Origin of the sequence: Mesorhizobium sp. M9A.F.Ca.ET.002.03.1.2, from assembly GCF_003952365.1 — a bacterium.
Classification (GTDB): Bacteria; Pseudomonadota; Alphaproteobacteria; order Rhizobiales; family Rhizobiaceae; genus Mesorhizobium.
Genome location: NZ_CP034443.1, coordinates 2,360,306 through 2,417,976, shown reverse-complemented (window position 1 = coordinate 2,417,976; position 57,671 = coordinate 2,360,306). Strand labels below are relative to the sequence as shown.

Annotated in this window: 49 protein-coding genes, 1 tRNA gene and 7 pseudogenes (2 of these 57 running past the window's edge); 19 read left to right on the top strand and 38 right to left on the bottom strand. The window is 61.2% G+C overall.

Features of this window, described 5'->3' with window-relative positions:
- The 10 genes and pseudogenes from ssuD to EJ066_RS11800 form a co-directional block, all read right to left on the bottom strand.
- Nucleotides 1–625, bottom strand: a pseudogene (gene ssuD, locus EJ066_RS11845) (FMNH2-dependent alkanesulfonate monooxygenase); it reaches 549 nt to the left of the window's first position.
- A gap of 32 nt (nt 626–657) precedes the next feature.
- Nucleotides 658–1,905 (bottom strand): SfnB family sulfur acquisition oxidoreductase, encoded by a 1,248-nt coding sequence (locus tag EJ066_RS11840; protein ID WP_126038002.1) that lies wholly within the window; start codon nt 1,903–1,905, stop codon nt 658–660.
- A complete protein-coding gene (locus tag EJ066_RS11835; RefSeq protein ID WP_126037999.1) occupies nt 1,902–2,693 on the bottom strand; it encodes an ABC transporter ATP-binding protein in 792 nt (263 codons plus the stop codon). Before EJ066_RS11835 ends, EJ066_RS11840 begins: the two co-directional genes overlap by 4 nt.
- 66 nt (nt 2,694–2,759) lie before the next feature.
- A pseudogene (locus EJ066_RS11830) lies at nt 2,760–4,090 on the bottom strand (ABC transporter substrate-binding protein).
- Between the two features lie 53 nt (nt 4,091–4,143).
- A complete protein-coding gene (locus EJ066_RS11825; RefSeq protein WP_126037994.1) occupies nt 4,144–5,193 on the bottom strand; it encodes a branched-chain amino acid ABC transporter permease in 1,050 nt (349 codons plus the stop codon).
- A 3-nt stretch (nt 5,194–5,196) separates the two neighbouring features.
- A pseudogene (locus EJ066_RS11820) lies at nt 5,197–6,091 on the bottom strand (branched-chain amino acid ABC transporter permease).
- The gene (locus EJ066_RS11815; RefSeq protein WP_126037991.1) at nt 6,091–6,993 is read right to left on the bottom strand and encodes an ABC transporter ATP-binding protein; all 903 of its coding nucleotides are present in this window, start codon (nt 6,991–6,993) and stop codon (nt 6,091–6,093) included. Before EJ066_RS11815 ends, EJ066_RS11820 begins: the two are co-directional and overlap by 1 nt.
- A gap of 56 nt (nt 6,994–7,049) precedes the next feature.
- Nucleotides 7,050–8,150 (bottom strand): dimethylsulfone monooxygenase SfnG, encoded by a 1,101-nt coding sequence (gene sfnG, locus EJ066_RS11810; RefSeq protein WP_126037988.1) that lies wholly within the window; start codon nt 8,148–8,150, stop codon nt 7,050–7,052.
- A 25-nt stretch (nt 8,151–8,175) separates the two neighbouring features.
- A complete protein-coding gene (gene msuE / locus EJ066_RS11805) occupies nt 8,176–8,745 on the bottom strand; it encodes an FMN reductase (RefSeq protein ID WP_245455121.1) in 570 nt (189 codons plus the stop codon).
- A 525-nt stretch (nt 8,746–9,270) separates the two neighbouring features.
- A complete protein-coding gene (locus EJ066_RS11800; protein ID WP_245455196.1) occupies nt 9,271–9,741 on the bottom strand; it encodes an amidohydrolase family protein in 471 nt (156 codons plus the stop codon).
- Between the two features lie 647 nt (nt 9,742–10,388).
- Here EJ066_RS11800 and EJ066_RS11795 point away from each other — a divergent pair.
- A complete protein-coding gene (locus EJ066_RS11795) occupies nt 10,389–12,536 on the top strand; it encodes a S46 family peptidase (protein ID WP_091600481.1) in 2,148 nt (715 codons plus the stop codon).
- 1,032 nt (nt 12,537–13,568) lie between these two features.
- On the opposite strand, the gene EJ066_RS11790 is transcribed toward EJ066_RS11795, so the two are convergent.
- From EJ066_RS11790 to EJ066_RS11780, 3 genes are all read right to left on the bottom strand, one after another.
- Nucleotides 13,569–13,967: a hypothetical protein gene (locus tag EJ066_RS11790; RefSeq protein WP_091600482.1), complete on the bottom strand. Its 399-nt coding sequence runs from the start codon at nt 13,965–13,967 to the stop codon at nt 13,569–13,571.
- A 565-nt stretch (nt 13,968–14,532) separates the two neighbouring features.
- On the bottom strand, nt 14,533–15,024 hold the full coding sequence (locus tag EJ066_RS11785; RefSeq protein WP_091600483.1) for a hypothetical protein: 492 nt from the start codon (nt 15,022–15,024) through the stop codon (nt 14,533–14,535).
- Nucleotides 14,997–15,386 (bottom strand): hypothetical protein, encoded by a 390-nt coding sequence (locus tag EJ066_RS11780; RefSeq protein ID WP_091600484.1) that lies wholly within the window; start codon nt 15,384–15,386, stop codon nt 14,997–14,999. The genes EJ066_RS11785 and EJ066_RS11780 overlap by 28 nt, the downstream gene beginning before the upstream one ends.
- Nucleotides 15,387–15,511: 125 nt before the next feature.
- On the opposite strand from EJ066_RS11780, the gene EJ066_RS11775 reads away from it, so the two are divergent.
- Nucleotides 15,512–15,787, top strand: coding sequence for a hypothetical protein (locus EJ066_RS11775; RefSeq protein ID WP_126037982.1), 276 nt, complete (start codon nt 15,512–15,514; stop codon nt 15,785–15,787).
- 277 nt (nt 15,788–16,064) lie between these two features.
- On the opposite strand, the gene EJ066_RS11770 is transcribed toward EJ066_RS11775, so the two are convergent.
- The 4 genes from EJ066_RS11770 to EJ066_RS11755 all read right to left on the bottom strand — a co-directional run bounded on the left by EJ066_RS11770 (nt 16,065) and on the right by EJ066_RS11755 (nt 22,450).
- On the bottom strand, nt 16,065–17,252 hold the full coding sequence (locus EJ066_RS11770; RefSeq protein WP_091600486.1) for a DUF2235 domain-containing protein: 1,188 nt from the start codon (nt 17,250–17,252) through the stop codon (nt 16,065–16,067).
- Between the two features lie 749 nt (nt 17,253–18,001).
- Entirely contained in the window at nt 18,002–18,958 is a 957-nt protein-coding gene (locus tag EJ066_RS11765; RefSeq protein ID WP_245455120.1) for a patatin-like phospholipase family protein, read from the bottom strand.
- Between the two features lie 46 nt (nt 18,959–19,004).
- Nucleotides 19,005–20,516: a hypothetical protein gene (locus EJ066_RS11760; protein ID WP_126037980.1), complete on the bottom strand. Its 1,512-nt coding sequence runs from the start codon at nt 20,514–20,516 to the stop codon at nt 19,005–19,007.
- Nucleotides 20,517–20,548: 32 nt separating this feature from the next.
- Nucleotides 20,549–22,450, bottom strand: a complete 1,902-nt coding sequence (locus tag EJ066_RS11755) for a hypothetical protein (protein WP_126037978.1) — start codon at nt 22,448–22,450, stop codon at nt 20,549–20,551.
- A 624-nt stretch (nt 22,451–23,074) separates the two neighbouring features.
- Between EJ066_RS11755 and EJ066_RS11750 the strand changes: the two genes are divergently transcribed.
- The 5 genes from EJ066_RS11750 to EJ066_RS11730 all read left to right on the top strand — a co-directional run bounded on the left by EJ066_RS11750 (nt 23,075) and on the right by EJ066_RS11730 (nt 26,106).
- Complete coding sequence (locus EJ066_RS11750; RefSeq protein WP_091600491.1) at nt 23,075–23,407, top strand: hypothetical protein; 333 nt, start codon at nt 23,075–23,077, stop codon at nt 23,405–23,407.
- Nucleotides 23,408–24,256: a hypothetical protein gene (locus tag EJ066_RS11745; protein WP_091600492.1), complete on the top strand. Its 849-nt coding sequence runs from the start codon at nt 23,408–23,410 to the stop codon at nt 24,254–24,256. It abuts the gene before it with no gap.
- A 97-nt stretch (nt 24,257–24,353) separates the two neighbouring features.
- Entirely contained in the window at nt 24,354–25,121 is a 768-nt protein-coding gene (locus tag EJ066_RS11740) for a hypothetical protein (RefSeq protein ID WP_091600493.1), read from the top strand.
- Between the two features lie 119 nt (nt 25,122–25,240).
- Nucleotides 25,241–25,576, top strand: a complete 336-nt coding sequence (locus EJ066_RS11735) for a hypothetical protein (RefSeq protein WP_126037976.1) — start codon at nt 25,241–25,243, stop codon at nt 25,574–25,576.
- A 41-nt stretch (nt 25,577–25,617) separates the two neighbouring features.
- The gene (locus EJ066_RS11730) at nt 25,618–26,106 is read left to right on the top strand and encodes a hypothetical protein (RefSeq protein ID WP_126037971.1); all 489 of its coding nucleotides are present in this window, start codon (nt 25,618–25,620) and stop codon (nt 26,104–26,106) included.
- A 27-nt stretch (nt 26,107–26,133) separates the two neighbouring features.
- Here EJ066_RS11730 and EJ066_RS11725 read toward each other — a convergent pair whose 3' ends face one another.
- The 6 genes from EJ066_RS11725 to EJ066_RS11700 form a co-directional block, all read right to left on the bottom strand.
- Nucleotides 26,134–26,502, bottom strand: coding sequence for a phospholipase D-like domain-containing protein (locus EJ066_RS11725; RefSeq protein ID WP_164748213.1), 369 nt, complete (start codon nt 26,500–26,502; stop codon nt 26,134–26,136).
- Nucleotides 26,433–27,419, bottom strand: coding sequence for a phospholipase D-like domain-containing protein (locus EJ066_RS11720; RefSeq protein ID WP_091600496.1), 987 nt, complete (start codon nt 27,417–27,419; stop codon nt 26,433–26,435). The genes EJ066_RS11725 and EJ066_RS11720 overlap by 70 nt, the downstream gene beginning before the upstream one ends.
- 536 nt (nt 27,420–27,955) lie before the next feature.
- Entirely contained in the window at nt 27,956–29,821 is a 1,866-nt protein-coding gene (locus EJ066_RS11715; RefSeq protein WP_091600497.1) for a Mov34/MPN/PAD-1 family protein, read from the bottom strand.
- Nucleotides 29,814–30,050: a hypothetical protein gene (locus EJ066_RS11710; RefSeq protein WP_126037967.1), complete on the bottom strand. Its 237-nt coding sequence runs from the start codon at nt 30,048–30,050 to the stop codon at nt 29,814–29,816. The genes EJ066_RS11715 and EJ066_RS11710 overlap by 8 nt, the downstream gene beginning before the upstream one ends.
- A complete protein-coding gene (locus EJ066_RS11705; RefSeq protein WP_126037964.1) occupies nt 30,019–30,771 on the bottom strand; it encodes a hypothetical protein in 753 nt (250 codons plus the stop codon). Before EJ066_RS11705 ends, EJ066_RS11710 begins: the two co-directional genes overlap by 32 nt.
- Before the next feature lie 3 nt (nt 30,772–30,774).
- Nucleotides 30,775–31,719 (bottom strand): hypothetical protein, encoded by a 945-nt coding sequence (locus EJ066_RS11700; protein ID WP_189347894.1) that lies wholly within the window; start codon nt 31,717–31,719, stop codon nt 30,775–30,777.
- 206 nt (nt 31,720–31,925) lie between these two features.
- On the opposite strand from EJ066_RS11700, the gene EJ066_RS32370 reads away from it, so the two are divergent.
- The 7 genes from EJ066_RS32370 (at nt 31,926) to EJ066_RS11670 (ending at nt 37,261) form a co-directional block, all read left to right on the top strand.
- Nucleotides 31,926–32,048 (top strand): hypothetical protein, encoded by a 123-nt coding sequence (locus EJ066_RS32370; protein ID WP_268931439.1) that lies wholly within the window; start codon nt 31,926–31,928, stop codon nt 32,046–32,048.
- A gap of 93 nt (nt 32,049–32,141) precedes the next feature.
- The gene (locus EJ066_RS11695) at nt 32,142–32,969 is read left to right on the top strand and encodes a DUF3800 domain-containing protein (RefSeq protein WP_091600501.1); all 828 of its coding nucleotides are present in this window, start codon (nt 32,142–32,144) and stop codon (nt 32,967–32,969) included.
- Between the two features lie 348 nt (nt 32,970–33,317).
- Complete coding sequence (locus EJ066_RS11690) at nt 33,318–33,800, top strand: helix-turn-helix domain-containing protein (protein ID WP_126037961.1); 483 nt, start codon at nt 33,318–33,320, stop codon at nt 33,798–33,800.
- A 6-nt stretch (nt 33,801–33,806) separates the two neighbouring features.
- Nucleotides 33,807–33,914, top strand: a tRNA-OTHER gene (locus EJ066_RS11685).
- Between the two features lie 109 nt (nt 33,915–34,023).
- Complete coding sequence (locus EJ066_RS11680) at nt 34,024–34,467, top strand: hypothetical protein (protein WP_091600259.1); 444 nt, start codon at nt 34,024–34,026, stop codon at nt 34,465–34,467.
- A gap of 237 nt (nt 34,468–34,704) precedes the next feature.
- Nucleotides 34,705–36,339 carry a hypothetical protein gene (locus EJ066_RS11675; protein ID WP_091600258.1) on the top strand — a complete coding sequence of 545 codons (1,635 nt, stop codon included), beginning with the start codon at nt 34,705–34,707 and terminating at the stop codon, nt 36,337–36,339.
- 211 nt (nt 36,340–36,550) lie between these two features.
- Nucleotides 36,551–37,261, top strand: a complete 711-nt coding sequence (locus tag EJ066_RS11670) for a YfbU family protein (protein ID WP_091600257.1) — start codon at nt 36,551–36,553, stop codon at nt 37,259–37,261.
- 51 nt (nt 37,262–37,312) lie between these two features.
- On the opposite strand, the gene qatD is transcribed toward EJ066_RS11670, so the two are convergent.
- The 9 genes and pseudogenes from qatD to EJ066_RS11630 form a co-directional block, all read right to left on the bottom strand.
- Nucleotides 37,313–38,071, bottom strand: a complete 759-nt coding sequence (gene qatD / locus EJ066_RS11665) for a Qat anti-phage system TatD family nuclease QatD (protein WP_091600256.1) — start codon at nt 38,069–38,071, stop codon at nt 37,313–37,315.
- Between the two features lie 2 nt (nt 38,072–38,073).
- Nucleotides 38,074–39,444 (bottom strand): Qat anti-phage system QueC-like protein QatC, encoded by a 1,371-nt coding sequence (qatC, locus tag EJ066_RS11660; protein ID WP_091600255.1) that lies wholly within the window; start codon nt 39,442–39,444, stop codon nt 38,074–38,076.
- A complete protein-coding gene (gene qatB / locus EJ066_RS11655) occupies nt 39,441–40,013 on the bottom strand; it encodes a Qat anti-phage system associated protein QatB (RefSeq protein ID WP_126089958.1) in 573 nt (190 codons plus the stop codon). Before qatB ends, qatC begins: the two co-directional genes overlap by 4 nt.
- 331 nt (nt 40,014–40,344) lie before the next feature.
- Nucleotides 40,345–42,234: a Qat anti-phage system ATPase QatA gene (gene qatA, locus EJ066_RS11650; RefSeq protein ID WP_091600253.1), complete on the bottom strand. Its 1,890-nt coding sequence runs from the start codon at nt 42,232–42,234 to the stop codon at nt 40,345–40,347.
- A 698-nt stretch (nt 42,235–42,932) separates the two neighbouring features.
- On the bottom strand, nt 42,933–43,625 hold the full coding sequence (locus EJ066_RS11645) for an SMC-Scp complex subunit ScpB (RefSeq protein WP_091600266.1): 693 nt from the start codon (nt 43,623–43,625) through the stop codon (nt 42,933–42,935).
- A gap of 5 nt (nt 43,626–43,630) precedes the next feature.
- Entirely contained in the window at nt 43,631–43,732 is a 102-nt protein-coding gene (locus EJ066_RS32540) for a DUF1403 family protein (protein ID WP_329608780.1), read from the bottom strand.
- A gap of 34 nt (nt 43,733–43,766) precedes the next feature.
- Complete coding sequence (locus EJ066_RS11640) at nt 43,767–44,561, bottom strand: DUF1403 family protein (protein ID WP_329608779.1); 795 nt, start codon at nt 44,559–44,561, stop codon at nt 43,767–43,769.
- A gap of 344 nt (nt 44,562–44,905) precedes the next feature.
- Nucleotides 44,906–45,253: pseudogene (locus tag EJ066_RS11635) on the bottom strand (IS21 family transposase); the annotation flags it as partial.
- A gap of 133 nt (nt 45,254–45,386) precedes the next feature.
- Complete coding sequence (locus EJ066_RS11630; protein WP_206516950.1) at nt 45,387–45,692, bottom strand: tyrosine-type recombinase/integrase; 306 nt, start codon at nt 45,690–45,692, stop codon at nt 45,387–45,389.
- A gap of 63 nt (nt 45,693–45,755) precedes the next feature.
- Here EJ066_RS11630 and istA point away from each other — a divergent pair.
- Both istA and EJ066_RS11620 read left to right on the top strand, forming a co-directional pair.
- A pseudogene (istA, locus tag EJ066_RS11625) lies at nt 45,756–47,157 on the top strand (IS21 family transposase); the annotation flags it as partial.
- Between the two features lie 16 nt (nt 47,158–47,173).
- Nucleotides 47,174–47,776 (top strand): annotated as a pseudogene (locus EJ066_RS11620) (ATP-binding protein); the annotation flags it as partial.
- Between the two features lie 174 nt (nt 47,777–47,950).
- On the opposite strand, the gene EJ066_RS11615 reads toward EJ066_RS11620, so the two are convergent.
- Together EJ066_RS11615 and EJ066_RS11610 are read right to left on the bottom strand one after the other, a co-directional pair.
- Nucleotides 47,951–48,187, bottom strand: a complete 237-nt coding sequence (locus tag EJ066_RS11615; RefSeq protein ID WP_091600251.1) for a hypothetical protein — start codon at nt 48,185–48,187, stop codon at nt 47,951–47,953.
- 298 nt (nt 48,188–48,485) lie between these two features.
- Entirely contained in the window at nt 48,486–50,405 is a 1,920-nt protein-coding gene (locus EJ066_RS11610; protein WP_091600265.1) for a potassium transporter Kup, read from the bottom strand.
- A 679-nt stretch (nt 50,406–51,084) separates the two neighbouring features.
- Between EJ066_RS11610 and EJ066_RS11605 the strand changes: the two genes are divergently transcribed.
- Nucleotides 51,085–51,801, top strand: coding sequence for a GNAT family protein (locus EJ066_RS11605; protein ID WP_189644479.1), 717 nt, complete (start codon nt 51,085–51,087; stop codon nt 51,799–51,801).
- A gap of 188 nt (nt 51,802–51,989) precedes the next feature.
- Here the strand turns inward: EJ066_RS11605 and EJ066_RS31810 are convergent.
- The 3 genes and pseudogenes from EJ066_RS31810 to EJ066_RS11590 all read right to left on the bottom strand — a co-directional run.
- Nucleotides 51,990–52,186 (bottom strand): annotated as a pseudogene (locus EJ066_RS31810) (alpha/beta hydrolase); the annotation flags it as partial.
- A gap of 28 nt (nt 52,187–52,214) precedes the next feature.
- Nucleotides 52,215–54,260, bottom strand: coding sequence for a Fe(3+)-hydroxamate ABC transporter permease FhuB (gene fhuB, locus EJ066_RS11595; RefSeq protein ID WP_126037950.1), 2,046 nt, complete (start codon nt 54,258–54,260; stop codon nt 52,215–52,217).
- Nucleotides 54,253–55,128, bottom strand: coding sequence for an ABC transporter substrate-binding protein (locus tag EJ066_RS11590; RefSeq protein WP_126043829.1), 876 nt, complete (start codon nt 55,126–55,128; stop codon nt 54,253–54,255). Before EJ066_RS11590 ends, fhuB begins: the two co-directional genes overlap by 8 nt.
- 252 nt (nt 55,129–55,380) lie before the next feature.
- Here EJ066_RS11590 and EJ066_RS31290 point away from each other — a divergent pair, with 252 nt between their 5' ends.
- Nucleotides 55,381–55,530, top strand: coding sequence for a hypothetical protein (locus EJ066_RS31290; protein ID WP_189644478.1), 150 nt, complete (start codon nt 55,381–55,383; stop codon nt 55,528–55,530).
- Nucleotides 55,531–55,814: 284 nt separating this feature from the next.
- Nucleotides 55,815–56,156, top strand: a complete 342-nt coding sequence (locus EJ066_RS11585) for a hypothetical protein (protein ID WP_126037947.1) — start codon at nt 55,815–55,817, stop codon at nt 56,154–56,156.
- A gap of 67 nt (nt 56,157–56,223) precedes the next feature.
- On the opposite strand, the gene ggt is transcribed toward EJ066_RS11585, so the two are convergent.
- Nucleotides 56,224–57,671 carry the 3' portion of a gamma-glutamyltransferase gene (gene ggt, locus EJ066_RS11580; protein ID WP_126037944.1) on the bottom strand. Its footprint extends 292 nt past the window's final position, so the window shows 1,448 of its 1,740 coding nt (coding positions 293–1,740); the start codon falls outside the window, past its right edge; it ends in the stop codon at nt 56,224–56,226.

The window sequence follows — 57,671 nt, the reverse complement described above, 5'->3', positions numbered from 1 at the left end:
CCGCCGGCGGTTCGCCCCAGGTCAAATATTTGTCGATCTGTTCGGCGGCGACCGCGTTAGCGGCATCGGACGAGCCGCCGAAATAGAGCGGCGGATGTGGCGTCTGCACGGGCGGAAACAGTAGGCGACCGTCCTCGATACGGAAGTGCTTGCCTGCGAACGCTACGGTCTCGCCGCGAAGCACCGCCTTGTAGATGTCGAGGAATTCCCGCGTCACCTCATAGCGCTCGTCATGGCTGAGGAAGATGCCGTCGCCCTTGTTCTCGACCGGATCCCCGCCGGTGACGACGTTGATGAGCAGCCGTCCGCTGGAAATGCGGTCGAGCGTCGAGGTCATGCGCGCGGCTAGCGTCGGCGATTGCAGGCCCGGCCGGACGGCGACAAGGAAGCGAAGCCGCTGCGTCAGCGGTGCCAGCGCCGACGCCACGACCCAGCTATCTTCGCAACTGCGTCCTGTCGGCAGCAGCGCGCCATAGTAGCCGATGGCATCGGCGGCTTTCGCGACTTGGGTGAGATAGGGCAAGTCGACCGCCCTGCCCCCCTCTGAGGTGCCGAGATAGCGGCTGTCGCCATGAGTCGGCAGAAACCACAGGACCTTGATCCTGTCGGGAGTGGCAATGCTCATGAATGGTCCTCTGTGATTTGGAGGCGCTTCGCTCAGCTCCAGGCATGGAGCGGCGGATTTACGTCGTTGAGGTAGTAGTTGCCGAGGATCGCGTATTTCCAGCGCACCGGATCGTGCAGCGTGTGGGTGCGGGCGTTGCGCCAGTGCCGGTGGAGATTGTGCTCGGCCAGCGTCGAGCGTGTGCCGGCGAGCTCGAACAGCTTGTTCGTGGCAATGATGGCGATCTCTGTCGTGAGGATCTTGGATTCGGCAACCGCGATCTGCGCTTCCGCGACGGTCTTCTCGTTCGGGTCGGCCACGGCGCGATCGACCGCAAGCCCGGCCCTTTCCAGAACCGCCTCTGCCGCTTTGGCCCGCAGGCGAAGGTCGCCAATCGCCTGGATCGTATAAGGATCCTGCCAGGCATGATCGACGCCGCTGTCGATCCAGGCGCGCGACTTGGTGCGCACGAAGCCGACAGTCTCGTCGATCGCCGCCTTGGCGATGCCGAGATCGACCGCGGCCTGGATGATCTGGAAGATGGCGCCGTCGGCCGTCGGCCTGTCATAGCCCTTGTAGCCGGGGACAAGATGCGTTTTGGGCACCTTGACATTGTCGAGCAGGACCGTGCCGGACAAAGTCGTCTTCTGTCCGAAGCTCGACCAGTCGTCGATCACCGTCAGTCCGGGCGCGCCGCGATCGGCGATGGCATACCAGGCGCGCCCCTCGTCATCGAGCGCCACGATCGGAACCAGAGGGGCAAGCAGAGCACCGCTCGAATAGAATTTCTGGCCGTTGACCACGACATGGTGGCCGGCGTCGACGAACTTTGTCTCGAAGTCGGCCGCGCGCTTGGAGCCGAACTCGGAGAACGCGTTGCCGAAGCGCGTGCCGGACAGCACCTCAGCGAAAAGCAGCTTCTTCTGCGCCTCGTCGGAGACGGTGCGGATAGCGGCGACGACGCCAAGATGGTTCTGCGGAATCTGGCCGAGCGACGGATCGGCCGCCGAGATGATGCTGATCACTTTCGACAGGGTCACATAGGAGAGCTCCGGCCCGCCATAGGCTTTCGGCACGTTGATCGACCACAGGCCGCTCTGCGAAAACGCATCGAGCTCTTCCTTCGGCCAGATGCGTTCACGATCCCGCTTGGAGGCATCCCTGGCGAATTCGGCGGCGAGTTTTTCGGCGACAGCGATTGCCTCGGCATCGGCCTTGATCACATGCGCCTTGGCAGAGGGTCGTTCGACCGGCGGGACGGCACTGCGGCTATCCGACGCCTGCCTGGATTGGATGGTCATGCTGCTGTCTCCTTGGGAAAATGTTGCGGTGGAAGCGGCGCGCCGCCGAGGTAGTAGGTTTTGATATCGGTGCGCTGGCGCAAGTCGGCAGCCGATCCTTCCAGCACGCTGACGCCGTTCTCGAGCACGGTGGCGCGGTCGGCGTATTTCAGCGCGACCGCCGAATTCTGTTCGGCAACGAGGATCGAAAGGCCTTCGTCGCGGTTGAGCCGTTTCAGGGCGCTGAAGATCTCGTCGACGATCAGCGGTGCCAGCCCCATCGACGGCTCGTCCAGAACAAAGAGTTTCGGCCGCGACATCAGACCCCGGCCGATAGCCGTCATCTGCTGCTCGCCCCCGGAAGTGAGGCCGGACCGGGTTCGCCGCTTCTCGGCGAGCCTTGGGAAAAGTGAATAGACACGATCGAGGTCGGCCTTGACGCCCGTGCGAGAGGACGAGCGTCCGAGCGCGCCGGTGAAGAGGTTCTCTTCGACCGTCAGCGAGCGGAAGCAATGCCGGCCCTCGAGGAATTGGACAAGGCCGCTGCGGACTAGGTGCGAGGGGCTTGCCCTTGAAACATCCTCGCCACCGAAGGTGATCCGACCGGCGGTAATGGCGCCGCGCTCAGCCGGAAGGAGATTGGATACGGCGCGCAGCAGTGTCGTCTTGCCGGCACCGTTGGAGCCGAGCAGCGCGACGATCTCGCCCCTGCCAACCAACAAGTCGACGCCGTGTAGGGCGGCGATGGCGCCGTTGTAGACAGCTTCCACGCTGCTAACTGACAGTATCGGGTATTCCGGGATGGACATCGATGACTCCGCTCGGGAAGGTGGATGGCGCGGCCGGCCAGATTTGTCGGCCGCACCATACCAAATTCAGTTGCTGACCACCGCGTCGGCGTCCTCGGCCGTGCGGATCTTGATGCCCTTTTCCTTGGCAACGCCTCGGACGACTTCTCGATGATCGGACGCAGCAGCTTCCAGTCGGGAGCGATCCAGTCGGAGACGACATTCCACTTCTTGCCGTCCCATTGCTGGAAGGTCACGTAGCCGTCACCCTCGTGATTGTCCCAGGAGACGTTGATCGAGTGGAACAGGTCCTTGGCGCCGAGTGCCTCGACGCGCGCCGGATCGAGCTTGAGATGCTCGAAGCCCCAACGCACTTCGTCGCCGGTCAGCGTGCGGTTGCCGAACTTGGCCTGTGCGATGCGGACCGCCTCGACATTGAGGATGCCATTGACGATGCCGAGATTGTGGTAGACCGAGCCGATGCGGCTTTTGTCCTCGAGATTGCCTTTGCCGTCGCCGTAGACCGTTTTGACGATCTCCTGGACCACCGGATATCGCTCACCCGAGGCCTGGGTGGTGATGGCCGTATAGCCCTTGGCGGCATCGCCGGCGGGGATGACATCCTCTTCGGAATTCGACCAGACATTGCCTATGATGTGATCGGCCGGGAAGCCTGTCTTCTGCGCGGTCTTCAAGGCGACGGGGTTCATCACGCCCCAGCCGCGCAGCACGACATAGTCAGGATGCTCGCGCCGGATGGTCAGCCACTGCGCCTGCTGCTCGTTGCCGGGATGCGGCACCTCGATCTGCGACAGCTCGAAGCCGTATTTCTGCGACAGCAGCTCATAGATCGGGATCGTCTCCTTCCCATAGGGCGAGCCGTGATAGAGCACGACGATGTTCTTGCCCTTGAGCTTGTCGAGGCCTCCTTCCTTGGACGCGATGTAGTTCACGATGCCGGAGGTCTCGCTGTAAGGATTGAGCAGCAGCGGGAAGACGTAAGGGAACACCCGCCCGTCGGTCGTGTCTGTGCGGCCGTGGTTGATGGTGATCAGCGGCACCTTGTCGTCGGTGATGCGATCGATCATGGCATAGGCGATGCCGACCGAGAGTGGATTCCAGGCAGCGATCCCGGGATTGCTCTTCAACCGTTCATACACCTCGACGCCCTTCTCGACCTCATATTGCGTCTCGCCTTCGCTCCAGGCCAGCTTGACGCCATTGACGCCGCCGTCGCGGATGTTGATCAGGTTGAGATAGTCGATGAAGCCACCGAAAAAGCCGGTTCCGCCGGCCGCATACGGACCGACACGGTAGCTCTGCAGGGGAAAGTATTGTTCTTCGGCGTGAACCGCCGTCGCGCCGAGCACGAAGGCCGTGGCGATCGCCGCTTTTCTTAGGTGACTGAAGAAGGTCATTGCTTACGTCTCCTGATGGGTTGGTCCGAGCGGAGGAGGAAGTTGAGCGGCAATCAGCTGGACCTTGAGCCGATCCGTCGTTTGAGGCGGTCGAAGAGGGCCGACAGCCCGCTCGGTTCCGCGATGAGGAAGATGATGATAAGGGCGCCGAGCACGATGCGCTGGCTCATGTCGAGAACGCCCGAATCGAACAGGCCGCCGAACAGGAAGGCGCCGAGCCGGGACAGAAAGAGCGGGAGGACAACGATGAACGCCGCACCCAAAAACGCGCCACGGATCGAGGCCAGCCCGCCGATGATGATGATGAACAGGATCTGGAATGAGCGGTCGAGATTGAAGCCTGCCGGCTCGACGGTGCGCAGATAGGTGAAGGCCCACAGCACGCCGGCGATACCGATGATGAACGACGAGATGGCGAACGCCAGAAGCTTGGTTCGCAGCACCGGCACACCGATGACGCGTGCGGCGGTTTCGTTGTCCCGCACGGCGATGAAGTTGCGACCGGTCGCGCTGTTGACCAAGCGCCAGACGAGGGCCGTCAGCACCATGACCGTGGTGACCGAAAGCAAATAGCGGCCGGTCGCGCTGTCGAGCGAAAGACCGGCGACGGCCAGGTGCGGCGCCGAGATCACCCCGGACGGGTTGTCGTTGGAGAACCAGCCGAACTTGGTCAGCGCCCATTGCACGAAGAACTGGGCGGCGAGCGTCGAGACGGCGAGGTAGAAGCCGCGCAGCCTGAGACTGGGCAGGCCGAACACGACGCCGAAGCCGGCGGCGGAAATTCCGGCCAGGATCATGGTCCCCGCCAGCGGCAGGCCTTCGACCCTGAGGTTGAAATTGTAGGCGGCGAACGCGCCCACCGTCATGAAGGCGGAAGAGCCAAGCGAGAGCTGGCCGCAATAGCCGGTCAGCAGATTGAGGCCGACCGCCGCCAGGCTGAGCGCCAGGAATGGCAGCAGGATCGCCTCGACCAGATAGCCCGAAGCATAGGCAGGGACCACGCCGTAGGCGACGACGAACAGGGCGGTCGGCAATGCCAGCTTCTGAACGAGTTTCACCCAGTCGACTGGAAGCCTTGCGGCGTCGAGCGCTTGCACGGCCATGGTTCAGACCCTTTCGACGGTTTTCTGGCCAAACAGGCCGGAGGGGCGCACCAAAAGCACCACCAGCGCCAGCGCATAGGCGAACCAGCCCTCGATGCCGCCGCCGACGAACGGGCCGAGATAGACCTCGGCCAGCTTCTCGCTGGCGCCGATGATGAGGCCGCCAACGATGGCGCCGAGGATGGAATCGAAGCCGCCAAGCACCAGCACCGGCAGCGCCTTCAGCACGATCAGCGACAGCGAGAACTGGACGCCGAGACGCGCGCCCCACAACAGCCCGGCGACCAGCGCGACGAAGCCGGCCGCCGTCCACACGGTGCCCCAGATGCGAGGCAGCCGCAGGCCGACGGCGAGGGCCGCGAACTGATCGTCGGCGACGGCGCGAAACGCAAGGCCGATCCGCGTCCAATAGAAGAAGGCGCTGAGGCCTGCGACCATGGCAGCGGCGATCGCCGCCGCCAGCAGGTCGAAGGACGAGATCAGTACGCCGCCGACCTCGAATGGGGTGTCGTCGATGCCGAGGTCGAGCCCGTGCACCTGCGTGCCCCAGATAAGCTGGGCGGCACCTTCGATGATGTAGGAGAGCCCCAGCGTCGCCATGAACAGCGTCATCGGCGAGCGGTTGACCAGCGGCCTGAGCACGGTCCGCTCGATGGTGAAGCCGAGCGCGACCATGACCGCGAAGGTGATGAGCAGCGAAAGCGCGAAAGGGACGCGGCGTTCGACCAGGCTGACGAAAGTGAGTGCTGCAAACAGCACCATCGAGCCTTGCGCGAAGTTCAGCACGCCCGAGGTCTTGTATCAGCACGAATCCGATGGCGACGAGCGAGTACATGACGCCCGAGAGCAGGCCTCCGACCAGCACCTCGATGACGAAGAGGAAATCATAGTAGCTCATCAGATGTCCTCGCCATTCTCGCCCTCGGCGGTGCCGAGATAGGCCCGGATCACCGCAGGATCGGCGCGCACCTCGGCCGGCGTGCCGTCGGCGATCTTGCGGCCGTAGTCGAGCACGGCGACGCGGTCGGAGAGGCCCATGACGACGCCGATGTCGTGCTCGATCAGGATGATGGTGACGCCGTGCCGGTCGCGCGCGGCTCGCACGAAGCCGGCCATCTCGGCCTTCTCGGTCGCCGTCATGCCGGCCATCGGCTCGTCGAGCAGCAGCAGCTTCGGCTCGGCGACCAGCGCGCGCGCCAGCTCGACCCGCTTCTGCAGGCCGTAAGGCAAGGTGGCGACGAGGCGGTCGGCGACGCTTTCGAGATGCAGGAAGGCGACTATCTGATCGGTCTTTTCGGCGATTCCCGCATCTTCGCTCCGGGCGCGTGGCAGACCTGCAATATGTTCGACGAAACTGGCGCGCCTGGTGTGGACGCGGCCGCACGCGATGTTGTTGCGCACGGACAGACCGCCGAATAGCGCCAGGTTCTGGAAGGTTCGCGCAACGCCGAGCCGTGCTAGACGGCTCGCCGGCACCCGGGAGAAGGACTGTCCGCCGATCGCAATCCTGCCGCGGTCGGCGTGATAGAGGCCGCTGATGATGTTGATCAGTGAGGACTTGCCGGCGCCGTTGGGGCCGATCACCGCGCGGATCTCGCCGACTTCGACTTCGAGATCAACATCGCTCAGCGCCTTGACCCCGCCAAAGGAAATGCCGATCCCGCTCAAGGTCAGGATCGCATCAGCCTTTGCCGACAGGCGCACCGCGCGCGTCTCGTCAACGCGACCAGCACCAGCAAGAAGGGCGGAAATTTCGGGCGCGCGCTCGTATGCGGCGGCTCCCAGCGAAGCACCAATCATGAAACGTCCCTGCTTTTGAAGGCGTGTGGGCTGCGGCCCCGTGGGCCGCGCCCGTCCTATTCCGCGGCGACAAGCTCCCTGTCGCGAGCTGCTTCCAGTTCGCGCACCAGAGTAATGACGCGCTTGCCGAAGAACTCGACCTCTTCCTGGAAATGCAGGAAGCCGAGCAGGATCAGGTCGGCACCGGCGTCCTTCAGTTTCAGGATGCGTTCGGCGATCTGTTCCGGCGTGCCGATGAGATTGCTGCAGAAGCCGTCATTGTACTGAACGAGATCCTCAAGGGACGACTTCGCCCAATTGCCTTCGCCTTCCGGCGAGGCCTTGCCGGCATTCTTGACCTGATCGGCAAAGCCCTGCACCGCCTCCGGATTCGCCTTGGCGATGATCTCGTCGAGCACGGCGCGCGCTTCCTGCTCGCTCTCGCGGGCGATGGCGAAAGCGTTGACGCCGATCCTAACCTTGTGGCCGTTGGCTTTCGCCTTGGTGCGGATGTCGTCGACCTGCTTCCGGATCTCCTCCGGGGTATTGCCGTTGGTGAAATACCAATCGGAGACACGAGACGCCATGTCGCGAGCGGCTCGCGACGAGCCGCCCTGGAATATCTCGGGCAAGGGCTCGATCGGCTTCGGCTTCATGGAATAGTTGGTGAAGCGGTAGAAATCGCCCTTCAGCGTGAAGCTGTCTTCCGTCCAGATGCCGCGCAACGCTCGGATAAATTCCTCCGACCGGCGATAGCGCTCGTCATGATCGAGCCAGAGTTCGCCAATCGCGGCGAACTCGCCTCGGAACCAGCCGCTGACGACATTGACGGAGACGCGGCCATTGGTCAGGTGGTTGATGGTAGCGATCTGCTTGGCCGCCAGCGCAGGGTTCCACGGACCGGGCAGGATCGCTGCGATGACCTTCAGCGTTGTGGTCGCGGCAAGCAAGGCATGGCTGAACGAGACTGATTCGTGCTGGTTGTCGGCCCCATAGCCGGCTGTGAAACGGATCTGGCTCAGCGCATAGTCGAACCCGTTGGCCTCGGCAATCTGGGCGAGCTTGCGGTTGTAGTCGATATCCCAACCCGTCCGCTGCTCGATGTTGGAGATGACCAGGCCGCCGGAGACGTTCGGGACCCAGTAGGCGAATTTGATGGCGTCGGAATGCGAACTCATGTCGTCGTTTCCCCTGTTGATTGGCTCAGCCGACGCGGGTGGCGACGGCGGCATTTGCGTGACTTGAGTTGAGCAAGGAGACCGCGTCGGTAGCGGCCCTTGCAATACGCTCGATGATGGCTGCGCCGACGATTTCGCCATCGACGAAATCGTCGGGCGTGCCGTAGACACCCGTAGGGACGGTGACAGCGCCAAAAAAGCCGAACAATGGCCGGAGCTGATGTTCGAGCACCAGGCCATGGTATGGGCTCCCGCCGGTCGCCGCGAGAAGCACGGTCTTGCCCGTCAACGCGCGATAGTCGACCAGGTCGAACAGGTGCTTGAGAGCGCCAGTGTAGGAAGCCCTATAGACAGGCGTTCCGACCACGAGCAAATCGGCCTTCTCGACACGCTGGATAATCGCTTCTCCAGATGCGCCAAGTGCGCCGCGGGATAGTCCGGCGAAAAGCGACGGTGCTGCCTCCGTGATCTCAATCAGACCGGTGTCGGCAGGCAGGCGCAACGCGACCGCCTTGACCAGCGCATTGACGACCGCCGTGGTGCGGGACGGGTTGCTTACACCGCCGGATATTCCAAGAACCGATAATCGTGCCAAGTGATCTATCTCCCACACATGCGCCATAGGCCACCACCGAAACCAAACGATGTTCTATGAGTACTTTGTTCTGATGTTTTCACGTCAATGGGAAAAACGGCGCTGCTAGGAGCGGCACGCCCACCGCATTCGATCTCAAATGGGATTAACTTGGCAGGGGCCGTAGGCGTCACCCGCGAGTTCGACTTTGGCGAAAACAGGCTCCGCCGGCGCGATATGAGGAATGTCGTCCAGCCGTTTGTGACAGCGCTCTCCACCGATGCCACGCAATCAAATGAGCGCGTGTATCATGACGGCTAGGCGTGCGAGAAACGTCCTCAGGCATTGCCCTACGAAGGAGCCGACATTAGCGCCGAGATTTCAAGGCTGGTCAGGGACGATTGAGAGTTTTGAGCACCGGCAGCACGAAGGCGGCAATCGCAGCGTCATGCCTTCGCAACCATCGGTAGCTGCTCAATACGTTCTGTTGTGCTCCTGCCTGTGTTGCGTAATTCCCCTGAATGGCAACGGATTACCTGCGTCTGGTTATTCATTCTTCACCACTCGCCCGCCCTTGATGATCTTTCGAAGCCGGGCGGGATCGGACAAAATCGCGAGGTCCTTCAACGGATTGCCGTAGACGGCGATGAGATCTGCGTGAGCGCCAGGCGCGATGGTGCCAATGAGGCCTTCCATGTTGAGCACGCGGGCAGCATCCACCGTCGCGGATCGGATCACGTCCCGAGGCTTGAGAACGCGGCCGCGCAGAAGAAATTCCTCTGATTGGTGCCTATGCATCTGGCCAAGCAGATCGGAGCCGTAGCCCATGGTCACGCCAGCGCTTTGAAGCGTTTCGAGCGCCGACAAGCCGGCATCGAGAACGAAGCTCACCTTTTCAAGGGATTCGGCGGACATGCCGTATCTGGCTCCGTCCCGAGCGACGACAGCAAAGGTGATGTTCGTCGGGACGACGAACGCGCCTGCCTCGCGAACCCGGTTGGCGGTTGTCGCTTTGATGAGGTTTCCATGCTCGATTCGGATGGTCGACGTTTCATCCCAGATTTACTTTCGCGCCTCACGCCGGCACTCGCGCACATAGTCCGCCGGGTTATGTCGCCAAGCGCCGAGCGGATTTGCGGCAAGGGGAAGTCCGGGCACTCCTCGCACCCTCGTCCTCGCGCAACACCGCACGTAACAGAAACGATAGCACGCATTCTCACAATTAACGACGGCTGTTCGGCAGTGGGCTTCGTCGCGAGCGAGGACGAGAGTGTCGGGTCTACAACCAAATGTCGGAGGTCGGACCCAAATGTCGGAGGTCGGACACGCAAGGCCCTTACCACGTAGGTGATTGAAAGCTTTATTGACGAGGCGCTCCAATGGCCGGCCCGCAATGCGGGAGATATTGTTAGAGGCGTCTCGAATGACTTCTCCGCGGGACCCGAAGGGCGTCTCAGGCATCCTTTGGCACGATTAGTGCAACGGATGATCCGCAAACGTTGCCGATACAATGTGAGGGGAGCGTCACCCAGATTTTTGTGTTGACCGTCCACTCACTCTTCACCCAGTGGCTGCCGCGCAGGCGCTTGCGGACGCCGGTCAGCCCGATAGCTCATCGATCCAGATCAGCGGAGAACAATACACAGAATGGGAACGAGATCAGCATGAACTCGAATTTTAGTCGTTTGGCCCAAGCCACCGCTATGAACTTGCTCTGGACGTCGGCGAACGAAGGCATGTGGATGCCGGCCCAGATTACGGAACTTGGCGCGGCCATGCGCGCGAATGGACTCCAGCTTGATCCCGCGCAGCTCAGCCGTCTAGACACTGCCCCGCTCAACGCGATCGTATCACTGGGCGGATGTTCAGCTTCCTTCGTCAGTCCGCAAGGACTGGTTGCGACCAACCGTCACTGCGTGCTGGAATCGATCCAGTACAACAGCAAGGAGAGTCAAGACTATCTCACCAAGGGATTTCTAGCGAAAAGCCTTGGTGAAGAATTACCCGCGGTGCCCGGCAGCCGCATCTATGTGATCGAGGATATCCGTGATGTGACCGCCGACATGCTCAAGGGCGTATCGGACAAGCTGAACGGCTTTGCCCGCTATGAGCGGCTCGACAGGAACCGGAAGGCGCTGATCGCCGCATGTGAAGAACAGCCCAATCGCCGCTGCGACGTGGAGTCCTATTATGGCGGCGCCTCCTACTATCTCCAGCAGAAGCTCGAAATTCAGGACGTGCGCCTAGTCTATGCGCCCGCGCTCGGCATCGGTAACTTCGGCGGCGAAACGGACAATTGGACGTGGCCGCGCCACACAGGCGACTTCGGTTTTTACCGCGCTTATGTCGCTCCTGATGGTTCCTCCCGGCCTTATGCGCGCGACAACGTGCCCTACCGGCCGAAGAGCTGGCTGCGCATTGCCTCTAAAGGCGTGCAAGACGGCGATTTCGTCATGGTCGTCGGCTTTCCCGGAGAAACCAATCGGTTCCGCACGGCGGATGAAGTACGGTTCAATTTCGCGCGGTACGAACCGCTGTTGCAGCATTTGCTGTCGGATTATGCGGCCCAGATAAACCAAACCACGGCAGGCAATCGAGAAGCGCAGATCCGCTACGCCTCCATCCTGCAAGGCGTGGAAAACTACAAGAAGAAGTTGGCGGGCGATCTCGCCGGGGCCAATGCGATCGGGCTCGACGTGCGCAAGGCGATCGAGGAGAAAGCTTATCTCGACTGGGTCGCCGACGATCCCGCGCGGCAGGCGCGCTATGGCGCAGCGATCGGCGAACTGGGCGCCATGGTGGACGAGAATAGCCAGGCCTCGCTCGAGGGGCTGCGCCAGGCGCTGCTGAACCGCGCGCAAATGCTCTCATCCGCGCGCACTCTGTATCGCTGGGCCAAGGAGCACGAGAAGCTCGATGAAGACCGCGAACGCGGCTTTCAGGATCGTGACCGTAACCAGACCGTGGATCAACTGACGCAGATCGAACGCGGTTACCTGCCCGACATCGATCGCAAGCTATTTGAGGCCGCGCTCGATGAATATCGCCGGCTAGACGCAAAGGACCGCGATACTGCGTTCGAAACGGCTCTGGACCAAATCGGCCTTGACCGACTTTATGCAGAAACCAAACTCGCCGACACGGCCACGCGGCTCGGCTGGCTCGACAAGCGGGCTGCTGCCTTCGAGGCGTCGGACGATCCTTTCATCAAGCTGGCGGTCGCGCTCTATCCCGGCGACATAGCTGCGGAGCGCGCGGCGAAGGACCGCGCTGGCCGAGCGCAGGCGGCGCGCGCGACTTATATGCAGGGCCTGCGCGCCTACTGGCAGGCGATTGGCCGGCCGGTGTATCCCGACGCGAATGGATCGCTGCGCATCACCTGGGGCAAGGTGTCGGGGCGAACACGCGACGGGCAGATCTGGACGCCATTCACCACGGCTGAGGGACTTCTGGCCAAGCACACTGGCAAGGGCGAGTTTGATGCGCCCGCCGCCGCCGTCGCTGCGATCCGGGCCAAGAATTATGGCCCCTATGTCGCGCCGGAGCTGGGCACTTTGCCGGTCGACTTCATGTCCACGGTCGACATTACCAATGGCAATAGCGGCTCGGCCACGCTGAATGGGCGCGGCGAGTTCGTCGGTCTCGCCTTTGATGGCACGCTCGATGGAGTGATCTCCGATTGGGCATATGCCGCAGACCGCAGTCGAAGCATCCATGTCGACAGTCGCTTCATGCTTTGGACCATGGACAAGATTGACGGCGCTGCCTGGTTGCTCAAGGAGATGGGAGTGCTGCCGGCGTCGCGTTCATGAGCGGGGTAGTCTGGCGGTAGGCGGCCTGTCGGCGTCATACCTCCACAAATCCCCCTTGGAATTTTAGACAAATCCCGTGTGGAAGCGCCGCCTCAGCCGGTCTTGCAGCGCCTGCCGGTCGGCGACGAGGTCGTCGCAGCGACCCGGCGCCGCTGCCCGGCCATCAATTGTCCAATCGGCGCCCACGTGCCAACACAAACACGCCGCAGTCATAAGCATTCGGCTGTCGGGTCATGGGGGCTGCCTCGAAGGTGCCGTTCAGCACCCTTGCGAGCTGGTTTGCAGGCTCGTCGTTGTGGCCCTGTCCGGGAGGAGTCGTGGTGATAGGCGACCCGCTCCGGGTTGCGGCCATCAACGAGCAGCAGCGAGCAATGGGTGCTGTCGCTGGTACGATTGCCATTGCTCACTGGCACGAATAGGAAGTCGGCTGGGCCGACAGCTCGATTATAGATGACCTGCAATGTCTCTTGCGCGTTCTGCGACCCTGCGTAACGCATTTGATCCACCTCGCGACCCAAGTTCCATGTTCCAGTCTGCCAATTATGCGACTTTAGAAGTACAAACCATGAACGCTGTGGCCGCGTGGTTATTGAGTTCCAATCGCTATTTAGTCTGCTTGCATGTTCCGAAATGACCGCGTTGGGCCCGCAAGCTGACAGGCGGCTTTGCGGACCACTGGGTAGAAAGGAGTCATCCGCCACGACGTTGCGCACAGCCCGGAGGTGCAACTCCAACGCATGATGCGTATCTTATAGCGAGTTTAGGTCTATATGGAACTCAAACGCACCTCCGGTCTGCAGATCACCACGTCGTATTCAGCGCGTGCGCATTTTCGAGAAGTCGGCACCGACGACTAGCAGGTTCTCATGTTCCATCTTGGCCCCTCCGGCATCATCCTTATTGATACTGCTTGGCACCATGACTTCGAACCTGACCGACGTCACAAGGTCATCGCTCACACTCGACACCCACGCTCAACCGGAATCGTCAATATGCAGCAACATTTCTGCATCGACATCAGCTGATACGTCATCAGCAATAGTCATCGATCGAGTCGCCAAGGTCCTCTCCAGCTAGTTCGCAGAAGTGCTTCAGAGCGCCCTTGAGACTGAAGAAGGTGAATTCGCTTCGGTGATGGAAAAGGCCATCATGGATTGAAATGTGGGCCACTGCCCAATTCTTTATGGCGTCGCCGGCAAAATGAGTGAGTACGATCAGGTCATCGTCCTTGAGATTCCGGTCGACGACGAGGCTCGTGGAGAGCTGGTTGCGCGCGAAGATACTTCCGAAAGAGAGGCGCGATTCATAAAGAAGAAGGGCGTCGTCGGTGAATTCGTCCGGGCACGCCGGAAATTCGGTTGGAACCTTCCAGCGGACCTGGACCGCAAGAGGGGTCAGAGATGGGTAGAGTGTTTCTGCCTGGTTAAGCATTCTTCAATCCTCGCGGCGTGAGTGCCTCAATGATCAGCCTTGCCGAGAAACGACACTTGGTAAAGACTTGCGACCGCAAAGATCGGGTGGCCGTGTCACTAAATGCATATAGCCCTAGCGACTGCTATACCTGATTGAGTGTTGCGCGCCCGCCACGCTCGGACTGAGCGATTTGACGGCGATGCTTGCACCGTCAACAACGTGATTCGAGACAGCATGAGACATGGCTGCATGAGTGGCCCAAGGGTCACCGCCTAACCCGTAACATCCTGAAATCCGTTGCGGCCTGCTTGGTGGCGAAGCCGTACGTCCACCACCCTTGCCATCGACGTCCAGACGGATCCCCTGGATCGGCAGCTTTCAGGAAATGGCTTGGGCAATTCGAGCGGCTGGAATGAGGCGCAAAGCCGCCGTTCACCTCTCCTTCGAGTCAGCGCTCCGACCGGCCAAAATCGTCGAGGCCTCCAACAAGGTGAAATGGGTATTTCACACTGACGCGCAACCCGGGGTGATGAAGGTATGCCAAAACCCACCGAGCCTGATTGGCGATCCAGCGTTAGCCGTCTCAACCTGAAATCGCGGCAACGTTTGCCGACGACTGATCCAATGCCAACCGCTCCATTTCCGGGCGACTGTGTTCACGGGCGGCAAGAATCTGGGCTCTTGTCTGCTTGAGTTGCTCAAGACCGAGAACCAAGGCGCCCTGCAGCCGCTTGCGGTCGCCGAGAATATCCTGGTCAATCTGCGCGATATCGCGTGGATCGATCGCGCGTGAGGGATCGAAGACAAAGCGGGCTTCGACGGACCTTCGCCAATTTAACAACTTCTGCGCCGTTTTGGGTTCGAATCCGGACACGCTGTAGAGCTTGTTCCTCTCGACATCGAGCGCTGTTTCGACGCCATACGACTCCAGGACCTGTTTCTTTCCCGGTCCGATGCTCTCGATCTTTGCCGATGAGATTTCAAAGTTGTCCAGGAACCGGTGCAGTTGCGCCTGACGGCGGTTGCGCTCGAGCTCCGAGATCCTGGCTACCGTTTGGAAGGTAAGATGTCCCATTCGCGCCTGAGCCCGGCGAGCACCGTTTTTTGCCTGTCGAAGGCATCCGGCCCGGCTCTCTGCATCCACGTGGTTTGCGCGTTTTTCCACTGGGTGGCGGCCTCGCCGGCGATGCGCCGGTATTCCGCAGCCTCACTGTCCCTGTTCAAGAAACCTCTCAACCCCAGAAAAACCCCCAAGGCAATGCCCAGCACCCAGATCTGCGCCATCATCAAGCCAGCGACGCCGACTACTGCGGCCGCTACTCCTGCCCGGAAGTTGGTGCGGCGCGCGTGCCCCTTGAGCTTCAAGGCGTTGGGATCTGGTGTCACATTCTTCTCGGGGACGGTCGGCACCGGCCCGGGATGCGGGATGGCGTCCACCTGCGCTGGAATCCGGCGATATCGAAAAGCGTCGCCCCGCTGGCGGGAACAACGGTTGAGAACAGCGGGACGCCAGTGGCGCCTTCCATTTTGCACCAAGGGCACGGCGATGAGCCAAGTGACCAGTGGCTGGAATTGGCGGAGCACTGCTTGAGGTTCGCTTCAAGTTCGGCCAAGGCAGCCGCCCAGTCCCGGGCCACGGGCCTGCCAGCCGACGTTCCTTTTTGCGAGAAGGCATCCTCAAACATTTTTGCAAGTCGTGGGCCGACGGTGGAACGCGCCCCGAAACCCGAAGCTTCTTGCAGGCCGAGAAGGAACTGGACGGCAAGGGCTGGCTTCCCGCAGCGTTGCGGGCGACGGTCAAAGTAGAAAGCGAAAGTATGGCAATCGCCGCCGACTAAGCACGGTTCGCATTCAAGGTCAGGGCAGCGATGCCCCGACCTTGAATGCGTCCGGAATGTCTTTCGAGCCGGTATCGAACCCGCCAAGGCCAGGCGAGCGTGCCCCTGGCCCGCCCCTCGCGCTCCCCTCCCGTCTGAGGCAGAGCGCAAAGCATCTACTATCTAGGTGGACGACGTTTACTCCATTTCCGCCCACGGCGCATCTTTCGCGCTCTGCATGTCAGCCGGAACGGCCAGATCCTGGAAGCAGACGGCGGCACTGCACGCCACTCAGCGGTCAGTGGATCTCGCCAACCGCCTTTCCAGGCTGTTCGGCATCGACCCAACCCATCACCGCGTCAAGATCGACGCCCTTGCGAGTCGACCACTCAACCAAATTGGCGGGCCGGTAGCTTGACGAGTGGCGATACCGCTCGAAGACCGAGCCATCAATCGTCTCATTGACATTGATGTACGTCGCATCCGGGTCCCGGCCGGGAGGGGATGCAATGGGCCGAAGATGCCTCTTGCTGAGGATGGCGTAGGAGCCGCGCATGAACTCCCGGTAAGAGTCTGAAATCGGAGCGTCGAGGGCCCCGTCGTCCACCTCGATGTCGCTCCTGAACGCGAGACCGTGGGACCGGGCCTTTTCGATGATCCAGCTGAGAGGAGCCTGTGCAAGCAGATCATTCGGGTATCCGCCGCCCACATTACCGTGGGCGCCAGCAAACCAACGCTGCTCGACACTGCTGTAGGGACGCGGCGGTGCGATCACCGCCTGGGGATCGGTAGGGATTCTCTTCGTCCATAACGTCGGCATGAAGCTGTTGCGATGCTCATCGAGGGCAAGGGCGTGAAACGCATTCTCGATTGGCACCCTCAAGCCCGTGTCCAGAAATCGGAAACTGGTCCGACTGATGCCTTCCCAGCTGAACGCGGGAATGCCGAGCGCGCCGACAGTGTCCCAGACGGCCACCAGCTTGATCGGCACGCGGCGGGAGTATTTCAGCATCCAGCGTTCTTCCAGGGCAGAGGCCTTCAGCGGGCCTGCGACCAAGTCGTCATGAAGCTTCCACACGGTCAGCGCGTCGCGTCGGCGGTACCGGGCGAACAACTGGTTGACGCTTAACGGGGCACCCGGCCTCAACAGGCCACACTTGGTGATAAAGCCTGTCAGAGAACGCGCAGTGAAGGCGCCACGGCTGAAGCCGAACACGAAGATGTCGTCACCATCGTTGTAGTTTTCGACCAGCCACTCATAGGCATCAAGGATATTCCTGAGCAGCCCCTTCCCAAAGGCTCCGCCAATGACTCCGTTCACCCCGATATCATAGTAGGCGAGCTGGGCTGGGTTTCCGGTGTCTTTCGTTGAACACAGGGCGCGCAAGCGCCAGACATTGGTGTTGTCCGACACGGAATTCCAGGTTCCATCAAGGAAAACCGCCAGCCGCTTCTTACCCGGTCCCGCTGCCGATAATGATTCCATTTCGCTTCCTTGAAAAGGAAGACAGACCACGACATATGGCGGCTGTCCAGCGGTCCTAAGTCAGCGCCCTCCGGAGATTCTGTCCGGTTGCTAAGAAGGTGGGGTAACGCGGCCACAGATGGTGACAAAGGCTGAACTGCCCCAAGCGGCACGAGGCGCGAACAAGATCGAGTAGTCGCGGCTGCTGGTCGTGGGCCGGCCGATGGTGATCATGGACACGCCGACGTAGCTCCCGGTCTTGAAGCGGCCGATGAATTCGACAGGCATCGCCTATGTAGCGGAAGCACCCGTCGCGCCGGTCGAGCTTGAACCTCAGTGTCGGGTTCGGTTGCGTTGGTTCTTCCTGGGCCCTTGCCGGAGCAGATATGAGAATGGCGGCGCCGACAGCCCAGAGCAGCGGCCATTTGGAGGCACTATGGCGCATCACTTGGTCTCGGGGTCGGGCTCACCAAAGGTCTTCACGAAGATGGCCTTGCCAGTGCCTGAAATTTGCTTCTGGATGTCCCAGTCGAGCTTGCTGTCCCTGATGTAGAGACTGAGGGTACAAATCTCGCCGCGGCAGGCACTTGGCGTTGAGGACTGCTTGTCCTGGATAGAATATGAGGCGATATATCCAACGATAACGTCCTTGCAGTCCGTGTCGGGTAAGCGGCAAGGCGGCGCGTTTGACACTTTGCTACTTAAGGAGTTCCGGTGCATAGGATTTGACGCGTGCCATCGTGAGGGCCCGACCATGTCGCACCAAAACCTCATGCTCTTCGGCCTCCAATCTCTTTAAATCTGTTGCCACCAGCGAGGCGAAAGCGGCGTCGCCAGGCCGTTCCTCGCCTACCCGGCTGTCGATTGAAAACCAGATGGGTTTCGGGCCCTTTTTCGCGTCGTACGACAAATTGCAGACGAGCAAATTGAAGACCTCTTACCTGCTCCATCATGATGTTGATCGCCTCCTTGAGCACGATTGTCCCGGACTCCGTCGGATGAGGGGACACGGCGAACGGCTTGCCGCCATCACTTACAAAACACACATCGACGGGATTGCGCCGCGCTCGCATCAACGGGTTCACGCCCAGATTATCGTAAATGCCTCCATCGCTCAGCGTCGCGTATTCGCTCAGGGAATTGGGATAGATGTCGGCATTGAGCCGTAGCGGGGGAAACACGGGCGGGAAAGCCGAGGATGCTGCCACGGCCAAGCTGATTGGATAGTTACTCGCATTCGCGGTGCCGCTCTCGTGCTCCCCCATCGTTTCTCCAGCGTCTTCTCCGGGCGCCAATGCCTTGCCTGCAACAAAGAAAAACATGTTGCCGGTGGCCAGGTTGGTGGCGTTGAGATAGATTCTTGGACCATCTCTGAGAGCGGATAGCCGTGCACCCGCGAACAGATCCCGATCGTAGCTTGCGCCAAGCTTCTCCAGGCGTGTTTCGAAGGGGTCCAGGATACCTCCGATGATCGAAGAGACGGCGATCGACTTTGTCAGCAGATAGTCCGAAAGGCCCTTCAGCACATCCTGTTTGCCCCAATTCAGCGCCAAGTAGGCGCCTGCCACGCTCCCGCCGCTCACGCAGCTGATGAGATCAAGCTTGTCGAGTAAGTCGAGTTCCTGGAGAGCCGTAAACGTCCCTACATGGAACGCGGCAGCACGAAACCCGCCCCCCGAGAGCGCAATTCCAAGTTTCTTGGTTTCGCCGTTGATTAGAACGACCATCGTATACCCCCCATTGAGAATTCCCCGCCGACCCGAGCAGCTGGCATCATGAAAGGTCGAACGTCATCTCAACAAAAAGATCGCTGTGTTCGATCTTGACCGGCCGCTTTGCTGACGTCGGGTTGTTTCGGAAAGCTCGTTTTTCGACGGTTGGATTACCGTCGCCCTGAACGATGCGTCCCTTGGTCTTTTCCTGCAACGCCTTGTAAAGCTCCTCGAACGGCATCCTCCACCCGCTTCCAGGTTCCGCTCGACCCTTACCTTGAATGGCCGCGACCGCCTCTACGACCGGTATCGCGGCTACTAGTCGTGGGTCGACCATGCGCTCCAGACCGAGCGCTTTGACCGTGGCATTATGACTCCCATGGTGTCCGACCTTGTAAAAGGTTGTCCGGCGCAACAGGTCCTCTGCGGTGACAGGTTTGCCCGAGGACATAGTCTTCGCGGCGGGAGGATAGGTCTGGTCATTCCAAGACAGCCAATTCCCCACCTGGGCGTCTCCGGGAAACAGCAATACCTGGCCATCGGGGAGTTCAAACGCCAGTGCCAGGCTGGTGTTGTTTGTATCCGAATCCATCTTCAGGGCCAAAGCTTCGATGGAGCCTGTCCAGTCGCTGTCAATCCTACGCCACTTTTCGGCCGGAGCGTCATACAGTTTGCGGACCCCCGACTTGGTCGCCTTCTTGCGACGGGTTTTCTCTTTCAGGGGTCTTTGGTAAACGGCCGAGAAAGGCAGGACTGTGTCGGTTCGATTGGCAAGAAGCGAGAGCTGGGCATTTACTGTGCTTTCCGCCGCCGCGGCGGCGTCCAGACGCGTCAGATATACCTCCTTCGCCTGTCCCTTGGATGGGGTGTCTTTTCGCAGCAAAACTTCATCTCGAGGCGGGCCAAGAACAAAGGCCTTGATATTGAACTCGTCGAGGTCAATGACCTGTCCAGGCTCAAGATAAGATGTTGAATCGGCACCAGCTTTATCCTTCAGCATTTGCATGATTTCGGCCGTCCCGAAGACGCCCGATGCACCTAGCCCGTTTATGGCGACTGGCCCGGCGAAAGCGGCAAGCGCCGCTGCCGTTCGCAAGCCGGGATGCGCATCGCCTTGCGCCAGCGTGGCCGCCGCCGCCAAAGCCTGCTTTCCCTTCGAAAATCGTGCCCTTAGGACCTGAGCCTGCGGATCTTTCAGGTTTTCGGTCCAAGCCATCCAAAGCCGGCCGATGGAAACCGCACCGTCAAGGAATGCGCCTTTTTCGAACGCAAACCCGGACAGATGGTCGTAGTGCTCGTGGGTTATGACCAGCAGGTCGATCCGGTTGCCGACGGTCTTCAGGACGTCTTTCGCGATCGCTGAAATGCGGGCCGGGCCTGCCTCAACTTCGGACAGGCGCTTTTTACCGATCCGGTTCACGACCTTCGGGTCAAGTTTGGCGATCAGATCGGCTCCAGCGGCAACGTTCTGGAGGACCCCACAATCTATAAGTATGGATCGCTCCAACTCCGCGCCGCCGTCGTCCAACGTGGTGCGAATGAGGAAGCAATCGCTCAAGATGCCGCGATACATCCTGATCCTCAAGAGCTTCAATATCCCCACACCTAACCTCCCCGGTGCACCAGAGCGAACGGTTCGTCCAACGCAGTGCCGGTCGATCCCCCTTGCAGTCCATAACCGAACGCAGTCGAGCCGAAGCGGTAACCCGCAAGGAAATCGCGTTGTTGCTCCAGCCGGGCATCGTCACTAATTCGCTTTCGGACTGCGTAACGCAGGTGACCCTCCCGAAGGTCGAAGATGAGTGTGGCACCACCGCGGAACACAAAGTCCTCGCCCGACGGGTTATCGCCGTGCTTGTCTTGAAGCTCCTGTTCGTTCTGATCGTAGAAGCCGCGCCGCTGCTGTACAATTTCAATGATAAGTTGGCGGAGATCCTGGCCGTCGGGTCCTGTTCGCCGGGAGGTTCTTACAGAATGAATTTCCACGGGCGGAGCAAATCCCTTCGGGTCCCCTGGCCGGCTCAGTATCGTCTCGCGGTCGTCATACGAGATCAAACCTCGTCGGAAGACTACTCCGCACACCTCTTGCCATGGCTTATCCTCGGTGGTCCGAAAGCTCTCCGATCCCAGGATCCACCAATGCACGCTCTCCGCGTTCTCCTCAGCGGCCTTGATTGCCGTCGTCCGATCGAATTTTGGCTCCAAATCCAGGTCCAAATCGTCATAATCGGCCGCCAGATGATGGACCGGCGCCTCCCACAACAAACTGTCGACAGCCAAAGAGAGACAGCCCTCCGGGATGATACCGCGCCGCCGAAACCCTTCTATGATGGCGAGCCGATAATTAAGCACGTCATCGGGCACCAGGTCATAGTCCGCCGTTATGATTGCCCGGAGAAAATCGCCAAAGCGGACGTCTACTGGCGGCAGGTAGTCGAGGGCGCGGATGCACATTCGCATCACGTGTTCCGCCGCCTTGCTCGCCTCCCGGGTTAATCGTTTGACCAGGTCTGGATGGAGGTTCTGGTCGGGACCAATGCCGGGTCTGATGCCGGCGATTCTGAGCAGATCAGCGGTGCGGTTCTCATAGATCGACAGAAAAGCATCGAAAACGGCCGCCACCAGGACCGCGCCGCGTTCGTGAGGCTCCGTCATGTCGTCGCGCAAGATCACGGGCGCAGCGCCACTGTGATCGTCAATCGCCTCGCGAAGGGCTCCGTCCCGGCCGGTAGCCTCGCCGAACTGCCGGGCGAGGCCGCTGAGGAGGGAGCGGTTGTCGAGGCTACCGCCGTCTTTCGCAATCTGGGCGCTGACTGCTTCCTCAAGCGAAAAATGTGAGAACAGAGCGACGATATCGGCAAAGGCTTCGTGGAACGCCAAGCTGTCTACGCTGGTCGGTTCAGCAAACCGCCGGTGAAGTCCATCCAGGATAGCATGCGTGACCTCGTGAACGATGATGTCATGCGAAAGCGCGGTAAACACCCATTTGGCGCCGGCGCTGTGCGCGGACGTCTGAAAATAGCCGAACAGGAGGGCCTTCTTTTCCCGGCTGTAATAAGCATTGGGCTCGCGAAGGGCATGGGGATAGATACGCAATTTATAGACCGGCTCGTATTTTCGCCCGTTGGGAACGCGACGCGGAGCCCAGAAGACTCTCCTGCCAAGCGCCCGTTCGAAAGTTCGAATAGTCTTCATTGCAACGGCGAACACCATCTGCTGGTGAAAGCGGGGATCGCCTTCCGAGGGGGCCAAGCCGTCCTGAGCCAGGAGGTAGGGGTGATTGAGGTCCACCGGCTCATAAAATTGGCCGCTGACCGGATCGATATCAATAACTTCAAGGTAGTCATTGATGGGGCCGGGCTGAATTTCTTCCTCCCAGCTCTGCTCCCAAGGTATTTTAATTGTTGCAACATTAACGCCTGCAGTCGCAGCCGACGTAGAAGCCTGCGGGTCGAAGGCATAGACCCGCAACCGGCGAACAGGCGGAGCCGTATATTGCCCCGACATGGCATTTCCCCCATCCCTAGTATTTCAAACACTACCAATTGAAATACTTACCGAGATTACACCCTCACTCTATTAGAAACATGCTCGAAACATCGGGTCAATGGCCGGCGCGCTTACAGGCATAAAAAACGGAAAATGTTCTTGCCGTATCGGAATAACCGGAGCACTCGATCACCAGACCCTGCCGGTTTACTTTCTGAAGAACGGTCGCTTTCGGGTCGTCATCACCGGGCTAGCGCGTCGCCGCCCGTCCGCACACTTCTTCTAAACCGTTCGCACTCCTGGGCTGACCTGTAGCATCCCATCTGAACGCTTGTTCAGGACGTTCAAGCCGCTTTATCAATCCCCGAAACCGCAGGCATCGTCTTCCCTAGCTGCTCCGTCGGCGGGTGACGCAGCAAGGCCGTTGATTGCTGGATCAAGGCAAGCCTGGCCACCGGGAGACGACGTAGGGGGGTCATGGCTGAGTTATCGAGTCCGTCGACATCTCAACTGTCAGAAGATGAGCGCGCCAGGATCTCAGACAATCAGCGGCGCGCCAGGCGTGAAAGGGGAAAATGGGGCGATGGCTCAGATCTTATAGTCGGTTTGATCGCCAGTATCCTGATTTTTGGATGCCTCTTTATGTTCGCCAAGAACTACGATGCGAGTAGGCCTGAACTGTTTTACCCATGTCTCCTCAGCGGCACCCTCGGGGCATCCCTTGGATGGGCAGCCGGAATATTCATATCACCTTACGGGGATGGTGAACGCGAAGCGTTTGCCAGCTTAGGAAAGCTCGTTTACGGATTTCTGAGCGGATACGCGTTCAGCAAAATCGATCCTCTGGTCATCGCCCTCCTGAAGCCGGAAGCGGCCGCGACTTCCAGCCCTGCCCTCATCTATGCGACAGTTGCGCTGGTGGCGTTTCTCACAAGCCTTGCACTCACCTACATAAGCCGCTCGTATTGGCGTTAAATGGCGATCCCTCCCGGCGTCACATTTTCCGAGGTGGGCGACATAGCGTTCGTTCATCAACATGATTGGTTGAGCCGGCTGATTGTTATCGGGCAGAAAGCGCTTGGAAGGCACGGGGCCCGATTCTCCCATGTTATGGTCTGTGTCGGTTCCGGGATTTGGGCCGATGCAACGCCAGAAAGCGGCGTGATGATTGCCGCCGAGTCAGCTATTTTCGACAGCTTAGCTCCCGGAGAGTTCCGCATCCTACGTCGACCCTCCATACTTCCGAGAGCGAGGCCAAAGCCGTCATTCAAGAACGCGTTGGACGCCCTCCAGCACGAAATCAGCAAGCAAAGTGCTTGGTTTTATGACTTCTTCTATTTTTGCTATCAGCGATATGACTACCTGCTGGGTTTTTCGCAATACGCGGCAAGTCGAACGTCATTTTGCTCAGATTTGGTCGAGAAGATCTATGCTCGCCGTGCCCCCGGATTGTTACAGGCCGGACGGCGCAACCGCATCTTCCCACAGGACTTATTTGCGATGGCTACAGACGCGAAATTTGATGACATAACTCAAGCGTTTTCCGAAGGCCGCCGGACATTCCCCTCTACCACGGACAAAGAGCGGGTTAAGCACATGCTGAACGTCATGGAATTTCGCCTGGGTGCGGCTTTGGACAACATCGCGGCGCTCGAACAGGGTGAAAGAATAAGGGTCGTTACCAGCAAAATGCCTGGAGGGGATCGTTTACCCCAGACCCCAATCGGTGAATCATTTGGCCCCGCCGAGCAACTCACCTGGAGTACAAAAGCGGCTGCAGTTGCGGCCCGAAAAAGGGTGCAAAAGCTAAAATTAAGGTGGTGAAGCTAAATCCATGGAGCACAAATGGCCCCATGCAGATTAGCCTACCTTGGCATCACGACACGGGCGACGGCATCGCCGACACGGATTCATTGACGCCGTGACGGAAGAAGACAAACCCAGTGTAACGGTCACCCTCAACGGCGACGGCGTGATCGCGCCGGCGCTTCAGGCCATCCGCTTGGCGACTGAAATGGTGGCCGTATGCACGTCAGCGATCGAGGCTACAGATCTCAACGATCTACCTCGGGACGGGTTTTCCGGGCTGAGCTTCGTGCCTCACGCCGATCAAGCCAAGGCCAAGCTAGCTTATCGCGCGTGGATATTGGGGAAGGCGTTTCAGGAACTGGCCAGGGGGCTGAGGGCTACGCTCGAGCAAGCCTACATCTACACGCTTGGTTTGAGGGAAGGACGCAAGGTCGAGACCTGGGGCGAGTTCGAGGACATTTATCTCGCGGCGGAAAAGAAGGCGTCGAGTCTCAATTTTCCAGATTTGCTGCTGGCCGTGCAGGCGCAATTGGCGACGAAGCTCGATTTCTTTGAGGAGTACCGCTCGCTTCAGAGGGCTCGGAACTGTCTGGAACATCGCAATGGCGTTGTAGGTCATATTGACTGCGACGAAGGCGCGGGGGCCCTTAGCCTGAAGTTGCCCCGTTTGAAATGTTCTACCGTCAGCGACGGGGAAGAGATCGAGGTTCACAAGAACCAGTACTTTGAAAAGGGCGCGACGATCAAAATCAAAAGAGACTTGCGTATTCGTGTCTTCGCCTTGGGGGAAACGGTCTCTTTCACCGCGGAGGAATTCAGCGAGATCGCCATGGCGCTTCGCTTGTTCGTCGCCGACATTGCGCCGAAGCTGCCGATTTAGACCACCGGAATGGCGGTGGGTTGTCGGAGTGCATGCCTGCGAGATGGGCCATTCGAACTGGCACTGTGTTCTCCGGATTCCTATATCTAACCGGCGCTATCCCATGGGGACCATGACTGATGAGTGACGATTCTCCCGACTCTCCCAAGCCCATCAAGCTTGAGGACCTTAAGGTAAGCACCGGCAGTGGTGCCAAGCCATTGAGCGAGATTGCAAAAACACTTGCAGGTATTGGGTCACACGTAAATCCTGCTAAAAACTTGGCCATCCGCCTGCAGGAACAGCAAGACAAGTTCAGTGATTTGCTCCGGCCCTCGAAGGAGGCGGAGGCGCTTCGGAAGCGCTTTGAATCGCTCACACAGCCGTCGCCTGCAATGAGGTCCATACTGGATCAGGTGGAAGGCCAAAGGCGACTGCTCGATTCAATCTCGAAGCCGGATGCCGGGGGCTATTGACCGAGCGAGCTATTTCGGCCCCTAGAATGCCGGATTTCCAGATGCCCAGAAACCCCATTCTGGACACGAATGCGCAGCTGGCAGAAATCGAACGGAAGTTTGAAAGCATGCTGGATGTCATGACAAACGCCGCGCGGATCGGCAACGATATTCAAGCCCAGGCAACGACCTTTATAGGAAAGTTCGAAGAGGCCTCCAGCCAGACCGACAGTTCAGCCAAAAAAGCAATTCTTGTCGGCGTATTTGCGCTCGTGATCGCCACGCTGAGTCCCTTCGCCCCGATGGTCGTTGATTACTTTTCGCCAAATCGCACCGTTCCGGCGATCGAGGCTCTCACGCGGGAGGTGGTTTCTGCCGATCGGGCGGCTAGCGCTGACAACCAGAAACTAATTGAGGCGCTCAAGGAGCGCGACGATCAGGCGACCGGAAGAATTGTCGAGGAAGTTCGCCGCAGGCAGGACGAAACGAATGCCATTCTGCGGGAGCTCATTGAGACCCTGAAAGATCGCAATGTGCCTGCCAACCCCTGAGAACCGGGCTCTGGCGCAAGAGTAGCTCTATGCGAACAGCTCACGGTCTCGGATCTTGAACGGGTCTGTATAGTCCTCAGCCCACCATGGGTCTTCACCGGCCGTAGGCGCCTTTTGCAAGGACGATGTCTTTTTGGCCTCTGCAGCGTCTTCCTGGGTGACGCGGAAATGGTAGTCGTCGAAGATGCGTATCCCTTCGACCATATACGATGTCGCAATTTTTTGGTCGCGGATGAGGAGCAGGTTCTCTCCGTTCTGAAGGTCAGCGGGCTTGCTGAAGTTGTAAGAACCGGTCCACACGCGGGCGTCAGGTGTGTTGAAATCGATTACCAGAAACTTGTGGTGCAGATTTGGCCCGATGCCGGTGTAAGGTTCGACCTTAAACGGCGTCGGCACGTGTTTGTTGAGGCGAGCGAAATAGACGGGTGCAGTGTTGCCATTGGGCTTATGAACGGTGACACCGGTGTTGTTGTCGGAAATGCCGTAGGTGAAACCGGGCTGTTGGTAGCCGCTTCCACGGCGTCGGTTACAGCACCGCCTGTGATGCTCAGGAAAGCCAGGGAATAGAGGAGGCAGGCCTGGGCCTTTTCGACATCCTGGCCGATTTCCGCAAGGCGGGCACGGGCTGTGTCATGGGGAGAAAAGGTGATGCTGGCATCAATGCCCGCCAAGCCGAGCGGATGCCAGTCGGGTGAGGGACCGTTGGCGAACCCATCCTTTTTCCAATAGGCCTCGAACGCAGCCTTGAGGGGGGCGACGGCTTGAGCGCCCGTTAACAGCAAGGCGTTGTTCGATTGAACATAGAGCCCGCGCCAGCTGAAGTTTGTCGAACCGCAGACGGCGCGCGGGACGGCCGCATCCACGATAATCATCTTATTATGTTGGAGACCTCCCATCCGTTCCCGCTTGACGTTGTCCTCGCCAGCGGAAGCCTTGAGCAGTGTCTCGGACTGGGTCTCACCACTTGTCTTGAGCCCATGCTTATCGCTGTCGTCGATGATCATCCTGAGGCGCGGACCGAGCGCGAACAGGCGGTCCATGATTTCGCTTTCGCTCATGTCGTAGGCGACCATGCTGACCGTTGCGGCAGGATCGGCTACTGCTGCATCCAAAAGCGCAAAGATCTCTTTTCGGGCCTCCAGTCCCATCCATTCGTAGGCATCGTCCGCGTCCGGATGCGTCGGCTTGAACGTGGTGCCCTGAGCGACGCGGGCGGGCAGCAATGTTTTGAGCGGCCCGCGAGCCTGATATTTGTCCACGAAAGCCTGGGAAGCCACATACCCCCTGGTGGCGCTGCCGTCCGACGTTTCCATGCTAGGGCACACATGCGACGGTGAAGCTTGCGCCTCAAACGTGGCCTGTGCGCAGCTGGAGCTTCACCGACCTGGCCCTCGACCGAGCAACGTGAAGCGCGACTTGCGTTCTCGGGTCCCGCTACCATATGTAAAAAGACATACCTGCCATGCATCGCCGCCTGCGGCGTTTTGGTCCGATTGGCCTGTTGACAACTTGCCAAATAATCGTACCCTCAGTGCAACGCGCTGCACGAACGTATTTACTTCATTTTAACGCTGTGCCATAAAAAAGGCAGACGGTGATTCCACCGCCTGCCTTCTGTTTGTGCGTACCTGCGGACGTGGCGCCGTAAGACTGCCCAGACCACAGGTCCGTACCGTTGCAAGTCGGTTCTAGTGCCCCAAGGCTCCATTGACAAGCCACAGGCTAGTTGCCGGCGGCGCGCGCACACGGAAATGATCCGTTGCGTGCCCGTTCCGGCCAACCATAGGAACCGACACAGATGCCTGCAAAACTGACCTTTTCCCCGTGGGCAACGGGGACATGGCGCTGATCAACCTCGACAACAAGCGAAATCGGGCTTGTAGTAGATGATTGCGGCCGCGGCGGCGATGGTCAGCAGATTGAGCACGATGCCATAGGGCTTCAGCGCCAGGAGATTGCGGTAATAGCCGTAGGCGATGTTCTCGTTGAAAAGAATCCGAAATTTCTCGGTGTCGCGGGTGTTCTCGCGCAGCCAGTTGTAGCACTGCACATAGAACGCAGCCGCTTCGTCGGGGTCCTCGACTTCCATGTCGCGCGTCGGCGCCGGCTGCTCGAGCTGCTTGGCGAGGAATTTGCGGTAGCGGTCCTTGGTCCGCTCGTCGAGTGTCTTATCCAGGTGGTTCAGTTCGCGATTTTCCGGTCTCCCGCCGGTCGTCGCGAACAGCTGTCTCTCCTTCCTCTTGCCCAGGCGGCGGGCCACATTCGAGGCAGCGAAGAACAGGACCATGACGGCGAGACCGATGATGGCCTCGGGGAGGCTCGGCTGAACCCAGTTGAAGGCCAGCACAATCAGGACAATGACCGGGGCAATCGCCAGAGCTGCCGGCGCGAGGCGCGCCTTGATGGAGTAGGCGTCGAGGTAATCGTTCATGGCGCGTCCTGATGCATGATGGCATGGTACGTGGCTGGAGTGGCAATGAGAAAGGATGGCCGGCGGCGCTCGCTCCACGGCGACCTGCTTGGCCGTCTTGCGGTCGGTGGGCGAGGGACCTTGTTCGGCGAGGTGGCTGTGCCAGGTACCCACATCAAGCAGCGAGCGGCCGCTTTCCTCGAAACGGGCATCGATCCGATTCTTCATGCCCTTCGTTCCAAGCACGAACAGCGTCGGCGTCCTCACGCTGTCTTCTGGCGCCTCGATCAGGTCGACCACCGTGACAGTCTTCATGAGAGAACTGCAGGAGCCGATCAGAAGGCCTCCCGTCTCGACATTGGGAAACCGCGCGGTCTCTTCGCGGATCATGCCGGCGACGTGCGACGACAGACGCAAAGTCCATTCGCTGCCCTCGACCGGGATTTCCAGGAATTTTGACACGGAGAGGCGGCGCCAACTTGTCGATGGGCTATCGGGCTCTGCCACCCCCACGACCAGTTCTCCGCCATCGGCATTGGCGCCGGCGAGGCGCATGAGTTCCTCGGTGGCCATGGCGGTCATCGCCGAAAGGCGCGCGTCGGTCATCGGCATAGTCATGGAGCCGCAGCCTTCCCCGATCTGAATTTGCGTCAGCCCGAACTCGGGATCGAACAACAATGTCCGTTCATAAGGCGTCACGGTCGCGGACAGCACCGCCTGCAGGTCGGCGAGGCTCGGATTGCGGTTGCTTCCCTTATGAAATACGAAACCGCCACGGCCGCGCCCGAAAAGGGCGATCTCCGCCATGCGTGCCGGCAGCTCGGCAGGGCTCACCATTGACAGGGCATCGCGCACCAGGCTCGATGCGGTCGTGTTGAGCAGCGTGCCGGTCCCGGGCGGCGAAATCAGCAGGCGATTGTCCGCACGCTTCAGGCCCCTAACCACGTCAATCAGATGGGCTTCCGGTTTCTGCCCGAGCAGGGCCAGCTCGTCAGACAGTTCAAACGCCTTCGGCCACGGCAGGGGTGGCCGCACGAGGGCGTGCCGGGCCATGTTGTGGGGCCGCAGCTCGTTGCTGTCGGAGACGGCCAAGATCTGGGCGCCGGCACGGGCCAGATGCAGAGCGGTTTTCGATCCGACGCTGCCGCAGCCAACCAGGCTGAATGGCGGATAAGAGGGAGCTGCCGACACGGCGCGGAGAAGCGCGGGCGTCGTGCGACCCAGTTGCTCCATGGCAACGGCGGCTCTCGCGTTGGGCCCTTCGAACAGCGAGGCCCGCTTCTGCGGAGCCGTGATTTCAATCAAGAAGCAACTCGATCGTCGACGCCCGCCCGATCAGCCGAAAAGGTCGCCGCACGCCAAACAAAACGGCGATCGGGAAGGTCGCGTCATCGGTTTTGCCCGCCCAGCGCCGCTGGAGCCTGTCGAGGAATTTCGCAAACTCAACGCCGCAGCCGAAGGCCTCAGCGCGTTGTGCCAAGTCGTCAAGGTTCGCTACCGTCTCAGGCAGCACCGCACTTGTGATGGCGCCCATTTGGCGGCCAGATCAGCACCGTCGCGGTGATGCCGCTGTAGCGTCCTTCGCTTTCGGCCTCAAAGGGGAAAGCAGACATGTTGCCGACGGCAGCGGCAAATTCATTGTGCGCCGAGAGGGTGTAGGACCTTTTGCCAGCGAGATCCTTGCCCTTCATGAATTTGGTAGCAAGCCATACCGAGCCGGACTTGTCGGTGATCTGGCTTCGGGCGAAGTCCGCATCGATAATAAGCCGGTCCGGCAGGCCTTGGCGCATGACGGGTTCCCAGCCATGATCCGGATCCATCAAGGTGCCAATTGCTGCGCGACCGAGCCAAACGCCCATCTGGTTGACGATGGCCCCGATGCCGAGTTCGATCAGGCCGTGCTGATTGAAATATTCGTCCTGGTTGCCATCCACAAGACAGGGGGTTGGACACACGTTTTCCGAGCCGGGCGTCAGATGGTGCAGGTTGCGCGGAAAGCCCTTGCGCAGGGTGAAGGTGGGGCACCGCCACGGGTAGTCAGCGCCAAGCAGGACCTCAACGCGTTCGACCGGCAGGACGCCGTTAGGGGCGGTGCCCTTGGCGTGCCAGTGCGTTGGCATCTCCACGGCCAGATCAAGGAACAGGGTCGCCACGTCGTCACCGACGGCGATCAGGCCACAGCGCTGGCATTGCGGAATCTCTGTTGCGACACGCAGAAAGTGTTCCGCGTGCCGCTTCATGTCTGCCGAGGCCATGGCTCAGCCGTGGGATCTGGGCGTCGTCGTCACTCCGGTCACGCCGGCGATCGAGGCGGCCTTTTTCGGGGTCAGCGCCAGCTGCTTGGATGTGCCGACGCCGGTGATGTTGAACTCGACCGGCCCGTCGTGCTCATCGGCATACTCGGTCGTGCAGATGAAGCGTTCGGCCGAGGTGATCGAGACATATTCCCGCTTGGCCCGCTCATGAGGCGGGTTGTCGTCGTCCTTTTTGATGGGCTTGCAGGAGGCGACGATGATGGCGCCGTCACGGGTCTGGGAGAGTGCGTTCCTGGCGTCCTCGGACACCTTGACCTTCTCGCCCATCTCGGACCAGCGGTCGTGGCTCAGGGTGCGCCAGGAGCAGTGGTGCGGCGTCTCCATGACATCGTAGCTGAGCCAGTCCTTGTTACTGTCCTTGTGGCGCTGCCACAGCCGGTCCCAGATGGAGACGTCCGCGTCGCCACCGGTCAGGAAGCGGCAGCGGTCGGCCACGCCGTCGCCGGCGATGGAGAACCGCACGATCGCCGAGGAGTTGTTCTTCTCGAGGACTTCGATCAGCTCCTTGTCGTCTTCGTCGACGTACATCGGCGCCAGCAGGCGGCCTTCGAACTGGCCCGTGTTCACGCGGTCAGCTGCGGTCAGCAGGCCGTCCTGCTTGACCGGGATGTCCGTGAGATCATCGGTCTTGCCGTCTTTATCCTCACCGAGGATCAGGATGCGGTCGCCTGAACCGGTGCCGGTCAGGCCCTTCTCTTTGAACAGCGCGACCCGGCGCCGCGCTTCGGTGGCCCACGCCTTGGCCTCGTCGCAGAGCTTGTGCTGCTTGCTGGCGCGCCGGAACACGATCGGCGACGACCACATTTCGCGGATCAGGATGAGGTTCTCGTCACCCTCCGGGAAATCCTCGGGCGGGCCGAGGTGGAAATGCGTCGTGAGCCCGGTCACGTGGTCGGAATCCGGGTGCGAGAGCAGGAAGGCGTCGACGTAGAGCCGGCCCTTGTCGTCGCGGGAGAGGCGCCTCTTGAGATCCTGGGCAACGTCGTAGGTGTCGTCCTCGGGATCGTCGGCGGCGGCGCGGATGTTGATGTCGACGAGGATCGTTTGCCGAGCTAACCCATGGAAAGCTTGCGGCCCTCGGCATCCTCGCCGCCGTGCATGCGGGCTACCTGATCTTCGGCGTCACCAAGCGAGCCACGCTTGACGCCTCGAAGGCATATGCCCGCCAACTCACCCTCAGCTGCGAGACGCTGATGGTGCAGATGAAATCGGCCTGAGCTGCAACGTTCCCTGTGGCGCGCACGAGTGTCGCCAAGCTGTACAGGTTCAGGTTTTTGAGCCAAGCTGGTGCGGAAATTGAAAGCCTGCCCGTGACCGACCGCGAAATCCACCTTTACCTCGATGACAGCGGCAGCCGTGAGCCAGACCGAGAGCCCAGAGAGAAGCGCCGGGACGAAATGGATTATTTCGCCCTCGGCGGCATCCTCATCAACGAGGAAGACGTCGATGAGCTCTATGCCCGCCACAAGGCCTTCTGCCAGAAGCACGGCATCACCTACCCGCTCCACTCCTGGGCGATCCGGGGCGGCCGTGGCGACTTCGGCTGGCTGAAGAAGCCGGAGTCCGCTTTTGAATTCCTGGGAGACTTGCAGGGGATGCTGCTTGGGCTGCCCGTGATCGGCATCGCCGCGGTCATCGACCGACCGGGCTATGTTGCCCGCTACCGCGACCGGTACCGGGACCAGCTCTGGTTCATGTGCAAGACCGCCTACTGCATCCTGATCGAGCGCGCCGCCAAATATGCCCGCAGCCAGGACCGCAAGCTGCGCGTGTTCTTCGAGCGCGCCGGCAAAGCCGAGGACCGCGACCTGGTGGCCTACACGCGGATCCTGAAGACGCAGGGGATGCCGTTCGACGGCGCCAACTCCGCCAGCTACGGGTCGTTAACTGCCGAGGAGTTCAGGGACATCGTGCGCGGGGAGCCCCGCGGCAGAACCAAAGCCACGCCGATGTTGCAGATCGCCGATCTCTACCTCTATCCGATGGCCAAGGGCGGCTATGACCCGTCCTACCGGCCCTACAGGGCCCTGATGGACCACAAGCGTCTCATCGACGCGCACCTGCAGCCCGAGGACCTGGCATCCTGCGGCATCAAATACAGCTGCTTTGAACGGATAAAAAACAAAGACCCGGACTAGCCGGGCCTTCGTTTTGAAAAGTTCGGCTGGCGCCTGGCGCCAACCCCGGAGCGATGCTCACGCCCAAAGTATGGGTATTGACGCTCTCTTTGTCAACACCCCGGGTGAACCTCTGGTCGGGGGTCCCTATCTTATCACTTGCATATAGCACGGTTCGTCTGATCGGCACTTCATATTATCAAGTCCTCTTCTTTGGGTGCAGCGCGGTTCCCCGGCCCCTGAATCCAGGGACATAGGCCGGGCGAACCTTGAAACACCCTCCCCCTGAATGCAGAACCGTCCCCAATGCCCTTGCGTCATCACGGGAAACCACCATATCTAGGCGCAGTTCATCACAGGGAGCCTCAGATGGCCCAGCCAGAAACCGCCAAGGCAGACGTCGACAAGCTACGCACCAACGAGAAGAAGTGGACCAAGGCACTCATGGCCACGGGCTGGAGCGCTTTCCCCAACATCATCATCGAGAAGCAGCAGGCTCTCGGCCTCGATGCGCTCGACATGAACATCATCATCCACCTGGTCCAGTACTGGTGGCTGCCCGACAACCTTCCCCACCCCTCGGTCGAAACCATCGCCAAGGCGATCGGGGTGACGCCCCGCACCATTCAGAAACGCATTGCCGCCCTCGAGGCCCTTAAACTTCTTGGCCGGGAGGAACGGCGCAACACGCCCAATGGCAGCATGACGAACCGCTATCATTTCGATGGCCTGATCGAGGCCGCCAAGCCGTTTGCGCTGGAAAAGGCCGCCGAGATCAAGAAGGCGGCCGAGGAGAGATCGAACCGGTTGAAGCGTAAGAAGCCGCAGCTGGTCGTGGACAACGATGCATAGGCAGATCGTGGCGTAGCTCAGAGGATAGAGCGCCTCGCTTTCGACCTGGGTGGTGCGTGACACCGCTATCTAGGGGCGAGGAGGTCCCAGGTTCAAGTCCTGCCGTCACGTCCAAGGCCCACCGGGAGTCGTGCCATGCACGGAGAATCTCAATCGAACGGCGTCATATCGGTCGGGGGCACTTCGACTTGAGACTCCAGAACACCAAAATCAACTGGACTGCATGATCCCAGAATCGGAAGGCGCCACCCCGTTCGGTATTTTCCTGCTCGCCGACTCCTTTTTGCAGGCCGCGAAGGCCGTTGATGCCGGTCGCCGCGGTCTGACGTCGGGACCGACCAGGTTGCTTTGCTACCATGCGTGCGAACTCTTCCTGAAATGCTACCTCCGCAGCGCGGGCCGAGACATTGAGGCTTTGCGGGCCTTGGGGCACAATCTGCACGAGATGGCTGTGGCCGCTCAAGGTTCAGGCCTGGTCCTGCCTGCCAGAACTGTCAGCCAAGCCAAAACTCTGGCCGACAAGAACGATTATGTGCGTGTGCGCTATATGGTGGTTGAAAAGCCCGGAGACATCCGACCGGAAGTTCTGCTGGCGATGACTGAAAGCATCCGAGAGAGCGTCAGGCTGGCGCTCGGCATGGATCCGCTCGGCAACCCACACCCTTAAGCGCGCCGCCCCAGCGAACTATTCTTTTCGTCAGGCCCCGCTTTTTTCGGTGTCTCGCCCACGAAGACGCCCGGTCGGTCCATGCGAAGGAGTACGGCGCAAGGGAATACGCCGATTGGCGCCTCCGGACTGACGAATTCCAGGCCGACCTGCACCGCCGTGGCGTGCCGTCAGGCCGATCGCCTGGTAGCCCGGCGTTTGTCCGCTTCCGTAGGCAATCTCTGCTACAGTTCTCCCATGTCCCTGTTCTCCCATCTCGATCCGTATCTGCTCAACCCAGCCAACGATCCACTGGTGTTCGACGCCACGCTGGCAGGCCACGGGAGCTACACGACGGAACATTTCGTCTTGCGCCTCAGTCCCCGCGCCCATGAGCTTGTCGACGCGCTCACCCAGCGCGACACCGAGGGTCATGACGCAGCCGAACTGTACCAAGCCTACTCGACCTATCTGCACGAAACCGTGCATTGGTGGCAGCACATGGGGTCCACTGCGGGACTCATCCTCAGCCTGGCGTACCCGGCGCAAATCTATGGCAGCATGACGTCTCTTCAGACCTTTGCGCGGGGCGCCGGCGTCGCCAAACCTGTAAAGGCTTGGGCGCACAGGGCGATGCTCGACGGTCGGACGCACTCTGATCCGGTGCTCGCCGCCGCCAATATTGCCGTCAACAACGCGCTCGACATCAAGTTCTACAAGCAACTTGCCTGGTCGCCGAAGTCGATCCTCTCGCTGGAGCAAACGCCCTATTTTCAGAGCGTCGGGCACAGCTACCTCAAAACCTATGGTGAGATCGTCCACGCGATCAACGGGTCCTGTGACTTCGCGGAAGGGCAATTTCCCGACCCCGGTCGCTGGGATGCACAATTCCTCAAACTTCAACTCAGCCGGATTGAAGGCTTCCATCGCGGTGCGCGCCCACCTTACGCCGACATCGGCATCCAGCAGATATTCGAAGGCCAGGCCCGCTTTTGCCAAATTCAGTATTTGGCATCGTCAGGCGGTCCCGAGCTGCTTCAGACGTATCGCGAGCAAGGCTACTTTGCGCCCGTCTATGTCGACTCGTTTGAACTGTTCCTGGTGCTTACTGGGACAGAATGGCCCGAACGGTATGACAGCCCGATCGTCGGCCTGTTTCTGCTGATCTGCGATCTGGCAATCAACCCGACGAGGGGGTTTCCGCTCGACATCGAGTTCTTCGAGGACTTTATCCGCGACGTTGATCCTGGCGCGCGCTTCACAAGACTTTGCCTGGCCGCAGCCGAAACCCCCGAGCTCGCCCAGGCGGTGCAAAATTTCTCCGCTCAGGAGTATGAGCACGTCGCGGCGCGACTGAGCGAGCGATGCGGATACGATGATCCGCGGACGGGACTTGCTGCCGTGGTCGGGCTGCTCGGCGACAAGGGCCCTGTCGATGCCCTGATGGAGGAGCATCGTACGTTCAACTATGCCGGTGTGAACATGCCTGTCCGGGTCCTGGTCTCGCACTTCATCGCTTTTTGCCGAGACAAGCAGCGCAGTCCCGAATTTTTCTGTTGGCCGGGCATCTGGATGGCGGGAGACAACTTCAACCCTGAGGCCGGATCGCTGTTCGTCACCCATCTGTCCCTCTTCCAGGACAGAGGTGACACCGAGCAGATCTTTCCTCGCGCCGTGCGCGGCCGGAGCCCCGAAAACATCAAGAAACTGGTCAACACCTTCTTTGGCGGAATGCTCGTGTTCGATCTCGCCCTGCAATGGGTCCTCGAGCCGGGACCTTTCCGCTACGATTTCAAATGGCTTACCGGGAAATCCGAAAATGCTGCACTGATCGCCTTGGCGAGCGACAGTTCGCGCAGTACTACGGCCCGGATCCTGACACCTGCACTCTGATCGACTCGCCTGTTCCCTGAGGGTCCCGACGAGCGCCTAGCCACATGCCGGAGGTGCAGGCACCGGCCGGCATGCCAGCCGTGGGGGGTGTGACGCGCCCCCGTCCTGACCCAAGTAACGACATGCGAGATGGCGATGCTTGCCTTTCACCGTGTCTTACGTACAATGTCCGTACGATATGGATTCGGTACGGACTTGATTGGAGGTAGATATGGTGAAAACCGAGCGATTCGAGCTCAGGCTCGATGAAAGCACGATTGACCGGATCGATGCTTGGCGGGGAGAGCAGCGTGACCTCCCTTCGCGGGCAGAGGCCATCCGCACCTTGGTGTATACTGGGCTTGAGGCTGGTCGGCGCAAGGCCTTCCGGCCGACCAGCTCTGAAAAACTGATCATGTGGATGCTAGCCGAAGTCCTGCGCCAGCATAAAGGCTACGAGGACATGAAGTCAGTCGAGTTGATTCAGAGCGCCATCTACGGAGGCCATTTCTGGGGCCTGGAATGGGAAATGTCGGGCATCTTTCACGATGAGGTCGACGACCCCGAGGCGCTCGACTTCGTGGTCGACACGATGGCGATGTGGCGAGCCATTGAATGGGGATATGAGAAGCTCAGTCCCGAAGACAGGCAGCGCGTCGAGGACCAGGTGAAGTACTGGGGGAAAAACCCCAAGTTTGACGGCTTCGACGGGAACGAAGAGGGACGCTACATGTCGATGGCCAAATTCATGGTCGAAAAGCTCGGGCGCTTTGAGGAGTTCAGGGACAGATCCCTGAACGCTCACGCCAACACGGTGTCGACTTATCGCGAGATGCTGCAGAAATATGCCGAAATCGAGGCCCGCCGCGGTTCGCCGGCATACAGGCGTGCCGGCCAGTTGCTCAACGCCGACGAGCTCATCGAGCTCCTCAAGCTCCGGTAGCGAATGGTGCAGAGTCGCTGGCCACGATAAGCTCGGGTCGGCGTGGAATCGTCAGTTTGCGGACCGTTCCAAAACTGCCTTTAGATTATTCAAAATGGCGCGCCGCATCTCCTCGGCGCCCAGGCCCACAACGTCGCCAAGCATGCGAACGGCCTCGTCCACGCCGCCCGGCGTGACGGGGGAACCATCTACCTCCACGAAGGGACCATCCGTCTCCGTGAGCAGCCGGTCGAGCGGCAAGGTCCCGAGGAGAGCCACTGACCGCTCGGACCTGAACATGGCCTGGTTGACGGAAAAATAGCACCCGAGAGCCGCAGCCCGCCGCGCGTCTGCGACCGATCCGCTGAACCAGTGCAGCACCACCTTGCCACTGCCCTTGGGAAGCAGCTCCTCGATGTGGTCGAGAACCTTCGACGCCGTGCGGACGCTATGCACGGAGAGGATCTTGTCCCCCGCCCTCTGGCAGGAGGTTAGAATACGCCTGAAGACGTCGACTTGACGATCGATCGAGCGGTAGTGTGCGGGGCTCGCATCGAGACCGACTTCGCCGACATACCTCGTCTCGGGCAACAGCGCCTCGAACAGGGGCAGTTCGGTCCAGCGCTGCTCGGCAAGATGCGGGTGAATGCCGAGCCCAATGCGCACAAACTCGGCGCCCTTTGCAAGGTTCATGTTCTGCCTGAACGCCTTCGGCGTCGTCGTCACCGCGAGCGTCGCCACCTTAGCCTCTTCGCAGGCTCTTATAGCCGCGGCCGGATCTGGATACAGGTCCAGGTGACAGTGGAAATCGACGAGGCGTGGTGCAGACATGCTCAGCTAGGCTTCGCCCTGACGGGTTCGAGGAAATGGGCCACTTCCTGCATCCCTCGCACGAAGACGTCAACATAGTCGTCAATCTCGGACGGCTCGTCGGTCAGCGGACCGGGGATGCGCGCGAGGGCCTTTGCGGCCCGCGGATTCCGCCGTAACCGCTCCGCCATCAGCTGAAACGACCTCACATGTTCGCCCTCGGCCTCGAGCGTATCGAGACGACGCGCCGCCAAATCCTTCACCACATAGGGTGTCGTATCCGACTCGTTCGCGTCCAGGCCGGCTGCCAGGGATGCTCTGCGGATCAGACAGGGGACGCACGTTCCGCAGTGCTGCGGTGGCAGGCCTCTGTAGCGGGCTTTCGCCGGCGAGGAACACGACATCGACGAGGGAATGGCCCGTCGCAACAGCGCCGGATCCTCGCAATCCCTGACCATCTGACCCTTGGTCACGTGGCGATAGGGGTTTTCCAGACGCCGGGCGATGCCAAGCCCCCGCATCAACTCGTTGAAGCGCGCCATGTAGAATGGGTGAGTGGTGCGGGTGCTGAGCGAACCGAGGCGGAGCGGGTCGAGGGGTACGTTGAGGCCGATCAGGCCGTTCTCGGGCACGCGGACCGGGGCGTCAGACGTCAGCCCCGAAGCCGCCAAAATGGCCAACGCGAAAAACAGGAAGGATCTCCCCCTCTGGCTGTTTTCCACCTCGCCGGTGTCGACATGGTTGCGGTCGAAGCCGAGGCGCGCCCGCAGGGACAACGGCTCGTTTGTTTTGTAATTCTTGCGCAGCAAGTCCAGCAGCAACGTCTGCGCCTTGCTCGTCTCCGAATCCCAGTAATGGCTCACCAGAAGCGGCTTCCCGCCCCCGGCCAGGAAATCCAACGCCCCGACGAGACTGTCCAGACCGCCGGAGAACAGACACACTTCGTCCGGCTCGGCGAGGCCCAGCGACGGCCGCGCCGTTGCGATCGTCGCAAAGGGTGCGGGCCGTGCCCTGAACACGATACGCCAATGGTCGCCCGTCAAGAACCTGAGAGTGCGGGCGAGCAACGCTCCCTGCGCCGCCCACAAGTCAGGCTCACGCACCGGCACCACTAGGTCCAGCTCCCGGGTCCAGCCGTCCTGTGCATTCGCGGAGCGCGAGACGCGGGTGTCGGCCGCGTTGACCATGGCGGCGACGATGACGAGGTCGATCGCGGTTTCCGTCCGCCGGAGACCGAGGTCGGCCAACGTCTGCAGCGCGTTGCCGATGCCGTAATCGAGCCGCTTGTTCGCGGCCACGAACTGGACCGTCACCGGCGTCGCGTCCGGCTGGACGACCGGCACGGCCCCGTTATCCGCCGCACCCAGGCGGCCGACAAACACGAAACGTCTCATGCGCTATCCCCCAGGATGCGGATCAGTTCGAAGGACTGCTCGTAGATGGCCTGGACGAAGGCCTCGACGCCCGCGTAGGGAACTGACGCCAGCGTGCCGCCCGCAGCCGCGAAGCGATCGCGGACGGTGCCCTGGATGAAGTCGTGCAGCGTCCTCTGAATGATCTCGACCGCGGCAACGTCGGTCGGGAGCCGTATGGACCTGCCCCCGATCTCGTTGAACAGCTTGGTCTCGATCGAGCGTGCGAGCGCACCGGTGAACACGGCGTCCAGCACGTCGGGCGTGGCGCCATCGAAAGGCAGATCTCCCGCCGCGCCGAGCTCGCCCACGGTCTCGAGCATCGCGTTCCTCGCAATGGCCTCATCAATCGTCCCGCCGTCAGGGCACAGGAGGTCCGTGAGGGCGAGGAAGACGTCGGCTATCGGGGCGCCGACGAGGCTCTGCAGGTTGAAGAACCGCAGAGCCGCAGCCGGGCCGTTCTGCGCCACCTGACCCAACAGCTGTCCCAGGCCAGTCATCACCCTGCGGGACGGCGCCATGGCACGGGCAGCGTTGCGTGCACCGCCCATGGCTCTGACGTACTTGCCGGCGGCGCGCCTCAGGTCCCTGCCGCCACCCCCGCGCGAGCGGGCCGCACGGGAGAAATCCGAGCGAGCGGAGCCGAGTGGCTTGCCCGCCGCCGGTGACGCCAGCGGGGGCAGCGGCTGTGGCACGGGAACCGGGTTCGGCGGTGTGCCCGACGGGGCAGGAACCGGAGTTGCTCCGGGCTGCCCCGGCGGGGCGGGCACGGGAAGCGGTGTCGGAAGGGGCGGGGCCGACGGGGTCGACGCGGCGACGTCGTCCACCCAGGTTGGGAGCAGCGCCCGGGGGGAACTGGGCTTGGTGCCGGAGGTTCCCATGTTACTTTCTCTTCGACTTCGGGTTCAGCTGCAGCGACGCGACGACGCTCAGTGGCTTGTTCGAGGTCTGCGTTGCCCACTCTCCCACGAGCTCGGCGAACTCTTGCGCCTGCGGACCCTCAACCGCCACACCCCAGCCGCTAACCACCCACCCGCCGATCTTGCTCACCGGCAGTCGTCCGAGGAATGCAACCAGCGGTTCGCGCAGTTCCGGCCGGTCTCCGCAAAGGCGCGCCAGACCCTCGGCCGCCGGCGGCCGTTTGCCGAGATCTTCGGTCTGATCAATCTTCGTCACGAGGCCCTGGAACACCCGGTTGGCATCTTCGGGCGTGAGCGCAGCCACCTCGGCCTTCGTCACCTGCGTGACGCCGAGAGTCGACGTCGCCAGCCGCTCGATCATGGCTTCCACGGGGCCGCCGGCGACACCGATGCCGGCGGACGTCCTGCGGTCGCGGCTGACAAACACGTAGGGCCGCAGGTCGATGCCGTTCAGCGGCGGGGTGATCGCCGCCCAGCGCTTGACCCACTCGATGTTGGGCCAGTCGGCCATGGGATCATCATCGGCGTCCTTGCCACCCTTCGAGGTCACCTTCCGCTCGAGGATCGAGATGGTCTTGGAGCCGTCAGCGGACGCGTCGCGGGCGATCGCGTTGAACAGTTCCGGGGCGAATCGCTCCGCCAACATCAGCTTGGCCAAGACGGATTGCTTGATATCGTCCTGGAAGCCGCGCTCGCTGGCGATCTCGACGCGCAGGGCCATGGTGTTGACGAAGCGTTTGATCTGCCGGGGATTGCCGTGGGCGCCCTCGGTTAGGATCGGCGTAATCTCCGCCGCAAGCTGCAGGGCGGCATCCAGATCGGAGGGTATGGACCCCAGCCTCGCCTTGATTTTGTCTCGGTCGAAGCCGGTGCCCAGCCAGGGCCGCTGCAAGGCCTTGCGCGCCACCTCGAGCAGGCTCTTGAACTCCACCGAACTGTCGCTGACGCCGGAGGCCAGATAGAGCAGCAAGGTGAGATAGACCAAGGTCTCCGACGCGCCAAGTGCCGGCATGCGGAACGGAACCTGGATCAGTTTTTCCAAGTAGTTGCGCGCGTAGCTTGTAGGCCCCGCCGCCGCCGGGAGATCGGGAAAGTGGTTGCGCACGGCATATTCAATCATGCCCTCGTCAGCGGCGATGACGAACGCCGCGTTCGGCACGAACAAGAACAGGCGGATAGCCTCCAGCGTGGCGATCGCCGTCTGCGGGAGGCATCGATCGAGGTCGTCGATCAAGACGATCAGCCGGTCGACCTTGGCGCGCTCCAGCAGCTCCTCGAAGTCTTCGCGAAAGGCGTGCATCCGTTGCGGCGTCGTCTCGGAAGGTGCGGCCTCCTTAAAATGCTCCGCCGCACCGTCCATGACCTTGTTGAACACGTCGCCGGTCAGGTAGGCCTTGGGATCGCTAATCACCTTGCCCGCGATCGAACCAATCCCCTGGATCAGGTCCGGACCGGGGATCCCGGTCGCCATGGTGAACGCCAGGCTGCCTGCGGTGCGGGCGGCCTTCATCCAGTTGACGGCCTTCAGGACGTCCCAGGCCTTGTCCGCCACCTTGGCGATCCCGGACCTCTCCTTGAGGAGGGCTGCGACGATCGTCTCGATCAGCACCGCCTTCGCGTCGTCGTATCCCTCAAACAGCCAGCCGTTGAACCGGACACACAGGGTGTCTGTCTGTCCCTTGAATGCCGACTCAATCATCAGCAGCGTGCTGGATTTGCCCGCTCCCCAGTCGCCGTGCAACCCGATCGTCAACGGTTCCTTCGACTTCTGCCTGATCAGCTTGACGACCGTTTTAGCGACCGTCTCGTAATACAGGTAGTCGATGGCGGTTTCATTATCCGCGATAATCACGAAATCCCCTCCCCCAAACCCTGGGTATCCTTGCCGTTATAACAGAGTTCAGAATTGCAATCTGTCTCTCGCAATAACCCCCAAAGCACTGAGAGACATGCGCAACCCGCTATTTCGGTCGGCTCAGCAATTAGAAGCGCCGTCTCATGATTTGTCTAGGATTTTTCTTGGGATGATTTGCTTATCCAGGGTCCGTCCGGCGGCTTAAATAGCACTCTCGATGGATACAACTTCACACCAGGCAGCGCGCCTGCGAGTGACCCATCATTCACCGCCACCGGCGTTTTTGGCTCTCCAGAACGGCTCGCGCCGATCAGCGGAGCAAAACCCCATCGATGTGGATGTTCCGTACAATCTTGACCCAGCCGGGGTTCATGCGAACACCGCTGCCGAGATGCGAACGTAGGAAATCCGCCACCTCATCCAAACTGGAGAGGTGGGCTGGATGCACGTTAGATCCAAAGTGATGGCAGGCAAAGTAGCCATCAGAACCGGGCTCGGCCCACGCGGTTACCAAACCGCCAATGACACGTTCAATACGAGCTACAGGCATATTTCCCCCCACCATTTTCTAGGCAACGCCCCACGCCCGACAGCGTCTCCTCACGTCATCTCGCGAACCCCGGTCGTAGATCCTGTTGAGGACGCCGCGAACTGCGGCCACCGGCCAGGCAGCGTATTATTCATCAGTGCCGACGCTAAGCATGCTCTTCCTCGTCGTTGTATAATCCTGGCATGATATCACCTGCGAGTAGCTTCTCCTTCGAGAGCAGTCCAGCGTCCTCGAGGGCTTCGAAATCCGGCAGGTCGCGCAGCGTGTCGAGCCCGAACTCCAGCAGGAATTCTTTTGTCGTCACATAGGTGTAGGGCGCGCCCGGCGTTGGGCTGCGCGGACCGGAAGCGATCAGGCCGGCACCGCGCAGATGACCAATAAAATCGCGACTGATCTCGTTGCCGAAGAAAGACGACAGTTCGGCGCGGGTGATCGGCTGGAAGTAGCCGATGCACATCAGCACCAAAACCTCCGACTGCGTAAGGTCGGCCGTCTTCCCACTTCCACCTACAGCAGCACGGATGGCGTCTGCATAGGCAGGCCGGGTCAAATGTTTCCAGCCGCCGGCGACCGAAACCAGATCGTAAGGGCGGCCGCGCAGCTCCTCGCGGATGTCGTCGATGAGAAGATCAATGCTGCAGCTTTTCCCGACGATGCGGGCGAGCATTTCGCGGTCGACCGGCTCGCTAGCGGCGAAGATCGTTGCTTCGACCCGGTGCATCCATTCACGCCAACGCGCTTCCGGCGGCAGATGATCCAGTTCCCGGTCAAACAGCTGGTCAGCTGATCGACGGTCATCTGGCCGGCTCCCTCCTCGCCTACGTGCACTCTCCGCCATTGTCTTCACAGCCCGTAGATGCGGAAGGTAGCGCGGCCGGACAATTCACGCACGGCACCGAGCTCGACCAGCCGGTCGAACAGGCGGCGCAGGCCGCGATCGCTCATGCCGGCGATTTGTTCTGAGGCGACGATCGCGTCGTCAGAGAGCAGCTTTTTCCACGACGACGTCCGCCGCCTTGGCCCTGAGTTTCGGCGCAACCGCAAGCAGCCGGTCCGCCCGGCGCTCAAGTTCGGCGAAAAGATCAATGGCGCGCAGCGCAGCGCGCGCCTGCGCGGCCAGCAGGCTTTTGGCCCAATCGGCTTCCGTTTCGGCGCCGGCAGCCAGAGCGGCAGTCACTGGTCGACGCGCCCGGCACGTACCCACAACTAAGGTCGCTTTGGCGCCCAACAAAGGGATTGCATGTGTCCAGCCTAGCCGCTGCGCGAGCAAGACATCGGCAAGCCAGGCTCCGAGAACGCGCCGGAGGCCGTAACGCTCCGCGGCCGCGAAGGCCCCGACCAGCGTTTCGACCGTGCCGGTGTTGGCGGCAAGCTGTCGCAGATCGTCCGTCAGATCGCTGACCGCCTCATCGTTGAGCGTGAGACCTAGATCTTCCAGCACCGCCGCGACATTTTTCTCCGTTAGCAGATCGTCCGCTGGCCGAGATGCCAGCCGCCGCCAAGCAAGAAAGAAAAGGCCGGCGGGACCGACATTGCCGCCCGGTCTTGTGAGCAATACGGCATCGCGCAAGGCCGCTTCGTCCTCGACGCGCCCTGCCTGCCGTGCCGTGACCGCAGCCGCCGAAAGCGCCAGGCGCTGCCGCCAGGCGCCGGCCCACCGCTCCTGCCGGCGGACCACCGCATCGAGCGCGCCGATGGCGGCGCCGGCCGTGACTGCAATGTCCTCGATGCCTTGTCCCGCAACCGTTTGGGTGTCGAGGGCGGCCCCGCGCAACCCAGGTCGGCACCGTTGCCATCGGTGCGATCGAAGAGGCGCCGCCAAGCACGCCACGGCGAGACAGAGAGGGGTTGGGTCGCAGAATCATCGCAAGCACGATGAGTCATGACGGCGCTTTTAGCAATCTATTTGCGCAGAAAGCGCTGTGCTTGTCGGCATCATAAAACGAATGATAATGTTGCCTTATCAGTCGTTTAACTCTTCACGAGTTCGTCCCTGCTAACAAGTAAGTCTCGACAGGGCACCTTTTTGCGCAGCCGGACGAAATTCCGTTCGGTCATGTCACGAAACGCTCGGCCCGCTCCTCTGCCGGCCGATGGTCAACGAAATCCCCTCCCCTAGCTGCGGTTGATCTCGGGGTCGTAGAAGCTGGCGCTGCTGACGCCCGACTTCAGATTGTCGGGAACGATCAGCCGGGGAACGCCTCCGAAGAAACGAAACATCCGGACATGCGAGCCGATCCAGTCCGGGAGCGTTTGCGTCCAAGTTGCCTCCGCAAAGGTGAAGCTGGATGCGCCGAGCACTGCCACGAAGATCTCTGCCTCGCGGATCTCACCGGTCTTGCGATCAACAATCGGGATCTTCTTGCCGGAATAGTCGACGAAGACCTTGTCGCCGGCCGCATGCTCCTGGCGCATCATCGGCGAAAGCCGCTGCTCGAAACTGCGAAAGAGTTCGCAGAAGCGGCTAATATGTTCGGCATAACACTTCACCTGTTATGTTGCGGCCAAATTTATGTTGCGTCTCCGGGGGATGAGCCAAGGATGTCAGTGATTTCCTTGGCCCAAGCCGCCACATAAGAAGAACGGCGATGGTAGTTCGCTACAGGGCTTTCAGGAATGCCATTAATGACGGCAGAGATCGCTGCCGTGGGGGCTCTTTCAAGCCGCTGACTTCAACCTTGGCCAACGCCTTTGCCTTCATTTCCAGATCAACCTCGGCGTAGATGTGCGTGGTGTCCAACGACACATGGCCGAGCCAGGCGCGGATCGTGTCGATATCGACGCCGGCACGCAGGAGGTGGACGGCTGTCGTGTGACGAATCGTATGGGGCTGACGCGCTTCGTGGCCACGGCCTGACGCGCTTCGTGGCCACGGTCGGCACGGTTTTTCTCGCCATGGCGGCATATTGCGTCACGACGCGGTGTATTCCGAACCGTGTCAAAGGTTCCTTCATCCGCCCCAGAAAGACTGCATCGCTCCTATCCCGATCGGTCACGAGGCGAGCCAGCGATATCGCACGACGACGCGACACTTGAGCGGCTGCTGTTTGGCCGTGCCGGTCGTCCGCCGCAAGACCTAAGCGAACCGAACTTTGCGCTGATCGCCAGGGAGTTGAAGCGCAAGGGGGTGACGCTGACGCTGTTGTGGCAGGAGTATCGCGCCGCCAACCCCGACGGCTACGGCTACACCTGGTTCTGCGAGCACTTCGCCGCTTTCGAGCGCCGGACGAGCGCGACATTCCGCAACCGGCATGCGGCGGGCGCGGTGATGCAGACGGACTATGCCGGGCAGACGGTGCCGGTGATCGATCCGGCGACCGGCATCATTTACCCGGCGCACATTTTTGTCGCGGTGCTGGGCGCCTCCAATCTGACCTTCGCCTTTGCCAGCTCCAGCCAGAAGCTGCCGGACTGGATCGAGGGCCAGGTGCGAGCGCTCGCCTTCTTCGGCGGCGTCACCAGAGCGATCGTGTGCGACAACCTGAAGGCCGGTGTCGTCAAGACGCTGTGGTTCGAGCCGACGCTGAACGCGACCTTTGCCGCGATGGCCGAGCATTACGACACCACCATCCTGCCGACCCGCAGCCGCAAGCCGCGCGACAAGGGCAAGGTCGAAGGCGCGGTGCTGATTGTCGAGCGCTGGATTCTGGCGCGGCTGAGGAACCGATCCTTCTTCTCGATCGCCGAGCTCAACGCGGCGATCGCCGAACTGCTCGAGGAGCTGAACAACCGGCCGATGCGCCATGTCGGCCAAAGCCGCCGCGAACTGTTCGGGGAGATCGAGCGGCTGCCTTGAAGCCGCTGCCGGCGGCACCGTTCGAATACGCCGAGTGGAAGTCGGCGAAGGTCCATCCTGACTACCATGTCGAGGTCGACAAGACCTTTTACTCGGTGCCGCACCGGCTGATCGGGCGCACCGTCGAGGTGCGGCTCACGCATCGAGTGGTCGAGATCTTCCACGATCACCAGCGTGTCGCCAGCCATGTCCGTCGCTCACAGCGTTCCGGCCATGTCACCGTCAACGAACACATGCCCAAGGCGCACCAGCGCTACGCCAACACCACGCCGGCCAGCCTGATCAGCAGGGCGGCCAGGATCGGCCCCAACGCCGCCATCCTGGTCGAGCGCATGATGCGCGACCGGCCGCATCCGGAACAGGGATATCGCTCGGCCATGGGCATCCTGTCGCTGGCGCCGCGCTATGGGCCGGAGCGTCTCGATGCCGCCTGCGAGCGGGCGCTGCTGATCAACGCGATCGCCTACTCCTCCGTCACCGCCATCCTCAAAGCCGGCCTCGACCGGGCCAGCTCCGCAGAACCGGCAAAGCCGACACCCCAGACGCCAACATCCGCGGCTCCACCTATTACCGTGAAGGAAAAAGAAAGAATGCTGACGAACCCTACCCTCGACCAGATGCAGGCCCTCGGTCTGGCCGGCATGGCTGCCGCCTGGCGCGAACTGGCCGAACGCAACAACGCCAACGAACTCAGCCGTGACGAGTGGCTCGGCCTGATGCTCGACCGCGAGGTCGCCATGCGGGCCGACAAGCGCGTCCGGAACCGGCTCGCCTCAGCCAGGCTGCGCTTTCCCGAAGCCTGCATCGAGGACATCGACTTTGCCGCGCCGCGCGGACTCGACCGGCGCAGCACCATGGCGCTCGCCCAGGGCAAATGGCTGAAAACTCATGAGAACCTGATCGTCACCGGCCAGACCGGAACCGGCAAGTCGTGGCTGGCCTGCGCCTTCGGACGGCAAGCGGCACGGCTCGATCATTCCGTGCTCTATGTGCGCGTGCCGCGCCTGTTCGAGGATTTGGCGCTCGCTCGTCTCGATGGCCGCTTCCCACGCCTCATCGACAAACTCACCCGCGCGCAACTGCTCATCCTCGATGACTTCGGAACTCACAGCCTCACCGACCAACAGCGCTTCCATCTGTTCGAAATCGTCGAGGAACGCTATCGCCGCAAATCCACCCTGATCACCGCCCAGCTCCAGGGCGACGCGGGCCTTCCGTAACGAGACGAGCAGCCGCTCCAGTAGGACTTCATCCAATTCGGATGCTAGGCCCGAAACGCCGGTCGTGCTCAACGATCCGGTCCTGTATCGACACTACGGTTTCATAACGAGCTACAAGGCTCGTGAGGACTTCCTGATGATCGGAGGTCATACGCTGCCCGTTCTGGGCAAGGAGCGGGCATCAAGCTTAAGGCGTTCATAAAGAACGGCCTCATCGAACTCGCCGTCCGAGAACAGTGCCATTACGCTCACGCTCAGGCGCTCCGCCTGCATGCTACTAACGGAGATACCTGCCTCGGCGCAGACACGATCAAAGACCTGCTTCAACAAAGCCAGGTCGCTGGGATAGGCAATGCCACTCATTGAGCTGGTGTTACTGACCATAGCTGTTCCTCCCATTAGGGCGGAAGGGTGGCCGTCGCTCAACGGCGATGCCACATGTAAATCGCCGATGGAAGCAGGCTACTCCGATTCATGCGGAGAGTCTGGGAAAGGGCTGCTAGAGTTCTGCTCACCGAAGTCGCGCCTCCCGAGACAGAACCCAAGCAGCGATCCTTGGTCAATTCCAAGATATCAAGAGTTGGAAACGTACCAAACAGAGGATGGGGATGTTTGGTATTCAGTGAGGCGCTTTCTATGGACACGCTCAAGTGGCTTCTCAGCTGCTGAACTGCGGCATGCACTAAATCGCCACCTGTGTTCCGATCTCGACGACGCGTCCGGTCGGGATCTGGAAATATTCCGTTGCGTCGGCCGCCGTGCGCGCCAGCCCGATGAACAGCTTGTCCTGCCAGACCGGCATGCCGGAATTGGGCGAGGCCTTGAGCGAGCGCCGCGACAGGAAGAAAGAGGTCGTCATGATGTCGAACTTCCAGCCCTGCTTGCGGCAGATCGCCAGCGCGCGCGGGATATTGGGCTGCTCCATATAGCCGAAGGTCAGCGTCACCCGCATGAACAGCTCGTTGATCGTTTCCATCTTGACCCGGTCACTGTCGGGCACGACGGGTTGTTGCGCCGTCACCACCGAGAGGATGACATTCTGTTCGTGCAGCACCTTGTAGTGCTTCAGGCTGTGCATCAACGCGGTCGGCGCGCTGGCGGGATCGCTGGTCAGGAACACGGCCGTACCGGACATCAGCTGCGGTTTCCTCTTCAACAGATTGCCTGCAAGGGAATCGAGCGGAATCTCGTTCCTGCGCGTCTTGTCGAATAGATACCTGGTGCCTCTTATCCAAGTCCACATGGTCATCACGATCACTGCGGCAATGGCAAGCGAGGCCCAGCCGCCTTCGAATACCTTGACGATGTTGGCTGCAAAGAAGCCGGTATCGATGAAGACGAACACCGCCATTAAGGCTATCGCGACGCCGAGCGGCCATTTCCAGATGCGCGTCATGACGACATAAAGCAGTATGTTCGTCACCAGCATGTTGCCTGTCACCGAAATGCCGTAGGCCGAGGCAAGCTTGCTAGATTCGCCAAAGCCGACCACCAGCAGCATCACCACGAGCGCCAGTAGCATGTTGACGCGCGGCATATAGATCTGGCCGGATTGTCTTTCCGACGTATGCAGGATTTCCAGGCGCGGCAGCATGTTGAGCTGCACTGCTTGCCTGGTCAGCGAGAAAGCGCCGGAGATCACCGCCTGGCTGGCGATCACGGTCGCCGCCGTCGCCAGCACCACCATCGGGATAAGCATCCGGCCTTCGTTCATCTCGAAGAAGGGATGACCGACGACACCGCCATTCGCCAGCACGAAGGCGCCTTGCCCGACATAGTTGAGCAACAGGCAAGGAAACACGATGGCCAGCCAGGCAAGCACGATCGGCTTGCGCCCGAAATGGCCGAGGTCGGCATAGAGCGCCTCAGCGCCGGTGACGGCGAGAAAAACCGCACCAACCGTGACGAAGGCGACTTCGGGCGAGTTGATCAGGAATGACACGATATAATGCGGGCTGATTGCCAGCAGGATTTCCGGGTCGTCCATGATGTGGTTGAGGCCGGAAAGGCCGATGGCCAGGAACCACAGCGCGGTAACGGGCCCGAACACCAATCCTACGCCGCCGGTGCCAAACCGCTGTACCGCAAACACGACCGCCAGAATGGCCAGTGTCAGCGGCACCACATAGGGCTGGAAGGTCGGCGTGACGACATTCATACCTTCGACCGCCGACAGCACCGAGATCGCCGGCGTAATGACTGCGTCGCCGAAAAAAAGCGCCGCGCCGACAATGCCGATGCCGAGGATCACCGCCGAGCGCGTCGGGAAACTGTTGCGCGCCAGCGCCATCAGCGACAGCACCCCGCCCTCGCCGCGATTGTCGGCACGGAGCACGAACATGATGTATTTGATGGTGACGGTGATCGTCAGCGACCAGATGATCAGCGAGAGTACGCCGAGGATGTCGCCACGGTTGGCGACGTTGCCACCGGCCGATGCGTGCAACGCCTCTCGGAATGCATAGATCGGGCTGGTGCCGATATCGCCGTAAACCACGCCCAACGCGCCCAGCATCAGCACCTTGGTGCTGTGCTGCTCGACCTCAGAATGGCTCGATTGTTCGACAGGTTCTGCCTCGTTACCAGCATTGGTAAGGGCCATGGACGACACTCCCATAAGCGGGCGGTGCTCTACGCTTGCTGCACTGCAATATCAAGTGCCGTCACGTAATGTCTGCGTCTCGGTATTGCCTATCGCTCGTCGGCTTCGCAGACTCGTCAGCCCCGAAGCGGCTTGGGAATTTTTGCGAGACTACGCTGAAGCTCCGGGAGCAACGATGCCCCGAGCCAGTATCGGATTAGGTCGATGCTCGGGCGCGCGAGCTCAGATGCCGAGAGCTTAAATTAACGCTGTAGCCGTGTAACAGACTGTGTAACAAATGCCGCGAAAAGTTCAATATTTTCAAGGACGTAAGCGTCAAGTCGAAAGACGCTCTCGCCGCCATCTTCAAGTGGTAAGGGCGATCAGATCTCGGGGAAATTGGAGGCAGCAGCGGACCTGCGACTTGCTCAACGCTCCGCTTCTGAGATAAGGTTGGGATGCGATGGCATTGAGCGAATAGAGCGATTTCCGGGAACCGAACCAATCCACAGAAATATTTTGTTGGTATTTTTGTTGGCTATCCCTGCTCTTGTGTGGGCGTCAACTATTTGGAAACAAAGCCAGATTTCCTTCGCTTCGAATCCGCCTCTGGGCACCATATTTCTTCCAGCAAATTCAAAGCCCCTGTGAACTCGATCGGCGTTGACTGGCGCCCCTGCCGCCGACGCGGATCTCGACCGTGTTCTGTACCCGGCTTCCCTCTGACGCGGAACTAGGATTAGCTTCGACGATGACAGCAGCATTGCCGTTACCGCGAACCCCGATGATAGGCCGTTATGTCATCAACGAAATGTTGGACCCGAGGAAGCACGGCCCGCAGCTTTGGGAGGCGTTAGGCGGTACGGAATTGAATGACTATGTGGGATTCATGAACTGGCCGATCATCTCGTCGGAGAGCCAGTTCGTCGGGCACTTGAACCAGATGACGAAACCCGGCGCAAAACGGTCTCTGATCGACAGATTGCTCTCCCGCCCGGCCACATCGGATATCTATGCGATCGTTAGGGATGGCAGGGCGCTTGGCATCCGCGCTTACCGCTCGATCGATCTGAACCACCGAACGGTAGAATCCGGCCGCGTCGTCAAGTCTCGATCGCTTGCCGGGACACTTGCTTCGCTGGAGTCAACCTACCTCGCCATGGTCCGCGCGTTCGATGAATGCGGCTTCCGCCGCTGGGAATCTGAAACGTCCGCGGAAAACATCGCCGCGAGGCGGGCGATGGAAAAATCCGGGCTCACTCTGGAGGGCATCGCCAGGAGCGCGAGACAGGTCCACGGAAGAGACTGCGACCTCGCACGCTATGCGATCACGGCCGACGACTGGCCAAAGGCGAAAGCCGCCATGGAGCGCAAACTCTACCCGGGGCCAGCGATGGACAGTACCGCCATTGGCTGAACACTGAATGAAACCACCGTGGTGCACCGCGTTGGGAAAGCGCGAACAGTCTTACGTGATCACACCACTGTCATCCTTTGTCGTGCATGTTATGTTTTCTTGCGGCGGACCTGATTTCCGCTAGGCCGGCGCCGATCAGGCAACCTACCCCAACGCCCCCCCAAAAGTGGCGCCGGCCACCTTCTCCCCTGCGCGCGCATGGCATCGAGCGCGGTGCCGATCAAAGCGTTGCCGTCGGTCATGTAGAGAACCGGCCAGCCGGCCCGCGGCGCTGACTTTGCCGGCACGTGCAGAAATATCCGATAGGGAGCGCCGTCATGCGCGGGACAAGATCGTGGACCGTGGTGTCGGCGATCAGAGCGGGCGTCGAAATCAATTCGGACATGAGCATCTCTTGCACTGGAATGAGGGCGTCAGCGGCGGCGCAGCAACCACATCAGCACGGGTCCGCCGATCAGCGTGGCGACGAGCCCAGCCGGAATCTGAAGCGGGAAGATGGCGGTGCGGCCGATCCAGTCGGCGGCGACCATGATCATCGCCCCGGCCAGTACCGCGCCGGCGGCGTGCGGCAGCGCGCGGGCCAGCCCAAGGCGGCGAGCGAGATGCGGCGCCATCAAGCCGATGAAGGTCAGCGGCCCGACGATCAGCGTCGACGCGGCCGTGAGCGCAGCGACCATCAGCAGCACGAGAAGCCGGGTTTTGGGCACATCGATGCCAAGGGCCTGAACGGCGGAGGAGCCGAGCGGCAACATCTCCAGCCAGCGCATGAAAAGCGAGGCGAGAAGCAACAGGACAATTGCGATGGCGCCGGTCAGAAGCGCGGCACCGGCATCGACGCCATAGGTCGAGCCGGTCAGCCAGTTGAGGAGCTTCACGGCGCGCGGGTCGCCGCTGGCGGTCAGCACCAGAATCAGCGCGTCGAACAGCGCCGTCAAAGCCACGCCGGCCAGCAGCAGGCGCTCCGGCGCATAGGCGGCGCGCCGCCCGATGGCCAGCGTCACCAGCAGAGCGGCGAAGGCGCCGACGGTCGCCGCCGCGGTCTGGGCCGGGCGGCCCGCATCGGAGAGCGCGAACAGCGCCACCATCATGCCGAGCGCCGCACCGGCGCTGATGCCGAGCACCTCGGGGCTCGCCATCGGATTGCCGGTCAGCCGCTGCATCATCAGCCCGGCAAGCGCCAGCATCGCGCCGGCGGCAAACGCGGCGAACACGCGGGGCCACCGCCATGCCAGCAAGGGCTGCAGCTCATCACCGAAGGCGATTGTCCAGCCATGCGGCCCCGGCCCATAGAGCAAGGCCAGCCCGAGCAGCAGAAGCAGGGACAGGCCGATTGCCGCCAGCACAAGGCCGGGCCGGCCTATTCTGGGCAGGCGCTCCGCGGTGAGCGCCGGGACCTCCAGGCCAAGGGCAAGGCGGGGCAGCAGCCACAGCAGCAATGGCGCGCCAAGAAGGGCGGTGATCGCACCGGTCGGCAGCAGGTCGCCCTGCGGCCCGGTCGCCAATTGCACCGCCTGGTCGGCGGCCCACAGAAGTGATGCACCGATGAGCGGCGCCATGACCAGCCGCTGGCTCAGCCGGCGCGCACCGCCGATGCGGGCAAGGGAGGCGGCCGCCAAGCCGACGAAGCCTATCACGCCGACGGCGGCGACGACGAAGGCGGTGAGCGCGACGGAAGCAGCCAGCCCGGCGAAGCGATAAACGCCAAGCGGAACGCCGAGGCTGCGCGCGCCTTCATCGTCGAGGCCAAGCAGGGTCAGCGGCCGCACCATCAAGCCGATCGCGACCGCCGCGGCGCCGATGCGCGGCAACAGCCAAAGCGTCGTTGTCCAGTCCTGCTGGCCGAGCGAACCGGCGCCCCAGATGAACAGGCTGGCCAGCCATTCGTGCCGCAGCACGATGAGGGCCGCCCCGATCGCGCCGGCATAGAGGCTGACGACCAGCCCCGCGAGCACCACGGAAAGCGGCGACAGGCCCTTGTGCCAGGACAGGGCGAAGACGGCTGATATGGCGACGAAGGCACCGGCCAGCGCCACCCATTCGCGGCCGAAGGCGAGCAGGGAGGGTGCCAGGAGCGTCGCCAAGGCCAGCGCCAGATGGGCGCCTGCCGAGACGCCGACGGTTTCCGGCGACGCCAACGGGTTGCGCAGAACCTGCTGCAGGACGGTTCCGGCAAGCCCAAGCGCGGCACCACACAAAAGGCTGACCGCAAGCCTGGGCAGGAAGGCATAGTGGATGAGAACCTGCCGCATGTCCTCGATGTCGGGGGCGGTGAGCGATTGCAGCCAAAGTGCCGACGGCAGCTGAACAGTGAGATTAGAGACGGTTGCCGCCGCCGCTGCCGCCGATAGCATCGCACAGAGCAGGATCGCGCCCACCGGCTGATTGCCGAACGTGCCGCGCGGCCATGTCCGGCCGGCGAGCTTACCGTCTCTCGCCAGGGCTGCACCGTCCTCAGCCACGGGCAGCTTCCCCGGTCATCGCCTTGGCCAGGACGCGGGCGAAACGGGTGGCGGATGGAAGCGCGCCGAACATCAGGACGGCGGGAAGACGCATGATCGAGCGGTTGCGCACGAAGGGCATGGCATTCCAGACCGGGCTTTCGGTCAGCGTGCCCCCCGCGCCCTCGGGCAAGGGTTCGAGATAGGCAAGGCGCGCGTCGCTCGATGTGGCCAGGCCGTCGATGCCGATGGTCGAAAACCCCCAATAGTTGGTCTCGCCTGTCCAGGCGTTGCGCAGCCCGACGCGATCGAACACCTCCTGAAACAGGCTTTTTTTGCCATAGACGCGCACATTGCGCGGATCCATGAAGCTGACGACATAGATCGGCCGGGCCGAAAGTGGCGCCAGCTCCTGGCGAACCTCTGAAAAATACGCATCCGTCGCCGCGATCAGCGCCTCGCCTTCCCTTTCCTTGCCGACAAGCCCGGCCAGCTGGCGGGTTGCCTCGACGGCGCGCTGATAGGGCTGTCCCGCTTCGGTATAGAGCCCGATCGTCGTCACCGGCGCGACGCGTTCGAGCAGCGGCTTGATGCCGTCGAGATACGGCATGGCCAGGATGACGTCCGGGGCAAGCTGCTGCAGCAGTTCGAGATTGGGTTCCAGCAAGGTGCCGACATCGGCGATCTCCGGCGGCAGCGGCGGTTCGACCACCCATTTCTCCCAGACGTCGCGACCGGCAACGGCCACTGGATTGACGCCGAGCATCAGCAAGGTCTCGGCCAGCCCGTCATCCAGGCAGACGATGCGCAGCGGTTTCGCCTCGACCGTCGAGGACGCAATAGCGGTCAAGGGCAGCGCGAAAAGTCCGAGCGCCTCGCGCCGGGTCATTCGGATGGCCGCCTGGATGTGAGTCTTGGTCACGGTCCTAGATTTCTCTCCAGCTCGTTGCGCCCGCGTTTCCAGAATCTGGTTATCGCCGCCGATGCCCGGTTGACTATTAAACATGACTTTAATAGTCAACATTGAAGTTGACTATTAGACTCAACATTTTGCGCCGACTGGAACGGCGCTGTGCGCATCGCAGGCATTGAGGGGTATCGAGATGAGGTTGAGTGCATATCGTGCGGCGCGAAACGGGCCATGGGCCAAGGCACACTGGTCGCTGCGACATGCCTCTCGACCCTGCTCTGCAGCCACTCGACGTGCTATGAGAGCGGCAGCAATGACGACCTCAGCTGCATCTATGGCGAAGGCCGCGTCATCAAGGGCAACCTCAGCATGAAGTTCTAGAGCCGGTCGAGCCAGAGCGGCGGACCAGTCGAACCGTGCCGCCGGTCCGACGCTCTGGCATCATTTTTCCTTCACGAACGCATTGCATGCTGAACGGCTCGTCCGGCGATTCCAGTCGGACAGATCGCCTGGAGCGACAGGATAATCCGGCATAAATCCAAAAAACCGGTGGCAAGCCGTCGCCGGAAAGTGTTGAAGACCGTGCCGATCGCCTTGAACCCGGCGCGATCCAGTTGCGCTCGGCAAGGCTTGGTGATTTGTTGCCGCTTCAAGGAGAATGAAAGATGCGTGAGCCTGTCGGTCAAGACGAATATGGGTCGGCCAACCCCTTCGACCCTGACGATCTGTCGACGTTGAACCAGATGGGTCCGGCAGTGGGCAGCAACGATTTCGAGAAATACGCGGTCGCCGTGATCATCGTGTTCGGCGCCCTCGTCATTGGCGGCCTGATGGCCGCATCCCTGGCCTTTGGGCATCGTAACGGCTTCCTCTACGCGCTTGGCGGCGCCACCGCGGCGTGGATATCGGGAAATGCGCTCTTGCTCGACCGGCCGCGTATCTATGCCCTGTTCGTCGGCATCGCGGCCGTGATGCTGATCGCGTCCACCGTCACGCTGGTCCTCTGACGGGTCTGCCGATATTCAGGTGAGGCCGGCCTGACCTGAACCTCAACGGACCCGGGGGGCACGAAATCTAATATCCGATCGCCTCGCCGGATGCGGCGCGGCTGTCGATGGCGCCGTTGTAGCGCGCGCCGCCGCCCTTCTCGATTTCGGCCAGGCTCTTACCGCCGACCAGGATGCCGGCCGCCTGGCCCCAGGTCGCGTCAGTGACATCGAGGCGGTAGCCCATGCCGGCGAGCAGTTTTTCGGTATCCGGCGACAGGCCGAACGGTTCGATATAGACCGTGTTGGGCAGCCACTGGTGGTGGATGCGCGGCGCATCGACCGCCTCCTGGATGTTCATGCCGTGATCGACGACATTGACGATCGCTTCCAGCGTGATGGTGATGATGCGTGAGCCGCCGGGGCTGCCGATGACCATGAACGGCTTGCCGTCCCTGGCGACGATGGTCGGGCTCATCGACGACAGCGGCGTTTTCCTCGGCTCGATCGCATTCGCCTCGCCCTGGACGAGGCCGTAGAGATTGGGCACGCCCGGTTTCTGGGTGAAATCGTCCATCTCGTTGTTGAGCAGGATGCCGGTGCCGTCGGCGACGACGGCGGCGCCGAAGGAGCCGTTCAGCGTATAGGTCACCGCGACGGCGTTGCCGTCATTGTCGACGATCGAATAATGCGTCGTCTCCTGGCTCTCGCCAAAACCCTTCGGCATCAGATCCTGCGACACGCCGGCCCGGAACGGATCGATCTTTTCGCGGATTTCCTTCGCGTAATTCTTGTCCAGCAGTTTTTCGACCGGATTGTCGACGAAGTCGGGATCGCCGAGCGCCGAGTTGCGGTCGACATAGGCATGGCGCATCGCCTCGACCATGAGTCGAACGGTTTCGGCGGAACCGGCGCCGAGATAGGACAGCGGATAGCCCTCCAGCACGTTGAGGATCTCGCAGATGATGACGCCACCGGAACTCGGCGGCGGCGAGGAGGTGATCTCATAGCCGCGGTAGTTGCAGGTCACCGGCTTGAGCTCGCGGACCGCGTAGGTCTCGAAATCCGCCTTGGCCAGAATGCCGCCCTTCTCCGCGCTCGCCTTGACGATGCCGTCGGCGATGGTCCCCTTGTAGAAGGCATCGCGACCTTGCTCCGAAATAGCAGAAAGGGAGGCGGCGAGATCGGCCTGAACAAGGCGCTCGCCGATCGCGTAAGGCTTGCCGTCCGGCTTCAGGAAGATGGCGGCCGCGGCCGGGTCCTTCGCCAGCCGCTCGGCGCCGCCTTCGAGCGAGGCGACATCACCCTGCTCCAGCACGAAGCCGTCCTTGGCATAGCCGATCGCCGGCGCCATCAAATCCTGCCGCGTCAGCGTGCCGTATTTTTCCCGTGCGGTCTCGAAGCCGGCCACCGAGCCCGGCACGCCGACCGCGAGATAGCCGTCGAGGCTGGCGCCTTTCACCGGCTTGCCGTCCTTGTCGAGATACATGGTTTTCGTCGAGGCGAGCGGGGCGCGCTCGCGGAAATCGAGAAAGG

Bases quoted from the DNA above. Each gene is read 5' to 3' on its own strand.
- EJ066_RS11840 (WP_126038002.1), bottom strand. From the start codon at position 1,905: ATGACCATCCAATCCAGGCAGGCGTCGGATAGCCGCAGTGCCGTCCCG.
- EJ066_RS11835 (WP_126037999.1), bottom strand. From the start codon at position 2,693: ATGTCCATCCCGGAATACCCGATACTGTCAGTTAGCAGCGTGGAAGCT.
- EJ066_RS11825 (WP_126037994.1), bottom strand. From the start codon at position 5,193: ATGGCCGTGCAAGCGCTCGACGCCGCAAGGCTTCCAGTCGACTGGGTG.
- EJ066_RS11815 (WP_126037991.1), bottom strand. From the start codon at position 6,993: ATGATTGGTGCTTCGCTGGGAGCCGCCGCATACGAGCGCGCGCCCGAA.
- sfnG (WP_126037988.1), bottom strand. From the start codon at position 8,150: ATGAGTTCGCATTCCGACGCCATCAAATTCGCCTACTGGGTCCCGAAC.
- EJ066_RS11795 (WP_091600481.1), top strand. From the start codon at position 10,389: ATGAACTCGAATTTTAGTCGTTTGGCCCAAGCCACCGCTATGAACTTG.
- EJ066_RS11790 (WP_091600482.1), bottom strand. From the start codon at position 13,967: ATGCTTAACCAGGCAGAAACACTCTACCCATCTCTGACCCCTCTTGCG.
- EJ066_RS11785 (WP_091600483.1), bottom strand. From the start codon at position 15,024: ATGGGACATCTTACCTTCCAAACGGTAGCCAGGATCTCGGAGCTCGAG.
- EJ066_RS11770 (WP_091600486.1), bottom strand. From the start codon at position 17,252: ATGGAATCATTATCGGCAGCGGGACCGGGTAAGAAGCGGCTGGCGGTT.
- EJ066_RS11765 (WP_245455120.1), bottom strand. From the start codon at position 18,958: ATGGTCGTTCTAATCAACGGCGAAACCAAGAAACTTGGAATTGCGCTC.
- EJ066_RS11760 (WP_126037980.1), bottom strand. From the start codon at position 20,516: ATGTATCGCGGCATCTTGAGCGATTGCTTCCTCATTCGCACCACGTTG.
- EJ066_RS11755 (WP_126037978.1), bottom strand. From the start codon at position 22,450: ATGTCGGGGCAATATACGGCTCCGCCTGTTCGCCGGTTGCGGGTCTAT.
- EJ066_RS11750 (WP_091600491.1), top strand. From the start codon at position 23,075: ATGTTCGCCAAGAACTACGATGCGAGTAGGCCTGAACTGTTTTACCCA.
- EJ066_RS11745 (WP_091600492.1), top strand. From the start codon at position 23,408: ATGGCGATCCCTCCCGGCGTCACATTTTCCGAGGTGGGCGACATAGCG.
- EJ066_RS11735 (WP_126037976.1), top strand. From the start codon at position 25,241: ATGAGTGACGATTCTCCCGACTCTCCCAAGCCCATCAAGCTTGAGGAC.
- EJ066_RS11730 (WP_126037971.1), top strand. From the start codon at position 25,618: ATGCCCAGAAACCCCATTCTGGACACGAATGCGCAGCTGGCAGAAATC.
- EJ066_RS11720 (WP_091600496.1), bottom strand. From the start codon at position 27,419: ATGGAAACGTCGGACGGCAGCGCCACCAGGGGGTATGTGGCTTCCCAG.
- EJ066_RS11710 (WP_126037967.1), bottom strand. From the start codon at position 30,050: ATGGGCGCCATCACAAGTGCGGTGCTGCCTGAGACGGTAGCGAACCTT.
- EJ066_RS11705 (WP_126037964.1), bottom strand. From the start codon at position 30,771: ATGGCCTCGGCAGACATGAAGCGGCACGCGGAACACTTTCTGCGTGTC.
- EJ066_RS11690 (WP_126037961.1), top strand. From the start codon at position 33,318: ATGGCCCAGCCAGAAACCGCCAAGGCAGACGTCGACAAGCTACGCACC.
- EJ066_RS11680 (WP_091600259.1), top strand. From the start codon at position 34,024: ATGATCCCAGAATCGGAAGGCGCCACCCCGTTCGGTATTTTCCTGCTC.
- EJ066_RS11675 (WP_091600258.1), top strand. From the start codon at position 34,705: ATGTCCCTGTTCTCCCATCTCGATCCGTATCTGCTCAACCCAGCCAAC.
- EJ066_RS11670 (WP_091600257.1), top strand. From the start codon at position 36,551: ATGGTGAAAACCGAGCGATTCGAGCTCAGGCTCGATGAAAGCACGATT.
- qatD (WP_091600256.1), bottom strand. From the start codon at position 38,071: ATGTCTGCACCACGCCTCGTCGATTTCCACTGTCACCTGGACCTGTAT.
- qatC (WP_091600255.1), bottom strand. From the start codon at position 39,444: ATGAGACGTTTCGTGTTTGTCGGCCGCCTGGGTGCGGCGGATAACGGG.
- qatB (WP_126089958.1), bottom strand. From the start codon at position 40,013: ATGGGCGGTGCACGCAACGCTGCCCGTGCCATGGCGCCGTCCCGCAGG.
- EJ066_RS11645 (WP_091600266.1), bottom strand. From the start codon at position 43,625: ATGGCGGAGAGTGCACGTAGGCGAGGAGGGAGCCGGCCAGATGACCGT.
- EJ066_RS32540 (WP_329608780.1), bottom strand. From the start codon at position 43,732: ATGAGCGATCGCGGCCTGCGCCGCCTGTTCGACCGGCTGGTCGAGCTC.
- EJ066_RS11630 (WP_206516950.1), bottom strand. From the start codon at position 45,692: ATGCCGCCATGGCGAGAAAAACCGTGCCGACCGTGGCCACGAAGCGCG.
- EJ066_RS11615 (WP_091600251.1), bottom strand. From the start codon at position 48,187: ATGGTCAGTAACACCAGCTCAATGAGTGGCATTGCCTATCCCAGCGAC.
- EJ066_RS11610 (WP_091600265.1), bottom strand. From the start codon at position 50,405: ATGGCCCTTACCAATGCTGGTAACGAGGCAGAACCTGTCGAACAATCG.
- EJ066_RS11590 (WP_126043829.1), bottom strand. From the start codon at position 55,128: ATGACCCGGCGCGAGGCGCTCGGACTTTTCGCGCTGCCCTTGACCGCT.
- EJ066_RS31290 (WP_189644478.1), top strand. From the start codon at position 55,381: ATGGGCCAAGGCACACTGGTCGCTGCGACATGCCTCTCGACCCTGCTC.
- EJ066_RS11585 (WP_126037947.1), top strand. From the start codon at position 55,815: ATGCGTGAGCCTGTCGGTCAAGACGAATATGGGTCGGCCAACCCCTTC.